Annotated in this window: 47 protein-coding genes and 1 pseudogene (2 of these 48 only partly in view); 19 read left to right on the plus strand and 29 right to left on the minus strand. The window is 37.2% G+C overall.

The genetic code is table 11. The features are described 5' to 3' along the window. The 4 genes in view from CXF79_RS19510 to nagA are tightly spaced (at most 51 nt apart) and all read left to right on the plus strand, a layout consistent with a single transcriptional unit that may run on beyond the window. On the plus strand, positions 1-878 hold the 3' portion of the coding sequence (locus tag CXF79_RS19510) for a D-tagatose-bisphosphate aldolase, class II, non-catalytic subunit (RefSeq protein ID WP_101157315.1). 403 nt of this gene lie to the left of the window's left edge; 878 of the gene's 1,281 nt are visible here — the last part of the coding sequence; the start codon falls outside the window, past its left edge; it ends in the stop codon at positions 876-878. 51 nt (positions 879-929) lie between these two features. Next, complete coding sequence (locus CXF79_RS19515; protein WP_101157317.1) at positions 930-2,060, plus strand: SIS domain-containing protein; 1,131 nt, start codon at positions 930-932, stop codon at positions 2,058-2,060. A 2-nt stretch (positions 2,061-2,062) separates the two neighbouring features. Further along, complete coding sequence (locus CXF79_RS19520) at positions 2,063-3,028, plus strand: ROK family protein (RefSeq protein ID WP_232769256.1); 966 nt, start codon at positions 2,063-2,065, stop codon at positions 3,026-3,028. Then, complete coding sequence (gene nagA / locus CXF79_RS19525; RefSeq protein ID WP_101157319.1) at positions 3,018-4,196, plus strand: N-acetylglucosamine-6-phosphate deacetylase; 1,179 nt, start codon at positions 3,018-3,020, stop codon at positions 4,194-4,196. Before CXF79_RS19520 ends, nagA begins: the two co-directional genes overlap by 11 nt. 1,075 nt (positions 4,197-5,271) lie before the next feature. Here nagA and pgi read toward each other — a convergent pair. The 12 genes from pgi to CXF79_RS19585 all read right to left on the minus strand — a co-directional run bounded on the left by pgi (position 5,272) and on the right by CXF79_RS19585 (position 20,951). Next, entirely contained in the window at positions 5,272-6,900 is a 1,629-nt protein-coding gene (gene pgi / locus CXF79_RS19530) for a glucose-6-phosphate isomerase (protein ID WP_101157321.1), read from the minus strand. A gap of 189 nt (positions 6,901-7,089) precedes the next feature. Then, entirely contained in the window at positions 7,090-8,067 is a 978-nt protein-coding gene (locus CXF79_RS19535) for a class 1 fructose-bisphosphatase (RefSeq protein WP_101157323.1), read from the minus strand. Then, complete coding sequence (fbaA, locus tag CXF79_RS19540) at positions 8,064-9,152, minus strand: class II fructose-bisphosphate aldolase (RefSeq protein ID WP_101157325.1); 1,089 nt, start codon at positions 9,150-9,152, stop codon at positions 8,064-8,066. Before fbaA ends, CXF79_RS19535 begins: the two co-directional genes overlap by 4 nt. Positions 9,153-9,287: 135 nt before the next feature. Further along, a complete protein-coding gene (locus CXF79_RS19545; protein ID WP_101157327.1) occupies positions 9,288-10,910 on the minus strand; it encodes a glycerol-3-phosphate dehydrogenase/oxidase in 1,623 nt (540 codons plus the stop codon). Between the two features lie 238 nt (positions 10,911-11,148). Then, positions 11,149-13,137: a methyl-accepting chemotaxis protein gene (locus CXF79_RS19550; protein ID WP_101157328.1), complete on the minus strand. Its 1,989-nt coding sequence runs from the start codon at positions 13,135-13,137 to the stop codon at positions 11,149-11,151. Positions 13,138-13,454: 317 nt separating this feature from the next. Further along, positions 13,455-14,630, minus strand: coding sequence for a porin (locus tag CXF79_RS19555; protein ID WP_232769257.1), 1,176 nt, complete (start codon positions 14,628-14,630; stop codon positions 13,455-13,457). A gap of 142 nt (positions 14,631-14,772) precedes the next feature. Further along, complete coding sequence (locus CXF79_RS19560; protein ID WP_442871906.1) at positions 14,773-16,437, minus strand: ABC transporter substrate-binding protein; 1,665 nt, start codon at positions 16,435-16,437, stop codon at positions 14,773-14,775. Positions 16,438-16,763: 326 nt separating this feature from the next. Continuing rightward, positions 16,764-17,036 carry a DUF2160 domain-containing protein gene (locus CXF79_RS19565; RefSeq protein WP_101157332.1) on the minus strand — a complete coding sequence of 91 codons (273 nt, stop codon included), beginning with the start codon at positions 17,034-17,036 and terminating at the stop codon, positions 16,764-16,766. Positions 17,037-17,056: 20 nt separating this feature from the next. Continuing rightward, a complete protein-coding gene (locus CXF79_RS19570; RefSeq protein ID WP_101157335.1) occupies positions 17,057-17,863 on the minus strand; it encodes a carbohydrate ABC transporter permease in 807 nt (268 codons plus the stop codon). 10 nt (positions 17,864-17,873) lie between these two features. Then, positions 17,874-18,740 carry a carbohydrate ABC transporter permease gene (locus CXF79_RS19575; protein WP_101157337.1) on the minus strand — a complete coding sequence of 289 codons (867 nt, stop codon included), beginning with the start codon at positions 18,738-18,740 and terminating at the stop codon, positions 17,874-17,876. Then, a complete protein-coding gene (locus tag CXF79_RS19580) occupies positions 18,737-19,855 on the minus strand; it encodes an ABC transporter ATP-binding protein (protein ID WP_101157338.1) in 1,119 nt (372 codons plus the stop codon). Before CXF79_RS19580 ends, CXF79_RS19575 begins: the two co-directional genes overlap by 4 nt. 7 nt (positions 19,856-19,862) lie before the next feature. Then, positions 19,863-20,951: an ABC transporter ATP-binding protein gene (locus CXF79_RS19585; RefSeq protein WP_101157340.1), complete on the minus strand. Its 1,089-nt coding sequence runs from the start codon at positions 20,949-20,951 to the stop codon at positions 19,863-19,865. Positions 20,952-21,612: 661 nt separating this feature from the next. Between CXF79_RS19585 and CXF79_RS19590 the strand changes: the two genes are divergently transcribed. Beyond that, on the plus strand, positions 21,613-23,487 hold the full coding sequence (locus CXF79_RS19590; RefSeq protein ID WP_101157342.1) for a sigma-54-dependent Fis family transcriptional regulator: 1,875 nt from the start codon (positions 21,613-21,615) through the stop codon (positions 23,485-23,487). Between the two features lie 188 nt (positions 23,488-23,675). Here CXF79_RS19590 and CXF79_RS19595 read toward each other — a convergent pair whose 3' ends face one another. The 7 genes from CXF79_RS19595 to CXF79_RS19625 all read right to left on the minus strand — a co-directional run bounded on the left by CXF79_RS19595 (position 23,676) and on the right by CXF79_RS19625 (position 32,682). Further along, positions 23,676-24,767 (minus strand): ABC transporter ATP-binding protein, encoded by a 1,092-nt coding sequence (locus CXF79_RS19595; protein ID WP_101157344.1) that lies wholly within the window; start codon positions 24,765-24,767, stop codon positions 23,676-23,678. Positions 24,768-25,305: 538 nt separating this feature from the next. After that, positions 25,306-26,058: a triose-phosphate isomerase gene (tpiA, locus tag CXF79_RS19600; RefSeq protein ID WP_101157346.1), complete on the minus strand. Its 753-nt coding sequence runs from the start codon at positions 26,056-26,058 to the stop codon at positions 25,306-25,308. Next, on the minus strand, positions 26,055-27,362 hold the full coding sequence (gene eno / locus CXF79_RS19605; protein WP_101157348.1) for a phosphopyruvate hydratase: 1,308 nt from the start codon (positions 27,360-27,362) through the stop codon (positions 26,055-26,057). Before eno ends, tpiA begins: the two co-directional genes overlap by 4 nt. Positions 27,363-27,471: 109 nt before the next feature. Then, positions 27,472-28,926, minus strand: coding sequence for a pyruvate kinase (gene pyk / locus CXF79_RS19610; protein ID WP_101157351.1), 1,455 nt, complete (start codon positions 28,924-28,926; stop codon positions 27,472-27,474). Then, positions 28,923-29,966, minus strand: a complete 1,044-nt coding sequence (gene gap, locus CXF79_RS19615; protein ID WP_101157353.1) for a type I glyceraldehyde-3-phosphate dehydrogenase — start codon at positions 29,964-29,966, stop codon at positions 28,923-28,925. Before gap ends, pyk begins: the two co-directional genes overlap by 4 nt. A gap of 93 nt (positions 29,967-30,059) precedes the next feature. After that, entirely contained in the window at positions 30,060-31,598 is a 1,539-nt protein-coding gene (glpD, locus tag CXF79_RS19620; protein WP_101157355.1) for a glycerol-3-phosphate dehydrogenase, read from the minus strand. Between the two features lie 325 nt (positions 31,599-31,923). Then, the gene (locus CXF79_RS19625; protein WP_101157357.1) at positions 31,924-32,682 is read right to left on the minus strand and encodes a DeoR/GlpR family transcriptional regulator; all 759 of its coding nucleotides are present in this window, start codon (positions 32,680-32,682) and stop codon (positions 31,924-31,926) included. 220 nt (positions 32,683-32,902) lie between these two features. Between CXF79_RS19625 and glpK the strand changes: the two genes are divergently transcribed. Both glpK and CXF79_RS19635 read left to right on the plus strand, forming a co-directional pair. Next, complete coding sequence (glpK, locus tag CXF79_RS19630; RefSeq protein WP_101157360.1) at positions 32,903-34,381, plus strand: glycerol kinase GlpK; 1,479 nt, start codon at positions 32,903-32,905, stop codon at positions 34,379-34,381. Positions 34,382-34,754: 373 nt separating this feature from the next. Continuing rightward, entirely contained in the window at positions 34,755-35,948 is a 1,194-nt protein-coding gene (locus CXF79_RS19635) for an iron-containing alcohol dehydrogenase (RefSeq protein ID WP_101157362.1), read from the plus strand. Positions 35,949-37,130: 1,182 nt separating this feature from the next. On the opposite strand, the gene CXF79_RS19640 is transcribed toward CXF79_RS19635, so the two are convergent. The 3 genes from CXF79_RS19640 to CXF79_RS19650 all read right to left on the minus strand — a co-directional run bounded on the left by CXF79_RS19640 (position 37,131) and on the right by CXF79_RS19650 (position 39,635). Beyond that, a complete protein-coding gene (locus CXF79_RS19640) occupies positions 37,131-37,556 on the minus strand; it encodes a hypothetical protein (protein ID WP_101157364.1) in 426 nt (141 codons plus the stop codon). Between the two features lie 117 nt (positions 37,557-37,673). Continuing rightward, entirely contained in the window at positions 37,674-39,107 is a 1,434-nt protein-coding gene (locus CXF79_RS19645) for a DEAD/DEAH box helicase (RefSeq protein ID WP_101157366.1), read from the minus strand. 18 nt (positions 39,108-39,125) lie between these two features. Next, positions 39,126-39,635, minus strand: a complete 510-nt coding sequence (locus CXF79_RS19650; protein ID WP_101157368.1) for a hypothetical protein — start codon at positions 39,633-39,635, stop codon at positions 39,126-39,128. Between the two features lie 150 nt (positions 39,636-39,785). On the opposite strand from CXF79_RS19650, the gene CXF79_RS19655 reads away from it, so the two are divergent. The 11 genes and pseudogenes from CXF79_RS19655 to CXF79_RS19700 all read left to right on the plus strand — a co-directional run bounded on the left by CXF79_RS19655 (position 39,786) and on the right by CXF79_RS19700 (position 50,311). Beyond that, complete coding sequence (locus CXF79_RS19655; protein WP_101157370.1) at positions 39,786-40,013, plus strand: helix-turn-helix domain-containing protein; 228 nt, start codon at positions 39,786-39,788, stop codon at positions 40,011-40,013. A gap of 129 nt (positions 40,014-40,142) precedes the next feature. Then, positions 40,143-40,268 (plus strand): hypothetical protein, encoded by a 126-nt coding sequence (locus tag CXF79_RS23860; protein WP_269801480.1) that lies wholly within the window; start codon positions 40,143-40,145, stop codon positions 40,266-40,268. Positions 40,269-40,270: 2 nt separating this feature from the next. Continuing rightward, entirely contained in the window at positions 40,271-41,914 is a 1,644-nt protein-coding gene (locus tag CXF79_RS19660; RefSeq protein ID WP_101157372.1) for an ABC-three component system protein, read from the plus strand. Beyond that, the gene (locus CXF79_RS19665; RefSeq protein WP_101157374.1) at positions 41,907-42,626 is read left to right on the plus strand and encodes an ABC-three component system middle component 1; all 720 of its coding nucleotides are present in this window, start codon (positions 41,907-41,909) and stop codon (positions 42,624-42,626) included. Before CXF79_RS19660 ends, CXF79_RS19665 begins: the two co-directional genes overlap by 8 nt. Further along, the gene (locus tag CXF79_RS19670; protein ID WP_101157376.1) at positions 42,619-45,009 is read left to right on the plus strand and encodes an AAA family ATPase; all 2,391 of its coding nucleotides are present in this window, start codon (positions 42,619-42,621) and stop codon (positions 45,007-45,009) included. The genes CXF79_RS19665 and CXF79_RS19670 overlap by 8 nt, the downstream gene beginning before the upstream one ends. A 439-nt stretch (positions 45,010-45,448) precedes the next feature. Beyond that, positions 45,449-45,700: pseudogene (locus CXF79_RS19675) on the plus strand (short-chain dehydrogenase); the annotation flags it as partial. A 221-nt stretch (positions 45,701-45,921) separates the two neighbouring features. Next, on the plus strand, positions 45,922-47,346 hold the full coding sequence (pcnB, locus tag CXF79_RS19680) for a polynucleotide adenylyltransferase PcnB (RefSeq protein ID WP_101157378.1): 1,425 nt from the start codon (positions 45,922-45,924) through the stop codon (positions 47,344-47,346). Between the two features lie 10 nt (positions 47,347-47,356). Then, positions 47,357-47,857, plus strand: coding sequence for a 2-amino-4-hydroxy-6-hydroxymethyldihydropteridine diphosphokinase (gene folK, locus CXF79_RS19685; RefSeq protein ID WP_101157380.1), 501 nt, complete (start codon positions 47,357-47,359; stop codon positions 47,855-47,857). Between the two features lie 82 nt (positions 47,858-47,939). Further along, positions 47,940-48,734 (plus strand): 3-methyl-2-oxobutanoate hydroxymethyltransferase, encoded by a 795-nt coding sequence (gene panB / locus CXF79_RS19690; RefSeq protein ID WP_011045043.1) that lies wholly within the window; start codon positions 47,940-47,942, stop codon positions 48,732-48,734. A 110-nt stretch (positions 48,735-48,844) separates the two neighbouring features. Then, a complete protein-coding gene (gene panC, locus CXF79_RS19695; protein ID WP_011045044.1) occupies positions 48,845-49,711 on the plus strand; it encodes a pantoate--beta-alanine ligase in 867 nt (288 codons plus the stop codon). Between the two features lie 87 nt (positions 49,712-49,798). Further along, the gene (locus CXF79_RS19700) at positions 49,799-50,311 is read left to right on the plus strand and encodes a GNAT family N-acetyltransferase (protein ID WP_011045045.1); all 513 of its coding nucleotides are present in this window, start codon (positions 49,799-49,801) and stop codon (positions 50,309-50,311) included. 151 nt (positions 50,312-50,462) lie between these two features. On the opposite strand, the gene CXF79_RS19705 is transcribed toward CXF79_RS19700, so the two are convergent. From CXF79_RS19705 to dmeF, 7 genes are all read right to left on the minus strand, one after another. Continuing rightward, positions 50,463-51,335, minus strand: a complete 873-nt coding sequence (locus tag CXF79_RS19705; protein ID WP_101157382.1) for an urea transporter — start codon at positions 51,333-51,335, stop codon at positions 50,463-50,465. 149 nt (positions 51,336-51,484) lie between these two features. After that, entirely contained in the window at positions 51,485-51,925 is a 441-nt protein-coding gene (locus CXF79_RS19710) for a YtoQ family protein (protein WP_101157384.1), read from the minus strand. Positions 51,926-52,397: 472 nt separating this feature from the next. Beyond that, a complete protein-coding gene (locus CXF79_RS19715; RefSeq protein WP_011045049.1) occupies positions 52,398-53,723 on the minus strand; it encodes a uracil-xanthine permease family protein in 1,326 nt (441 codons plus the stop codon). Positions 53,724-53,779: 56 nt separating this feature from the next. Further along, on the minus strand, positions 53,780-54,406 hold the full coding sequence (gene upp / locus CXF79_RS19720) for a uracil phosphoribosyltransferase (protein WP_011045050.1): 627 nt from the start codon (positions 54,404-54,406) through the stop codon (positions 53,780-53,782). Positions 54,407-54,591: 185 nt separating this feature from the next. Beyond that, entirely contained in the window at positions 54,592-55,527 is a 936-nt protein-coding gene (locus CXF79_RS19725; RefSeq protein WP_101157386.1) for a spermidine synthase, read from the minus strand. Beyond that, positions 55,520-56,182 (minus strand): fused MFS/spermidine synthase, encoded by a 663-nt coding sequence (locus CXF79_RS19730; protein ID WP_011045052.1) that lies wholly within the window; start codon positions 56,180-56,182, stop codon positions 55,520-55,522. Before CXF79_RS19730 ends, CXF79_RS19725 begins: the two co-directional genes overlap by 8 nt. A 333-nt stretch (positions 56,183-56,515) precedes the next feature. Continuing rightward, positions 56,516-57,424, minus strand: a complete 909-nt coding sequence (gene dmeF, locus CXF79_RS19735; RefSeq protein ID WP_101157388.1) for a CDF family Co(II)/Ni(II) efflux transporter DmeF — start codon at positions 57,422-57,424, stop codon at positions 56,516-56,518. Between the two features lie 104 nt (positions 57,425-57,528). Between dmeF and CXF79_RS19740 the strand changes: the two genes are divergently transcribed. After that, positions 57,529-57,671, plus strand: partial view of a metal/formaldehyde-sensitive transcriptional repressor gene (locus CXF79_RS19740; protein WP_101157390.1) — the 5' portion only. The gene runs 133 nt beyond the window's last position; only the first 143 of its 276 coding nucleotides appear in the window; its start codon is at positions 57,529-57,531; its stop codon lies beyond the right edge, outside the window.

The raw sequence follows: 57,671 nt of genomic DNA on the forward strand, positions 1-57,671 counted from the left end.
ATCCTGAATGTTTGCCTGATGAAGTGGTGGCGACTCGTGCTGCAGAGCTGTGTTTAGTTGCAGAGACAATGGCTAAAGAAAAATTTGGACACTCTGATTTAGTTTATGTAGTGGGTACTGAAGTTCCACCTCCAGGCGGCGCAGCTGAAGAAATAGAAACTTTAGAGTTAACCTCTGTCGCAAAGGTAAAAGAAACATTAGCTTTGCATAATAGTGCTTTTTTAGCGCTTGGCTTAGTTGAAGCTTGGCAACGTGTGATAGGTTTAGTTGTTCAACCCGGCGTTGAGTTTGATCATACTAGTATTATTGATTATCAATCAGAAAAAGCGATATCACTTAAAGAGTATATAACAACCATACCTAATATTGTTTATGAAGCGCATTCATCTGATTATCAAAATGAAAGTGCTTATGTTGAGTTAATTCAAGACCATTTTGGTATTTTGAAAGTTGGGCCTCAACTAACTTTAGCATTACGTGAAGCGCTCTTTGCACTGTCGTATATAGAGGATGAACTGATCCCGGTAGAAAACCGATCTCATTTACGCACGGTATGTGAGCAAGAAATGCTTGAATCACCAAAAAACTGGCAACGATTTTATCCTGTCCCTGCAAGTAAAGGCACCTTATATCGTCGTTATAGTTATAGTGACCGCATTAGGTATTACTGGAATCAACCACGCATTCAAAGTGCAGTTAAGCAATTACTCGATAATTTAAGCCGTGAAGGCATTCCTTCGCCGCTTATTAGTCAATTTCTTCCTGAACAATACAAAGCAATTAGAACTAACAAACTTGTCGCAACACCAGAAGCGTTAGTGAAAGCAAAAATCAAGCAAGTAACTGAAGCTTATGCTTACGCTTGTTGGAAGCAATAAATTTACCTTATCAATATCACCTTTTAATCAAATCAGTTTTGAGGAAAGCTAATGTCTGAACTTTTATCGTACAACACAGAATTTTTAAAGTCACAAAATGGTTATTGGACCGCCCGAGAAATATGTCAACAACCACGAATTTGGCGTGAAGCAACTCGTCATATAGAAAAGAATGTATCTAGTATTGATACTTGGTTGACGCCGCTATTAAAAAATAAAAATATGCGCATAATATTAACTGGCGCTGGCACCTCTGCTTATGTGGGCGAGGCGATTGCTCCACATTTAAGTCAGCAAACTGGCCGACTATTTGAAGCGATAAGCACCACAGATATAGTTGGTAATGCTAAACAATACTTAATTAAAGATATTCCAACATTATTGGTTTCTTATGGCCGCTCAGGTAACAGCCCTGAAAGTGTCGCTGCGGTCGACCTTGCTAACCAAGTGATAGATAACTGCTACCACTTAGTTATTACCTGTAACCCTGAAGGTAGCTTAGCTTTAAGCGCTAAAAATAAAAATAATGTGTTTTCTGTGCTTATGCCTGAAGGCACCTTAGACCAAAGCTTTGCTATGACGAGTAGTTTTACTTCAATGTTAGTTAGCACATTAGCTATCTTCTCCCCTCAACAAGAGCAATTAGAGCGTGCTGCACAATGGGCGGAAAGCTTTTTAGAAAGTGGCGTTGAAGTGCTGAAAAAACAGGCTTTACAGCCAACAAAACGTTTAGTATTTTTGGGCGCTGGTGGCCTTCAGGGGATAGCTCGTGAAGCTGCACTTAAAATATTAGAGCTAACATCTGGTCAAATTTTGAGTTATTGTGAGAGTCCTTTAGGATTTCGTCATGGACCAAAATCGTTAATGAATGCAGATACAGAAGTAGTATTACTCTGCTCTAGTGATAAGTATACCAAGTCATATGACCAAGATTTACTCAACGAAATACAACGTGATAATCAAGCCTTAGCCATTACCACGTTAAATAATGAATTCTTTGGCCAAACAACAGAACTTGATGATGTTTGGGCTAGTCTACCTTATATTTTATACTGTCAGATATTGTCATTCTTTAAATCAATGCAAGCCAATATCACTCCAGATAATCCATGTCCAACTGGCGAAGTAAATAGAGTTGTGCAAGGTGTAACTATCTATAAACTTGATTTGGAGGCGTCTTAATCATGACCTTGGCTGTAAAAAGTATTGCCCCAATAAGAGGGCAAGATGATAAATCAATAATCTATGGTTTAGACATCGGCGGCACAAAAATTGAAATTGGTGTTTTCACCCAGGAGTTACAGCTTCTAGATAGCTGGCGTACACCAACACCAACAAAAAGCTATAGTGAATTCGTTCAAACTATCTGTAACCTAGTCATAGAAGCAAATGATCGTTACGCTAAAAGTGCGATAATCGGTATAGGTATGCCTGGCATTATTGATAAAAATGGCTTGGTTAAGTCTGCCAATGTGCCCTGTTCAACAGGTAAAAACATAGTAGAAGATCTAAATGAGGCCTTGCACTGTGAGGTCTCCATTGGCAATGATTGTCGACTTTTTGCCTTGTCTGAAAGTGTTGGTGGCGCAGGTGATGGTTATAAAAGAGTGTATGGCGCCATTATCGGCACTGGCGCTGCAGGAGGCTTTTGTATTGATGGTCAACTTTATAATGGCCGCAGTGGTTTTGCCGGAGAGTATGGTCATTTGCCGGTTTCAGCTTATTTAATCGATAAATATGATTTACCAATTAAAGCATGTGGGTGCGGATTAACAGGTTGTTATGAGGCCTATGTATCAGGTCCAGGTCTTGCTTGGATTTATCAATATTTTGGCGCTAAAAACCGTGATACCTATCATTTTGTTCAACAGCTAAATGCAGGGGATGAAATTGCTAAAACGGCATTCAATTGTTATATGGACTTGCTAGGCGCTTCATTCGCCTCACTCATTTTATCTTACGACCCAGATATTATTGTTGTAGGTGGCGGTGTTTCAAAGATAGATCAAGTCATTGAGTCACTTCCGAGTTTCGTCAATAACCACCTTTTTTCAGGTGTTCACTGCCCTGTAATTAAAAGAGCAAAATACGGAGATTCTAGTGGCGTTAGAGGCGCTGCTATATTAAGGAAGCAATTCAGTGAAAGCTAAACAATACTACTTACACTCAAATAGTGCCTATACAGAAAACAGCATTGAAAGTAATTGTTATATATTGATTACTAATGGTCTGATTACCGATATATGCCATAGTCCCTCAGAAAGTATTCCTATCGTTGAGCTAGATAACTTAACTATATTGCCGGGCTTTTTAGATCTTCACATACATGGTCGTGAAGGTGCTGATGTGATGGATGCGACCCCAGAAGCTATAGAGACGATCTCTACTTCATTAGCAAAACATGGCGTAGTGGGGTTTTTAGCAACCACCGTAACCTCTACTTGGGAGAACACTTTAGCCGCCTTTGAAAACATAGGATATAGCTATCAAAGTCAGCCAAGTGGTGCACAGGTTTTGGGTGCATATAATGAAGGCTTATTTTTTACTGAAGACCATAAAGGCGCTCATGATGAACAATACTTTTTACCACTAAGTAAAGAGAATATTAACGCCATCATAAATGCAGCACAAGGAGCGCTTAAGGTCGTAGCCCTAGCACCTGAATTACCTGGCTCAGAAGAAATCATTCGCTACTTATCAGCAAATAACATAAAAGCGATGCTTGGCCATACTAATGCAAATTATCAGCAAACTTGTGATGCATTACATGCTGGCGCCTGCGGCGGTGTACATGTATTTAACGGTATGAAAGGCATTCATCATAGGGACCCCGGTTGTGCTGGCGCCGTTTTATTAGACAAAGATGCTTATGTAGAAGTGATTGCTGATGGTGTGCATCTTCACCCTGGCATTTTAAAAATGATTTATCGTATGAAAGGTCCAAAAAAGATGGGCTTAATCAGTGACTGCATTGTTGCGGGTGGCATGAGTGATGGCACATACCGATTGGGCATGTTGGATGTTGAAGTGAGTGAAGGAGTTGCACGCACTAAATCTGGCTCTCTTGCGGGTAGTACATTAACCCTTGAAAGAGCGATAGCGAATTTGGTTAGTTTAGCTGATATACCAAAATTAGAGGCTGTACATATGGCAAGTTTAGTACCAGCCGAATTTCTTGGTGTCAGCGACTCATTAGGCAGTATTTCCGTGAACAAACGAGCGTGCTTTGCCATTGTTGATGATGCATTTAATGTGCAAGCAACCATTATTGATGGTGAACTGGTGTTTAAAAGTGATAACTTTACTTTAAACTTTTAACGTACATCAGCATGACAGTTATGCCGTAATATTACTTACGGCCTACCGTCATATACTGTTCAAATTGATATTAAGGGTTAACTCGTTCCCTGACAAAGTTTTACTCACTTAACTATGACTGATATGCAATATCATATGGCACTCATTCAAAGGCGCCTTGTTCTATAAAATCTGAGAACGCTCTAGACTTTAATTGTCAAAACCAATTAGAAAGTATTGTAAATATAGAAATCAATAAAGGTCTTAAGTTATTTACAATTATAAATTTTAAATTCACAAGAAACTCAGAAAGTATAAATATCTCCTGCCACGTAGTGTTCATAAATCCTATGGCCCTATGTGCCCCATAGCGCCACAGAATTTAATACCTAAAATCATATTAATCTAATGTCCGCTTTGGTATTTTCTAATCAAATTAGAATTTTTGACTTTATAAATTCCTGATGAAATTTAGAACAATTCTATTATTTAACTAAGGGCTGATTTTCATCGGTTCAAATGTCGCTAGATAAGCCAAGGATAAGGTCTTCTTTCGTATCTTTGTTAACATTAAGCTAGTGATCATTAGAGACTTCTTCAACTAGCCATAAGCTGACCTTAGGTTTATACCTGTACTTGAAACTTGTTAGCCTAAAACTGCCACATATAATTTAAATATGTCTATTAATTTACACCTAAAATCTTATTCAATATTTTTCGTACAAATATCTACCCAATCTCAAAAGCGGACATTAGAATCAACTAAGGTCCACATAAAATTAGAGTAATAAATCTAAGGCGTTTTCGCCCCCAGAGCGCCACAGAAAGAGTAGGTTCTGTTGATCTTTAGTGATTAGGTTTAGAGCTAAAAAGGGAATTTCATATAATTATTTTTCCCAAAAAAGATATACGAGATCACCATGCCCCGAACAAAACCCAAGCACACAGGTCAGCTCAAATATAAAGATTAATCCCTTATTTAATTGGTTCTTTTTACAAGCATACTTAGGGTATAATTAGGTGACAATAATAGATAAGATTCAGACTAAAAAAGCCAATAGATCTAAATACCGAGCTATTAATTAACTTTTGGATACTAGCGTTCTCTATACATCTTAATTAATTCATTCGTTGAACCATCCATATTTAATATCTCTGTAGGATTGGTTATTTTTGATAATACTTTATTACCCTGCGACTTTCCTAATTCAACACCCCATTGATCAAAAGAATTCACTCTCCAAATGACACCTTGGACAAACACCTTATGCTCATACATGGCAATTAAACTGCCAAGAACCTTAGGAGTTAACTTTTCAAATAAAATGGTATTACTCGGTTTATTACCCTCCATCACCTTATGAGTTGACAGCTTTTGAATTTCTGATACATCACAGTTAGCCTTTTTCATCGCCGCTTTAACTTCTTCCAGACTTTGTCCTGCCATTAACGCCTGACTTTGACCAAAACAGTTAGAAGCTAACATATCATGATGATTACCAATTTCATGATAGGGGAATAATGGCATCAAAAAATCTACAGGAATAGGGGTTTTGCTTTGATGGATTAGTTGGTGAAACGAGTGCTGACCATTTGTACCTTCACTTCCCCAAATTATTGGGCCAGTATCATAAGACAATGATTTATTATCAACTGAAATTGATTTACCATTACTTTCCATATCTAGTTGTTGAATATAAGCTGGTAAACCTCGTAAATAATGATAATAAGGCAATAAGACTTGCGATTGAGCACCATAAAAATTTCGGTACCAAATACCTAATAATGCAAGAATAACAGGTAAGTTTTTTTCTAGTGGCGCATGTATGAAATGTTCATCCATTTCAAACGCACCTTGTAAGAAATCACGGTAATTATCAAATCCTATCGCTAACGCCAAAGGTAAACCAATAGCAGACCACACAGAGTAACGGCCTCCAACCCAATTCCACATAGGGAAAATACTTTCTTTCTCAATGCCTAATTTTTGTGCGGCTTCTACATTAGACGAAACACAAGCAAAATGGTATTTAACCTCTTCCTCTGATGCGGTGGCAACAAACCAATCACGTGCGGTTAGCGTATTACGTAATGTTTCTTGAGTCGTTAATGTTTTAGATGACGTTATAAACAGTGTTGTTTCAGGGTTTACTTTAGACAACACATCGTGAATATGACAACCATCAACATTAGCAATAAAATGCACCTTTAACTGAGACTGTTGATAAGGTTTTAGTGCCTCTGACATTATCTTAGGCCCAAGAAAAGACCCTCCAATTCCGATACTAACCACATCAGTAAACGCTTTGCCGGTACAGCCTACTTTTTTACCTAATGAGATGTCGTTAACAAAACTTTCTAACTTAGCGAGCGTTGTCTGTATTTGTGGCATCACATCAACACCATCAACATAGACAGCTTTGTTTGAAAAGTTACGTAACGCTGTATGCAAGACCGGACGATTTTCAGTGGTATTGATAGCCGAGCCATTAAACATTTTGTCACGTTTATTAAATAAACCTGATGATTCAGCCAAATTCATTAATAAGTGCATTGTTTCGTCAGTGACACGGTTCTTGGAGTAATCTAGCATTATTCCAGATGCAGAAAGAGAAAAATCATTAAAACGCTCGGTATCTTGAATAAACAGATCACGCATTTGTATGTGTATATTTTTATTATAATGATTGACGAGTGATTTCCACTCAGGGGTGCTTGGTAACATACAAGTTATATCCTAATTCTGAAATTTGAAACTATCTAAATTATTACCTTGCAGAACAAAATTTAGATATGAGCAATATTTGCTAAACATAACTACTGACTATTTAGCGTGATTAATCAAAGACTTTTATACAAGGTTAATGCTTGAACTTTATTTAAAGGTTCAAGCATTAACCTTTTTATTTACTTGTTAAATACCAGTTTTTAAATATTCTAAGCATTCATCTACTTCTTGAGTCGATCCCATAATCACAGCAACACGTTGATGAATATGAGACGGTTCAATATCTAAGATACGTTCTTGCTCTGTAAAGGCTTTACCATTGGCATTTTCAACTAACATTGCCAATGGATTTGCTTCATACAACAAACGTAATTTAGCCGGTTGTTCAGGTTTTTTAATATCATTCGGATAACAAAAAATTCCGCCACGAGACAATACACGATGTACATCACCAACCATTGCTCCATTCCAACGCATGTTAAATTTCTTAGCTCGCGTCCCCTCATCACCCAAAATAAGGTCATTGATATAATGAGTGAACCCTGATGACCATTGATTGAAGTTAGACATATTTACAGCAAATTCTTGTGTTTCTATCGGGATGCCCATTTGTTCCGTGGTTAGTAAATAACAACCCTGCGTTTTGTCTAAAGTATATAAACGAGATGGTCCACCGGTTGTCATCGCCAACATAGTAGATGGGCCATATAAAACGTAGCCTGCACAAACTTGCTCAGTGCCTTTTTGTGAAAATTGCGATTCACTACCTGCAGATACATCATCTTTTGCACGATATATAGTAAAAATTGTGCCTATCTGACCATTAATATCAATATTTGAAGAGCCATCAAGTGGGTCAAAAGCAACAATATAAGGTGCACCTTCAGTTGCAGCAACAACATAGTCTTCTTCTTCAGACGCGATAGTTCTTACTTTGCCACTTTCTAATAACATGTCTTTAAGTAACTGGTTACTTATGATGTCCAATTTCTTTTGAGTTTCACCTTGAATATTCTCATCTAACGTAGAGCCAAGTACATTCGACAATGCACCTTGACCCACTCTGAATGAAATTTCTTTACAAGCCGTTAATATCGTTTTGATTAACAAGATCAATTCAATTTCGACATTGTCTTGCTCTAAACATGGAATTAAACGCTTCATACTTCTTCCTTATACCTATCAAGGCAATTAAGTTCTTTAAACGAAAGCGCTAAACGCTCGGCCATAGACTGCTCTACTTTACGTAACCACACACGTGGGTCGTAGTATTTTTTGTTTGGACTATCGTCACCATTGGGGTTACCAATTTGGCTTTGAAGGTATTCTTTATTTTCTTTATAATAATTAGAAACCCCTTCCCAGCTTGCCCACTGTGTGTCGGTATCAATATTCATTTTTATCACGCCATAGCCGATAGCTTCAGTAATTTCAGATGGTGCTGAGCCAGAGCCTCCGTGAAAAACAAAGTTCAAAGTGTTATGACCTAAACTATATTTTTGTGAAACAAAAGCTTGAGATTTTTTCAATATTTTTGGCGTTAATTGAACATTACCGGGCTTATAAACGCCATGTACATTGCCAAATGAAGCCGCAATGGTGAATGAATTACTCACTTGGCTTAATTGCTCGTAAGCATAAGCAACATCTTCGGGTTGGGTATAAAGTAATGACGCATCAAGCTCTGTATTATCAACCCCATCTTCTTCGCCACCAGTGCAGCCAAGCTCAATTTCTATCCCCATATCTAGTTTTGACATACGCGCTAAATACTGCTGACAAGTCTCAATATTTTCAGTTAAGCTTTCTTCTGATAAATCTAACATATGCGAGCTAAATAACGGCTTGCCATGTAAATTATAATACGCTTGTCCTGCGTCTAATAAGCCATCAATCCAAGGTAATAATTTTTTAGCTGCATGATCTGTGTGAAGAACAACTGGTATACCATAATGTTTTGCAGCCGCATGTACATAATGTGCAGCAGCAATAGCACCAAAAATTGATGGTTGATGATCTTTTAATGGAGCGCCTTTACCCAGAAAAAATGCTGCGCCACCGTGCGACAACTGAATAATAATAGGTGATTGACATTGATAAGCCGCTTCAAGGGCTGCGTTAATCGAGTTGGTACTAACAACATTTACTGCTGGAAAAGCATAACTTTGCTCACGAGCAACACGATACAATGTATTTAAATTTTCTCCACTAACAACACCAGGCGGTACTAAATTCGTTAAATTGGTCATTAATAATCCGTATGTTGGGAAATATGTTCAAGACCAGCTTGTAGAATTAGATCGTAAAGAAACTCATTCAGACTAGCTAGACTTGTTTAGAGCTCGGTCGCTTGCGGCCGATATATATGCGAAAGTGCGTATTGTCTAGTTGTTATTTTTTGCCAGAATCATATCCTTATATTCCTGTAATTTTTCATCTGCCTGATCGCCAAACAAAATCTGGCAAGCCTCTTTCAGACCCGGCGCGTTAAGAATATCTGACTCCGGTACTACCAGAGAGATTTTAGAACGACGGCGTAAAAAATCGTCTAACTTAGTTACCATTTCTCGCTGCGCGGCATGTTCGATTTCAACCCGTAAATATTCTGAATTTTCTATCAACAACTCCGCCTTTTCTGGGTTCTCACGGATGCTTTCCAACATATTAATAGCATTACGACCATAACGGCGCCAGAATCTTGTTGTTAGGGGCTCAGAAGATGATACAGGGGTTAATTCATCGAGTCCCATTAGTTCTGCTCTGTGCATGAACTCCCGCTTAGTCGCTTCATCGGGTTCACCATACCACTTGTGTTTAGCATGTGGCAGCTCTATGCCAAAGCTTTTCACAATGCTAGCTACTTCGTCGCCAACATTAATACAATCGGTAAGTTTACCACCGAATATTGACATATATCGTGCGTCAGCATTAATATCAATGGCATGCTTACGCGACAGCTGAACCCAGTCGGCTTTGCCTCCTTTGCCTTTAATAGCTAGGGGTCTTACGCCACATCGTTCAGCAATCACATGGTCTTTGGTTAATATCTTATCCAACATTAATAGCTTGTTCGCATTGTCTAATACGAACTGTCGATCATCGTCGGTAACATATGCATAAGGGCTTTCGACCTGTGTGTCTGTGGTGCCAATACAGGTCTTAGGCCCCATAGGGATTACAAAAAACAGTCTGCCATCGTCAGCAAAAAAGGTTAGTATTTTTTTACTCTCGGTGACCTTATCGACGATTAAATGGATCCCTTTTGAAAATAGGTGATGATGCTCAGTATGCTCTTTGTTGACCTTATTAAGTGGGTCAACAAAAGGTCCGCAGGCATTAATTATTGTTTTTGAGCGGATCGTTAACTGTTCACCGCTAACCGTATCACAGGCGTTGGTTATCCAAATATCGTCTTCTTTGGTTGAGCCTAGCGACTCTACATAATTTGCGGCTATGCAGCCATAACTCATGCTAGAGCGAATAAAATTAAAAGTAAAACGGGCGTCGTTGTCAGGCAAATAACAGTCAGAGTACTCAAAGCCGCCATTTACCGACGAAGTATTAATTACATTTTCCATCGATTTAATTTTTGATGCTGTGAGATAAATGGGCTTTTGAGTAAAAAAACGGCCAATAGACCAATATAAGGCAGTACCGAGAAAAACCAGAAAAGGTGGAAAACGAAAGCCCTTTTGAATACTGGTTAAGAATCGAACTTCTTTAACCGAAGAAGGATAATTTCGCATCAAGTGATTACGACTTTTGCACAACTTGTTGACCAAGTTATATTCATAACTCTCTAGGTATTTAATCCCGCCCCAAGCCAAATTGGAAGAGTTCGAGCTAGTGAAACCCGCAAAATCGCCTTTATCAATCAAAGCAACTTTGACCCCTTTAGCAGCAAGGGCGGCGGCAGACACTGCACCATTAATGCCACCACCGATAACCAATACATCAAAGATCTCATTCGGTAGTTTGCTGATATTATTTGCTCTAAGGTTATTCATGTTATTCCTTTATCCTTATTTTATTAATGCACTTCTTCTGTGTTGGTAATGTTATTAACACAATGGTTCAGGTGGATAACCATAAAGGTGTATCAGGTAGGTTTAACATCTTTACCTCCTACCTCAGCGTTAGCAGTAAGGTCTGAATACTGCGGAACCTTTATCATTGCAGCTGAAGGTGAACGTATAGATTAGAACAGCTCTTTATTGGTGATAACACTATGAAAATTAAATGTGTCTAAACGACAAAACGACTAACTTCATCCATTAACTGTCTCGCTACAGAATCTAAATTTTCAGCTGTCTCCTTTAATTTATACGCATTTTTATTGGTACTAAGGTAGCTCTGCTGGATGTTAGCTATATTACGATTAACTTCATCTACCGTGGCTGATTGCTCTTCCGTTGCAGCGGCATTCTGCAAATTCATGTCACTTAATTCAGATGATTGAAAGGTTATATTTTTTAATTGCTCAGACACACCACTAAAACCATCAACGGTGGTATTAGCACACTCTTGACTACTGAGCATGGCTTGAACCCCTTGCTGACTACGGTTTTGTAATTGTTCGATCATCTCTTGAATGCGAGAAGTTGATTCTGAGGTTTTATGCGCTAAAGAACGAACTTCATCGGCAACAACAGCAAAACCTCGTCCTTGCTCTCCGGCTCGTGCTGCTTCTATTGCAGCATTCAATGCCAATAAATTAGTTTGTTGAGCTACACTATTTATCACATCTAAAATACTACCAATTTCATTGCTATCCTCAGCCACCAGCTGAATAATAACTTTAGATTTATTTATTTCATCGGAAAGTTTATCAATAGAGTCATTTGCTTGGTTAACCAATAACTCGCCTTGAAGAGCTGCATCATGAGTAGATTTGGACTTATCTGCAGTGCCAGAACAATTAGATGCAACGTCTTGCACGGTTGCGTCTAATTCATTTACCGCGACTACCACTTGATCAGCCTGATCTAAACCACTACTCACTTCCTTATCAACGGTCAATATAACCTGTTGTATTTCCCCAACCGTTTGGCTTAATTGCTCACTTGCATTTCTAACATTACCTGTTAAATCACCTAAATGAGCAACCATTTGATTAAAGTTATTGGCAAGCATACCGAGTTCATCTCCACTTTTTACTTCTGCATTCGAAGTAAGGTCTGAATGCTGCTGAACCTTTATCATTGCCTGCGACAGTGTACGGATCTGCCCACCTATTTGTCGTAGTAAATAAATACTTATTGCTAAGCTAACCACTAATGCAACCATTGCAATGATTGCAAGTTGCAATAACTTCGAATACGCAATATTTTTTGCATTTACAATAGATTCAGTTAATTTATTAGCCATTATATTTTCCAGTGTTTTTAGTTTGTCTATCCGTGTAGAAGCATTCGCAAACCAATAGTTGGCATTGATGCGTAAACGTTTTTTGTGTTTCAATACGGTCTTACGTATGCGTTCAACTTCCATAACAGCATCTCCTTCAAGCGTGTTATTAAGTAGTTTTTCTTGCTCTTCGTTCGCTATATCAAGAAATAATGTCATGTAAACGTCTTGCTCTGCTAATAAACTAACAAAATGATTATACACTTCAATAGTGGGTTTCTTCGCCGCAAAAGCCTGTGTCAATACAGCACGCTCAATTCCCGCTAACTCTTTATTTTGTAATAGATATAAATAGGCATTCATTTGACGACTTATCTGCTGATCGTCTATGAAGGTTGAAATTAAGCGACTTATTGCCAGTAATGAACTATTAAGTTTGATGTAGTATTGAACTATTTCATTACTAGGGATATTTTGTTCTTTAACGCCAATACGAATATTAGCAAGCATCACAAATTGTTGATCGATCGATGAAATTAAACTGGTCAGTTGCGGACTATTGTCTGTCGTATTGAATTGATTCGCTACGGCTTGATAATCAAATAATTGCTGCTTAGTGCTAGCGATTTGCTCAGTTAAATCTGTGGAGAATTTTTTACCTTTAGCACTCAAGTATCCTATAGAAAAACCACTTTCCTTCTGTAATTCATGAATTAACTTGCTAGCAACAGTGTTCAATGCCTCTAACTCTTGCGCTTGTTGCATATCAGCGAAGACTTGATAATTTTTTGACAACATATTAAAAATAACAACCAGAGCTAGTAGTAATGGTATTAACGTAAGCGCAAGTAATTTATAGCGAATTGATAAATTTCGTAAAAAGTTCATTTATATTACCTCACAGCAAAATTGAATTAGTTCCAAGTCAGGTTCACAAGCCAATCTCTGCTATTATTAATTCGAAGTTTATTTCGGAATACAATAGATCTTTATTTCAATAGTATTAAGCTAAAAAGGCCTGCGCAAATAGCGCAGGCAAAGCAGAACAGAAAGTAGTGCATATATTGCCAACCTAGAAAGGCAACCCCTCTGTTCATTTCCAAAAGTTGCCTGACAACTTAAGAAACTGTGGGAAGAATCTCAAGTGTCAAATCAACCAAAAAACCATACAGTAAAAGCAAATTCTCCTGTATGGCCGTCCTTACTTAAAAGTCGTACTGAAAACCAAGCACAATAGCATCGTAATTAGCTTGAACATCTGACTTATAATCTTGCAGTTCAGCAACTAAACGAAATTCTGGTGACATTTGATAATGAACAAATAACATTGAAAGTTCATTGTCTACTTCTGCTACGGCATCAAGGCCTTTATTCGCATCAGCAGCACGACTATCTTGGTGTCCTTCACCGTAACTGATGCCAACGGTAGTTTTATCAAAGACATAATCAGCTTCAACATACCATTGAGTGGCATCGACATCAGCATCATTGATCCCACCGAATCCGTATAGGCCATCAGCACCAATACCGGTAGTATCTGTAAATGACAATGTTATACCAAAATCACCTAAATCAAGATGAGTACCAACATCGAAGCCTTGCATATCATAATCAAAAGAGTTCGCGCCTAACACTGAGACATTCTGTTGTATGAATCCAGCCCATAACTTAATACCACCCGCATTAAACTTCATTGCATAATTAGCTTGCCCTTCGAAGCGTGGTGAATCTGTTTCAATGCTAGCACCTTGTGAGTCTTGTGGCTCTTCAGGGTTAATCATTGCTACTTTAAATGATAAACCATTGTAATCATTTGAAACAAATTTCACTTGAGGATTGAAATTGGCATAAACATAACCTGTACCTATACGTCCTCCTGTAGCATTACCAGTATCAGCACCGCCACCTAACCAACCTACGCCACCTTGGCTGGCAATATCACCAATAGCTGAACTATTAAATACACCAAAATCTTTACCAACAACAACAGTACCAAAATCACCTGCAATTTGAATATTTGCAACACGGCTTTCGAATAAGCCGCTATTTTGCACACCACTACCTTGTAAATGTGTGTCTATTTGAAAATGACCTGAAACCGTTATGCCATTATCCAGTTTTGGTGCTGCTACGTGAAAATTTAAGTTAGCAGGATTAAAGCCTGATTGAACTCGAAAAGCTTTTTCTTCACCTTCATGATCAGAGCTAACTACAAAAACAGGAATAGAACCACTGATACTCGTTTCCCAACCTTCAACACTTTCGATAGCAACTGCTGCATTAACAGGATTTGACATCGCCATAGTTACTACGGCTAAACCAATAGCACTGTTTATTTTAGTCATTTTTTTTGTGTTTTTAAAATTATTAAATGTTTTCATACTGTTACACCCTAAAATTAGTATTTAGTTTACAAAATAAATTTTATTTTTTAGTTTTTTGTATAAAATTTACATAGCCTTATCCGCGCCCTGAGAAATGTCTCAGGGCTGGATAACCATTTTACGAAGGATTACGGTTTAGTTATTCAGCTTTCCAGCTTTTAAGTAAGTCATCATAGGCAATTGTTTTACCTTGTGGCTTCTCATTACTAAGCTTAGCCTTTGGTGCTCCTGGTTTATTTAACCAGTAGCTAGGATCACTCTGTTTATTCAGTTTCGGACCACATTCACCTTGAACATTAGCACGCTCTAAACGTTGCATAACCTTATCTTGTGCAGCAGCTAAACTATCAAGTGCTTGTTGAGGAGTTTTCTCACCACTTGCCGCTTCAGCAATGTTCTGCCACCAAAGTTGAGACAATTTAGGATAGTCTGGTACATTCGTTCCAGTTGGTGTCCAGTTTTCACGTGCAGGGCTACGGTAAAATTCAACCAGTCCACCCAACATTGGTGCTGCGTCTGTCATCGCTTGAGAATTCAAGTCAGACTCACGAATAGGTGTTAAACCTACTAATGTTTTCTTTAATGAAACAGTTTTAGACACAGTAAACTGAGCATATAACCATGCGGCTAAACGACGTTTTTCTGGTGTTGATTTCATGAAAGTCCAAGCACCTGTATCTTGATAGCCTAGTTTCATACCTTCTTCCCAATAAGGACCTTTAGGAGAAGGAGCCATACGCCATTTAGGAGTACCATCTTCGTTAACTACTGCTAAGCCTTTATCAGTCATGCTGGCAGTAAACGCGGTATACCAAAAGATTTGCTGAGCAATATTACCTTGTGAAGGCACTGGACCTGCTTCAGAGAAAGTCATGCCTTGGGCTTGTGGTGGCGCATAATCATTTAGCCAATCAACGTATTTAGTTGTCGCATACACAGCTGCTGGACCATTGGTCGCTCCGCCACGTGATACGCTTGAACCTACAGGGCGACAACCTTCAACTCGAATACCCCATTCATCAACAGGTAAGCCATTAGGTAAACCTTTATCACCTGCGCCAGCCATTGAGAACCAAGCATCAGTGAAACGCCAGCCTAGTGAAGGATCTTTTTTACCGTAATCCATATGTCCGTAAACACGTTCACCATCAATATTCTTAACATGGTTAGTAAAAAAATCGGCAATATCTTCATAGGCAGACCAATTCTCAGGTACACCTAGTGCGTAACCATAACGAGATTTAAATGCCTTTTTTAGGTCTTCACGGGCAAACCAATCGGCACGAAACCAGTATAAGTTGGCAAACTGTTGATCGGGTAACTGATATAATTTTCCATCAGGGCCAGTAGTAAAATCTAAGCCAATAAAATCGTCAATATCTAATGTAGGTAGAGTATAATCAGCTGCTTCATTTTCAATCATGTCTGAAATGGCAACAACTTTACCGTAGCGAAAATGCGTACCAATTAAATCTGAATCATTGATGTAGGCATCATAGATATTACGACCAGATTGCATTTGAGTTTGTAATTTCTCAACCACATCACCTTCTTGGATTAAGTCATGATTAACCTTAATGCCGGTGATTTCTTCGAATGCCTTAGCCAATACCTTTGATTCATAGGTATGTGTTGCTATGGTTTCAGACGCGACATTAATTTCCATACCTTTAAATGATTTTGCTGCCTCCATAAACCATTTAAGCTCTGCAAGTTGTTGCTTTTTACTCAGTGTTGACTGGGTAAATTCAGTGTCTAACCATTTGTTGGCTGCAGCTTGATCTGCTAGCGCAGGCAGAGTCATCCCGGCGACTGACATAGCAGCGCCTAGTAAAACAATCTTCTTTAATTTATACTTTCTCATGATGTATCTCATTTTAATTTTAGTTTAATTTTAGATTGTGATAAATCACTGGAAGCATGTTTCAACTTCTACCTTGTTCATGCTTCCAGAACTATTGTTGGTATTACCCAACAGGTCGACTTGATAACTAGATTCAGTTAATGATAGTTAATTGAATCTGGTCCCCAAGCCCTTAAACGTATCGAATTTTAAAACCTATCCGATACATTTAACTTTTAACGAGCAATATTTTTCCTCAACAACATTACTCGTTTAAATCTGCTTCTTTACCCCCAACGCAACAATATTGCTAACCAAATAACTGACAATGCTAAAGCAATCATCAAACTTAATTCAGTCACGGCCAGAAAGGCCAAATGAATATAAGCACTTGTTAATAAGCCAATAAAGAGTCTATCCCCTCGAGTGGTACTTATCGGTAAAAAACCTTTACGCTCAGTACAAGGAACTTTAATTTCATACACTGTCATGCATACTAATATGACTGCGATAACACTAAAAAATGTTGCTGTTAATCCAGTCCACGCCATCCAACTCATAATATATCTCCTAAAATGTCTTACACACGTCCCAAGGCGAAACCCTTGGCTACATGATTTCGTACAAAATAAATCACCAATATTCCTGGGATGATAGTTAAAATACCCGCGGCGGCTAATAAGCCCCAATCAATACCTGCAGCGCCAACGGTTCGAGTCATAATTGCCGCAATAGGTTTTGCATCAACTGACGTCAACGTTTTCGCCAGTAATAACTCCACCCAAGAAAACATAAAACAAAAGAACGCCGTAACACCGATACCTGAACTAATCATAGGTAAAAAGATACGAATAAAGAATCGTGGAAAACTATAGCCATCGATAAAAGCAGTTTCATCAACTTCACGGGGTACACCAGAGATAAAGCCTTCTAAAATCCATACCGCTAATGGCACAGTAAATAAGCAATGGGCAAGAGCTACCGCGATATGGGTATCAAACAAACCTACTGACGAATAAAGTTGAAAGAAAGGCAATAAGAACACCGCAGGTGGAGCCATACGATTAGTTAATAGCCAAAAGAATAAATGTTTATCACCCACAAATTTATAGCGACTAAAAGCATACGCGGCTGGAAGTGCGACTATTAAAGTGATGACCATATTCATAGAAACATAGATCATAGAGTTGACATACCCCATGTACCAACTTGGATCGCTAAATATGGTGATATAGTTATCAAAAGTAAAGTTAGTTGGCCACAAAGTCATTGCACCAAGTATTTCATCATTTTTCTTAAATGACATATTCAGTAGCCAATAGATGGGCACTAATAAAAACAATAAGTAAGTGGTCATGCCTAGGGTTTTACGTTTATTTATTTGCATAGATTACTCCTTATTTTGCCTTGTCTTGTAGGTTAATTACGGTGAAAAACATATAACATACCAATAAAACAATTAAATAATAAATCAGTGAGAAAGCAGCAGCAGGTCCCAAATCAAATTGACCAATTGCCATTTTAGTTAACGCTTGGCTTAAGAAAGTGGTTGAGTTACCTGGTCCGCCACCGGTTAAAACAAAGGGTTCGGTATAGATCATAAAGCTATCCATAAATCGTAGTAATACACCGATAACCAATACACTTTTCAAACGAGGTAATTGAATGTAACGAAATATTGCCCAGCTTGATGCACGATCGATACGCGCTGCTTGATAGAAGGCTTCTGGTATAGCTCGCAAGCCTGAATAACACAGTAAGGCAATTAATGATGTCCAGTGCCAAACATCCATTAATAGTACGGTGAACCATGCATCACTTGCATTAGAAGCATAGTTATAATCAATACCTAAAGCATTTACTGCCCAGCCGAATAAACCTATATCGGCACGGCTAAACGTTTGCCAGATGGTGCCAACGACGTTCCATGGAATTAATAACGGGATAGCAACGAGTATTAAAGCCACAGATGCCATCCTACCTTTTGCTGGCATCATTAACGCAACAGCAATACCGAGTGGAATTTCAATCAACAAAACAGAAAAAGAATAACTAAATTGTCGTAGTAGTGAGTCAAGTAAGCGCGGGCTGCGCAACATTTCGCGGTACCATTCGGCGCCAACAAAATAGGCTGTATTTTGGTCAAATATATCTTGTACCGAGTAGTTAACTACGGTCATTATCGGCACGATTGCCGAAAAGGCTACCAGTAGAAATACCGGTAATACAAGAAACCATGCTTTATTATTGGTTACCTTGTTCATGCGTTTGCTCCTTCTAGCTCGACAGCCACTTCTACCAAAAACTCATCAACATAAAGTTTCAACCATTGATCAGGGAAACTAATATAAACTTCGCCTTTAGGTACTTTACGGTCTTCGTCAAGACGAACTTTTAATTGTTGCCCGTCTAATTTCAAGTTAAGTATTTTGTATGTACCTAGATCTTCAACATGTAGGAGGTCACAACAATAAGCATCATTATTAGGCTCATCCCATATATGGATAAACTCAGGGCGAATACCTACCTTTAAATTATTGCTTGGCATTTGTGCAAGTAATTTAACCATTTCTGGTTCAAGGTTTATTTGTGTGTTGTTGAATTTTACACCGGAAGAGCTGCGTTGCACTTCAATCAAGTTCATGCCTGGGCTACCAATAAAGTAACCGACAAAAGCGTGATTAGGACGTTCAAATAATTCGCGAGGCGTACCAAACTGAACAATTTGTCCGCCGTACATCACGGCAATTTTTTCAGCAAATGTCGACGCTTCTAATTGATCATGGGTTACATATACCATGGTAATATTGAATTGCTCATGAATTTGCTTTAATTTTCGACGCAACTTCCATTTTAATTGTGGATCAATAACCGTTAACGGTTCATCAAACAATATCGCTGACACGTCACTACGAACTAAACCACGACCCATTGAAACTTTTTGTTTTTCATCGGCGGTGAGGTTACTGGCATTACGCTTTAACAAAGGTGTTAATTCAAGCGCTTCAGCAATTTCATGTACTCTACTTTGTACCTTAACTTCGGGAGTTTTCATATTGCGCAGTGGAAAAGCCAAGTTATCATAAACAGTCATCGAATCATAAATAACTGGAAACTGGAACACTTGTGCAATATTACGATCTTCAGGTGGAATATTATTTACTTCAAGACCATCAAAAAGTACCTGACCTTCAGAAGGAGAAAGGAGCCCCGACATAATATTTAATAAAGTACTTTTACCACAACCTGATGGTCCAAGAAGTGCATAGGCACCGCCATGTTCCCAGATATGGTCCATTTCTCTAATAGCATAATCAGAAGGTTTACTTGGATCCTTACTGTAGCTATGGGCCAACGATTTTAAATGTATTTCAGCCATGAATTTGTTACCTCGTGATACGTTGAGATGGTGTTTGAATAGTATTACCTGCTTGGTCAAAAACAAAAAGTTTATGTGTAGGTAAATAGACTTTGATGGGGTCGCCAATATGGAAACTTACGACACCTGACAGTTGTATAATTAAATCAAAATGGTCATTAACAACATGCATATAAGTTTCAGAACCACTAATTTCGGCTAATTGCATACGCATTGAAAGCTCCAAATCATCATCATGATTAGGTACTAAACCAATATGACTTGGCAATACACCAAAGGTGTAATCTCCAGGTTTAATCTTACTTAAATCATGATCGAGTGGAAAATGAACGGATTCATCAAAAGTGACTTCACTATTACTAAGGCGACCTGGAATGAGATTGATAGCGGGCTCACTGAAGAGTTTTGCGGCATCAGCATTAACAGGATTACGATATACTTGAGTTGCAGGACCAGTTTGTATGACTTGTCCTTCATGTAATAACGTTGTTACCCCACCTAAAGCCATCGCTTCATTTGGTTCGGTTGTAGCGTATATGGCAATCGCATTACGTTCTTGAAATAAGTCGCGTAATTCTGCTCGTAACTCTTCCCGTAACTTATAATCAAGATTAACTAGGGGCTCGTCGAATAATATGATACCTGCATCTTTGACTAATGCTCGTGCCATTGAGCAACGTTGTTGTTGTCCACCTGAGAGCTCAAGAGGATGTCGATCTAAAAAAGGTTCTATTTGCAAAATAGCCGCCGTTTCATTAACACGCCTCGTGATCTCTGACTCTTTAGTTTTTGCTATTCTCAATGGTGATGCTATATTTTCACGCACAGTTAAATTAGGGTAATTTATAAATTGCTGATACACCATGGAAATATTTCGCTGTTGAACAGCTATATTGGTCACATCTTGACCATCCATATAAATACTGCCAGACGTGGGTTTATCTAGTCCTGCCATAAGGCGCATAAGTGACGTTTTTCCAGCAAGTGTACGACCTAAAAGTACATTGAAGGAACCGGGTTCTAATTTCAGGTTTACATCGCTAAGGTAAGTTTCACCATCGACAACATAACCTAAATTTTCTAAAACGAGTGACATGTTATTGAATTCTCCCATTCATATTTATATTTCACATAAATCATTGTTCAAATTTATGAGCAAATCTTTTGTCATAACCCTATCCTGCATTCATTAAGCCAAAGTGTAACAATTCGTAATAAATTGCAATAAAAAATGATAAGTCATTGTTATAATTAGATTAAAAATAACAGTGTTTTTTATTTACTTTAAATTTTAAAAAACGAAGGTTGTTCAAAACTGTTCAAAAATGTTCATAATTTTTTTTTATGAACACGTTCAACACATTTTTTGAACAATATTTATTGAACAGTTAAGGATTTCCACATTCCATATACTAGGACTAACAGATTATAATTAAATTATTATAAATCAAATATATTCACTAATAATAAAAAACAAAACCCTATTGCATTGTTTTTAAATAACTTTAAATACAAACTTAAAAAACCATCATTTTAACTTATACTTAAAACATTTCCTTACTGTTGACTAAACAAACCAAAACACCTATAAATTGTATAATAATGAGTAGAATTTGTTTGTTCAAACTGTTCAAACTGTTCAAATAGTGAAAAGTAATATGCTCGTTCTCTGATGTAATTTTCAAGACAAACATTAATATCAACATAGGCCAGCTTGAATTTGCAGATGTTGCTATTAATAGTATGAGGAAAAGCGGGTGAAAGATGATGATAAAATTAAGGAGTCTTGGCAACGTTGTGAGCTTTATGGTTTAGAACAATCAAGCAAACCTCAATTACAACGCTTGGGACAAAGCGACCAAAGCTCTTTAGATGAAGAGTATCATCGACTTATTAACACGACTAATAATGAGGTATTACCTTATTACGAAAATATCCTATCGAATACTCAATGTTTGATTCTGCTTACTGATAATCAGGGGCAAGTCTTAAATAGCTGGGGAGATAAGCGTTTCCTTGCCTCACCTAATAAGGCACTTTTTGAAAAAGGTGTTGATTGGAAAGAAAGAAATAATGGCACTAATGCTATTGGTACTGCGCTAGCTTGTGGTGAAGCAGTACAAATTCAGCAAGATGACCACTTTTTAAAAGCTAATCGCTTCATGATCGGATCTGCGTCACCTATTTATGATGTGAACCGTACCTTGTTGGGTATCCTTGATATTTCTAGTGATGCCTATTTACCACAATCCCATACATTGGGCATGGTAAAGTTAATGTCACAAAGTATTGAAAATAGACTAATCATCAGTACTTTTAGCGATGAGCATTTCTTACTTACCTTTAATACAAATTTTGATAATTTAGATAGTCAATGGTCTGGAATAATCGTTTTCAACGAAGGAGGTACGATTATCTCTGCAAATCGACGGGCTGAAATATTATTATGTTACGACCTTACCTTAGTAAATATCGCCGATATTTTTGATGTTCCCTTACAAAAATTGAAGAGTCAGCTTTCTAACCTGCCATTTTCCTTTAGAGCATTAAATAAATATCAGATGCATGGTTTTATTAAAGCGCCGATAAAAAATGAAATACAGCCTATTGATTTTCGTAACAATACAGCTACAAAATCGGACATTGATATTATTTCATTAGAACAGTTTAGCTTTGGAGATGAAAAAATTTCACGTTGTATTGAACAGGCTGAACGTATTATTGATAAAGATATCCCTATTCTTATTCATGGTGAAACAGGTGTTGGTAAAGAAGTATTTGTCAAAGGCTTACATCACTTTAGCCAACGAAGAATGCACCCACTTGTTGCAGTTAATTGCGCCGCAATTCCCAGTGATTTAGTTGAATCAGAACTGTTTGGTTATGAAAGTGGTGCATTTACTGGTGCATCAAGTAAGGGCTCAATAGGCTTTATCCGTAAAGCACATAAGGGAACTTTATTTCTTGATGAAATAGGAGAAATGCCACTTAGTGTACAAAGTAGGCTATTGCGTGTTTTACAAGAAAGGACAGTGACTCCTCTAGGTTCTACAGAAAGCTATCACGTTGACATCAAACTCATATCGGCAACTAACCGTAGTTTAAGAAAGGATGTTGATTCGGGTCAATTTAGGCAAGATTTATATTATCGAGTCAGTGGACTCAACCTTGAGCTGCCACCTTTACGTGAACGAACGGATAGAAAACAGCTCTTTCATCAAGTCAATGCTCTTTATAGTCATGGCAGTGAAAATGAAAAACTATCTCTTGAGATAGTTGAGTTGTTTAATCAACACCCTTGGCCAGGAAATGTCCGTCAGTTGGTTAGTGTCATTCAAATAGCTCAAGCAATGTCTGATGATGAGCCTATCCAAACAAGACACTTACCGGATGATTTTTTTGAAGATCTTAAAGAAAGTAAAATCAATAAAAAACAGGTCGTCAATAGTGAAACTGTTCAAAGTGAACAAACAATTGAACACCTGACCGTCGAGGATAAAGTCTCAGCAGATAAAGCAGAATTACTTCATGTATACAATGAATATAAAGGTAATATTTCACAAACAGCGAAAGCATTAGCCATCAGTAGAAATACCTTATATAAACGTTTAAAAGAAATAGGCATCCGTTAAGCACTATAAATTAGGCTCTGTTTCCGTTTGCTGTCGTCCCATAATATAAATTGAGCGTTAGCCCTTATAGAGCCTGTTTACCAGCAACTTTTACTACAAAGTTAACCTTATCTCTAGCGTATTAACAAATAAGAATTTGAGCGATAAATAGCAGTCTTATGGAACAGAGCCATAAATCAACGGGTAATTTAATAGGTTAAAACTGGCGCTTTAATCAATAAATTATTAGTACCAAAGACAAAAAATTTATGTATCGGCATGTAGACCTTAATCTTTGCATCAGTGTGATACTCATGTACGCCAGCTAAGTGCATAACTAGAGAAAAGTGCTTATTAGAAAGTCTTATCATGCTTTCAGAGCCGCTAATTTCGGCTAAATCAACTATCATTGATAATTCCAAATCGCTATCATCTGCAGGCACAAATTTAAGGTGACTCGGTCGTATACCAAAACGATAATCTCCTGGTGCTAATTCAGAAATTTGTGAGCTTAAAGGGTATCGTAGCGTATTATAAAAAACAATTTCATTGTCAGTGATACTTCCTTCGATTAAATTCATTTCAGGATCACTACAAAGCTTGGCGGCATCAACATTAATAGGTTGATTGTAAACAACACTAGCTTCCCCCTCTTGAATCACCCGTCCTTCATGCATCAATATCGATTTCCCCCCTAATGCCATGGCTACTTTAGGGTTTGTTGTTGCATAAATAGCAATACAGTTGCGTGCTGCCAATAAATCTCTTATTTCATTACGTAATTCTTCACGCAATTTATAATCAAGGTTCACCAAAGGTTCATCTAATAAAATGATATCGGCATCTTTGACTAAAGCCCGTGCCATTGCAGTTCTTTGCTGCTGACCACCCGAAAGTTCAAGAGGGTAACGATCTAAGCAAGATTCTATGTGTAACAAGGCAGCAACTTCATTTACTTTACGTTCGATTTCAGATTTTTTAAGGCCGATTACGCGCAAGGGGGAAGCAATATTATCTCTGACTGTTAAATGGGGATAATTAATAAACTGATGATGTACCATTGAAACATTACGCTGCTGAACCGGCACTTTAGCTAAATCAACACCATTTTTTAAAATACGTCCTGATGAAGGTGATTCCAACCCCGCAATCAATCGCATTAAGGTAGTTTTTCCCGCTTTTTTCCCGCCTTTCTTACCAAGTAACACGTTAAAAGAGCCAGGTTCCAGTACTAGATTCACATTATGAATACGTGCTTTACCATTTACTTTGTAGCATAGGCTTTCTAAAACTATCGACATAAAATTACTCAATTTACTTACTAGCTTCCTTACTAGCTTCCTTATTAGCTATAGTATGACAATTTATGATTAATGTCTGTTTGATCGTAATCAAAAACCCCTCTTTTATTTATATGCCTATGTAGCTTACTCAGGAGGTGTCATGGGAACACTATAAATCTAGAATTTCAATAATGCTAAACTACAAGACATGGTGAAAGATTAAGTTGATTTGTTGTGATTTCCGATAATGGCAGTGTTACCTGAACAAACTACATAGGCAGGGTTAAAATATATAAAGTAATCTAGCCAAGAATACTACTTAATATCTTTTGATTGTTCATTGTAAATAGGCTTTATGTTGATTACTGATTGGTCAAATTTCAATCGCAATAGAGTACAACGAGACCTTGAAAGTATGTTGTTTTATTGGAATTTATAAAGAGTATTGATAGTGATATACGATAAATGTTGCAGAAGCTAAAAAATGTAGATTAACGTGTTGAAACAAAAGCCATTAACTTTGCATTCAACACGTTAATATTTATATTGAGAGGGGTTAGTTATAAGCTTTGCAAATGTTAAGAAAATCATCTGCGTTTAATGAGGAACCGCCTACTAAAGCGCCATCAACATCCTGTTGTGCGAATAATGCTTTTGCATTATCTGCATTCACACTCCCTCCGTAAATAACCTGTATATTCTTAGAAATGTTAAGATCATGCTCAGCTAATTGACGTCGAATTTGAGCATGAACAGCTTGCGCTTGTTCAGGACTTGCTGTTTCACCGGTACCTATAGCCCATATAGGTTCATAAGCAATGACGGCATGCTCAAACCCCTTAATCCCTACTTCTTCAATAATGATTGAAATTTGCTCCGCAATAACTAAAAATGTCTCTTTAGATTGACGCTGGGTTAGCGTTTCACCAACACAAAGTACAGGAGTAATTTCAGCTTGAACCGCTGCCGAAAATTTATCCGCTATTTGTTCATCACTTTCATGGTTGAGGCATCTACGCTCTGAGTGACCAAGCAAGACATAAGAACAGCCAAGATCATGCAACATTGCCGTTGAAACTTCACCAGTAAAAGCGCCGTTTCTGTTTGCACTCACATTCTGGGCTCCGTATTTTATTTTACTATTTAATAACTGCTGACTTATTTGAGCCATGTAGATGGAAGGAGGGCAAACTACAACTTCGATTTCATCATTTGAATCATATGATTTACTAATAGTATTAAGCAATTCATCATTTTCAGCTAAATTGCCATTCATTTTCCAGTTACCGATAATTAGGGCTTGTCTCATGACTTATAACCTTTCTGACCATAAACTTCAGCAAGACCATTATAAATATATTGACCACTAAGTTCTTCTTCAATTCGTAACAGGCGATTATATTTAGCCACACGATCAGAACGTGAAAGTGAACCCGTTTTAATTTGTCCTGCGCAAGTTGCTACGGCTAGATCAGCAATGGTAGTATCTTCTGTTTCACCTGAACGATGAGAAATAATCACTGAATACCCAGCCAATTGTGCCATATTAATGGCCTCAAATGTTTCAGTTAAGGTGCCTATTTGATTAAATTTAATCAGGATGGAATTAGCAATATTTTTCTTGATCCCTTGACTAAGTATTTGTGTATTTGTCACGAAAAGGTCATCACCTACCAACTGAATTTTGTCACCGAGTATTTTGGTTAAATATGCCCAGCCTTGCCAATCACTTTCGTCCAAGCCATCTTCTATAGAGACAATAGGATACTTTTCGGTTAATTCTGCTAAATAGTCTGAAAATCCTTCAGCATCGAACGATTTATTTTCACCCGCAAGCACGTATCGGCCTTCATGATAAAACTCACTTGCTGCACAATCCAAGGCCAGAGTAAAATCTTTTCCTAATTCATAACCTGCCTGTTCAACGGCTTCTTTAATAACAACCAATGCTTCTTCGTTAGAAGCTAAATCGGGAGCAAAACCACCTTCATCACCAACGGCCGTATTCAACCCACGCTCTGCTAATACTTTTTTCAGTTGTTGAAAAACTTCAGCGCCCATGCGTAAACCTTCACTAAATCTCTTTGCACCTACCGGTTGAATCATGAACTCTTGAATATCAATATTGTTATCCGCATGCTCACCACCATTGATTATATTCATCATAGGTAACGGCAACGATAACTTATCCAAACTACCGAAAAGTGCTGCAAGATGCTGATAAAGTGGTTGTTTATTTGATAAGGCAGCTACCTTGGCAACTGCCAGTGAAACGGCGAGAATAGCATTAGCACCTAAACTTGATTTATTTTCGGTACCGTCCAGCTCAATCATCGTTTGATCTATTGCTTGTTGATTTAGCGCATTAAACCCAATCAAAGCTTGGTTGATTGGTCCATTAATAGCCTCAACAGCTTTTAATACACCCTTACCATGGTAACGGCTTTTGTCGCCATCTCTAAGTTCTAATGCTTCTCTTGAACCTGTTGACGCACCTGATGGCGCACAAGCTGTACCCATTTGTCCTGACGTTAAAATAACATCTGCTTCTACGGTGGGATTACCGCGAGAATCAAGAATTTCTCTGGCAATTATTTTACTAATTTTATTCATGTTTTTATCTCTTTATTAACAATTTACATCGGTGATAAATGCATATTTTAACGAGTCAAAAAGCCTATTCTAATGACTCGATTTAGTTGCTGATTTAAGTAATTAATCGTTAACTTGCATTATGTTTAACCTGCACTATGTTCATTGCATTGGTGCCGCCATGGATATTACAAAAATCACCTTTAGAGATAATAATCCAATCTCCTTCAACAACTTCTCCACGACGAACGAGTTCGTCAACAACACTTTGGTTAACTTGCTCAAAAGAGATTGAGTCGAAGTTATAAGTTACAGGAACAACACCTCGATAAAGCGCTACTCTATTTTCCGTTTTTTGTTGATGTGTAAAAGCAAAAATTGGGATACTTGAGCTAATACGCGACATCAGTAATGCCGTATTTCCGGTTTCAGTTAAGCTAATAATCGCTTTAACACCAGATAAGTGGTTGGCTGTGTACATAGTTGCCATCGCCACAGATTCATCAGCGGCAGTAAAGTCTTCATGTAAACGATGTTCAGATACATGAGATTGTGGGTGACATTCTGCCCCCATGATAATTCGATCCATTGCTTCAACAGCCTCAACAGGAAAACCACCTGCAGCCGTTTCACCCGACAACATCACGGCATCGGTGCCATCTAATACCGCGTTAGCAACATCAAACACTTCTGCCCTTGTAGGTAATGGACTCTCAATCATCGACTCCATCATTTGGGTCGCTGTTATAACCACTTTTTGCAGTTCACGAGAACGTTTGATTAAATGCTTTTGTACGGCAATCAGCGCAGCATCACCTATTTCAACACCTAAGTCTCCACGCGCTACCATCACCACATCAGAGGCAATAATAATGCTGTCAAGCAAGTCATTATCAGCAACAGCTTCAGCGCGTTCAATTTTGGAAACAATATCGACGCGTCTGCCATTACTGGCAAGCTCATAGGCTTGGCGAGCCTGGTGTAGGTCGTCAGGACATCGCACGAAAGAAACCGCTAAGTAATCAACATTAATTTTTGCGGCTAATTTGATATCAGTAAAGTCTTTTTCGGTTAAAGCACCGGCTGAAAGCCCACCGCCTTCACGATTTATGCCTTTGTTATTTGATAACTTACCCGCAACAACAACCCTTGTTTCAATACAAGTACCGTTAATGGCTTCTACTTGCAGTACTACACGTCCATCGTCTAACAGTAAGCGATTGCCAACAATAACTTCGTCGGGCAAACTGGTGTAATCTAGGCCTACTTGCTGTTGATCGCCGGCAGTTTTATCTAGTGAGGCATCAAGATTAAAGCGGTCACCTAAATTAAGTTTTATCGGTCCTTCTTTAAATTGTGCAATACGGATTTTTGGGCCTTGCAAATCGCCTAGAATGGCAACAGTTCTGCCATTTTTATGCGCCAATTCACGCACTAAATCAGCACGTTGTTGATGATCTTCTGCTTTACCATGAGAAAAATTTAAACGAACCACATTAACGCCCGCTATAATCAATCGCTCAAGCACCGCTGGTTCATCTGTTGCAGGACCAAGTGTCGCCACTATTTTAGTACGTCTAATCATGCTGCTTCACCTGCTGACTTTTTAGTTTTAGCACGATAAACGTCCATCAAAGCAAGGGTATTATCGAGCATGCGGTTAGAAAAACCCCATTCATTATCATACCAAGACATCACTTTGATTAAACGACCATTAATACATGTTTGTGTTGCATCAAAATTTGACGATTCAGCAATATGATTAAAATCTACAGAAACAAGCGGCTCTTCATTAAACGCTAGCACGCCTTTCATAGGTCCTTGCGATGCAGATCTGATAGCATTATTTATTTCTTCAAGTGTAGTATCGCGACTGGCAATAAAAGTAAAATCAACCAATGAAACGTTAATTGTTGGTACTCGTACCGCCATCCCATCAAGCTTTCCATCTAATTCAGGTAAAACTAGCCCAACAGCTTGGGCTGCACCTGTTTTGGTTGGGATCATTGATTGGGTTGCTGAACGAGCACGATAAATATCACTATGATAAACATCATTTAAATTTTGATCATTGGTGTAGGCATGTATGGTTGTCATTGAACCTTGTTCAATGCCTATTGAATCATTTAATGCTTTGGCAACGGGAGCCAAACAATTAGTTGTACACGAAGCATTTGAAATGATCTGACTTTCAGTCGTTAAACAATCATGGTTAACCCCATAAACAACAGTAGCGTCTGCATCATTAGCAGGGGCTGAAATTATCACTTTTATCGCGCCAGCTTCAATATGCCCCATGGCTTTATCACGACTAGTGAAAAAGCCCGTACATTCATAAACCACATCAATCTCAAGTTCTTTCCATGGTAATTGTCGTGGATCACGCTCAGAAAGAGTGACTATGGGGTCTCCATTAATAATGATCTTCTCATCATTAACTTCTACTGAACCAGGAAACCGACCATGTACAGAATCATATTTAGTAAGATGGGCATTAAAGGCTGTATCACCTAAGTCATTAATCGCCACTATTTCAATATCGTTGCGGTAATTAGATTCGTACAGTGCTCGCAAAATATTACGACCTATGCGGCCATAACCGTTTATTGCTACTCGAATTGTCATAAGTTATCTCTATTAGTTGTTATTTTTATTACTAATCTTAGCTAACTAACGCAGCCAAGATTAGTACTGTATTTGATGTAGGGGATAGAAGAGTTATGCTTGTTTTTGTAGGAGGCCAATCTTTGACGTAACTTTTTTACTGTCAGTCCACGGCAAAAGATAATTTTCCAGTGTGTTTTTTTCTACTTGAGTTAACTGCAAACCTAGTTTGCTGCGGCGCCATATGATGTCTTCCAGATCAACAGCCCATTCGTGCTCTATTAAATACTCAACTTCTTGTTGATATAAGCCAGCACCAAAATGTTGTCCCATATCTTCAAGCGAATTAAGTCCTGCACATATTTCATGGCTAAGTGTGCCGTAAGAGCGAACATAACGATTAATTATTTTACGCGGTAACCAATTATATTGACGTTGCAACTTGGTTTGTAAATTGTGTTGATTATCGAAATCTCCACCGGGCAATGCAGCATCAGCTGTCCAACTTTTGCCCGCATCTGGAAAGTGCTCAATAATTCCATTAACCGCTGCTTCAGATAATTTACGATAAGTAGTGAGCTTGCCACCGAACACTGACAATAAGGGTGCTTTTCCCTGAGGCGCATCCACTTCAAAGGTATAATCACGGGTTACCGCCGCTGCTGAATCAGATTCGTCATCAAGTAACGGTCGCACACCAGAATAAGTCCATACAATATCTTTCGTCGAAATTTTATGCTTAAAATGATCATTAACTACAGAAATTAAATAGTCAGTTTCTTCTTTTGAAATACATGCAGTGGCCGGATCGCCTAAATGCTCTACATCAGTAGTGCCGATTAAAGAAAAGTCGTCTTCATAAGGAATAACAAAAACTATGCGATTATCTTCATTTTGTAAGATATAGGCCTGCGACTCGGTATGAATACGCGGCACTATGATATGGCTACCTTTAATCAAACGAATTTCTTTAGGTGATCGGATTTTTAATGCGTTATCAAAGAAACTTGTTACCCATGGACCCGCAGCATTTACTAACGCTTTAGTTTTAACAACCTGTTTTTGCCCTGTTTGATTATCATGAAGGGTTACTTCCCAAATATCGCCCACTCTCTTAGCATTGGAACAACGAGTGCGTGTCATAATACGCGCACCTTTATCTCTAGCAGCTATGGCATTAAGCACCACTAAACGCGCATCATCAACAGAAGCATCTGAATATTCGAAACCCTTAGTTATTTTATCAACGACAGGACTTTTTTTATCAAACTTTATACCGTGCGAACCTTTTAAAGTTACACGTTTAGCTAAATGATCATACATGAACAGGCCTATTCTGATCATCCATGACGGACGTAAATGCCGACGATGAGGCAATCGAAAACGTAGCGGTCTTATAATATGCGGCGCATTCTTTAATAACACTTCACGTTCTGCAAGCGCTTCTCGTACTAAGCGAAATTCATAATATTCAAGATAGCGTAATCCACCATGAATGAGCTTACTGCTATTAGATGAAGTTGATGATGCAAGGTCATTCATTTCACACAGTACAACATTCAGTCCTCTGCCAGCAGCATCGGCTGCAATACCTACACCGTTGATCCCCCCACCAATGACTAATAAATCATGAATATCATTTTCAGCTTTCATATTATCCTCTTTAATTACCGCAAGCAGGAATTTAGCTAAAATGCTAACTTCCCCGTTGCTTATGTATATTTATTTGTTTAGCAATGTTGTTTTTATATACGATAACCACTAAACGAAAGAATATCAACACAAAGTGAACATTTACGAACATAAATAGAGATTATTTTTATACTGCAAACGATATGCTTATGATAATTATCAGGATTATATTTTAATTAGTGAAAGGTATTAATTTATCTATTCAAAGAAGGTTTGCTTTAGGGAAATGAAAGCATTATTAACTAGCGTTAGTTCGAAATGCTTTATAATATTTTATGACTTAGCTTTAAGTAATATGTAAAGTAACTCTTTGATCTAAAAGGATCTGCTGTATTTCTGCTGGCGGTGTTGCGTCGGTAAAAAAATGATCTGCTTGACTGATGTTACCCAAGCGAACCATGGCATTACGACCAAATTTTGAATGAGCAGCGGCTAAAAGTACCTGACGAGAATTAGCTATAATGGCTTGGGCTACCCTAACTTCTCGATAATCAAAATCTAATAGTGACCCGTCTAAATCTATACCACTGATACCAATAATACCAAAATCCATACGGAAATTTTTGATAAATTCTTCCGTTGCTTCTCCAATAACACCGCCATCCCTATGCCGTACTTCGCCACCAGCAATAACAACTGAAAAATCCTCTTTGGCACCAAGAATAGAGGCCACATTTAAGTTGTTGGTCACGATTTGAAGGCCTTTATGGTTCAAAAGAGCCTGTGCAATAGTTTCATTTGTAGTACCTATATTAATGAAAATCGAGGACCCATCAGGGATCATCTTTACTAACTCAGATGCAATTTTTTCTTTCTCTTGAAGATCCATAATTTTTCGTGTTTGATAATCTGTATTCGAAGTACTAGACTCGATACCTGCTCCACCGTGATGGCGGGTAATTTTTTTTGCTTTTGCTAACTGATTAAGATCTCGACGCACGGTTTGTGGTGTTACTTTAAAATGATCGACTAATTCATCAATGGTAACAAAACCAGTCTGTTTAATTTTATCAAGAATTAATGTTTGTCGTTCCTGTTGTGTCATTTATTTGTACCTTAACGGTTAAAGTATCAATTTTGCAATAAGCCGTTTGGCTAAGAATAAAATATTGCAGCTTTAAACCAACTATTTTGCCAGCAACAAAATAATTAGCAAATATATTTAGCTAATAATATTATTTGTGCTGTTGTAATTACTACATTAAGGCTATAAAGTGAACATTATCGAACATTAATGAAAACTTAACGACGAATTTGGAATTTACATGAGTGATTATATTTTAGCTATTGATCAAGGTACCACAAGCTCTAGGGCTATCTTATTTAACCGTGAAGGCCGTAGTGTGCATTCTGCCCAAGAGGAGTTTCCACAATATTATCCAAATGATGGTTGGATTGAACATGAGCCAGCAGATATATGGCAAACGGTAGAGCGCACCTTTCAGCAGGTCATTGCCAAAGTTGATCCGAGTAAAGATGTAGTCAGAGCTATTGGCATCACCAATCAACGTGAAACTACACTGATATGGGATCGTAAAACAGGTCAACCGCTTTATCGAGCCATCGTTTGGCAAGACCGTCGTACCAGCGAATATTGTCAGCAACTTAAAGACGAAAATTTAGAGCCGTTAATAAGTGAGAAAACAGGATTATTAATTGACCCGTATTTTTCCGCGACAAAGATACGCTGGATTTTGGACAACGTTGATGGTGCTCGTGCCCGTGCTGAAAAAGGTGAGCTAGCGTTTGGTACAGTAGATACTTATTTATTATGGAAGTTAACGGGTGGAAAAGAACATCGCACAGATGCAACCAATGCATCACGCACTATGTTATTTAATATACATACACAGGAGTGGGATGAAGATTTATTAACCATTTTCAATATCCCTCGCACTTTATTACCCGAAGTGATGGACTCTTCCGATGACTTTGGTGTCACAGATAAGGACATTCTGGGGATTGAAATTCCTATATTAGGTATGGCTGGTGATCAGCAAGCAGCGTTATTTGGACAAACCTGTTTCCGAGAAGGTATGGCCAAAAGTACCTATGGCACAGGTTGTTTTATGATTGTCAATACAGGTGATATCGCGTTGAAATCAGAAAATAGGTTGCTATCAACCGTAGCCTATCGAATCAATGGCAAAGTAACCTACGCTTTGGAAGGCAGTATTTTTATTGCAGGGGCAACGGTTCAATGGTTGCGAGACGGTCTTAAACTAATTAATGACGCAGGAGATACTGAACCTTTAGCACGACAAACCCCTGTTGATCACGGTGTATATTTAGTACCTGCATTTACAGGATTAGGTGCCCCCTATTGGGATCCAAATGCCCGTGGAGCTATCTTCGGTTTAACTCGAGATACAGGCATTAAAGAAATTGTTACCGCTGGTTTGCAATCAGTTTGTTATCAAACTAAAGATTTACAAAAAGCGATGGAAAGTGATGGTGAAAGACCGATTGCATTACGAGTTGATGGTGGCATGGTAGCAAATAACTGGGTGATGCAATTTCTTGCTGACATTTTAGGCGCGACGGTTGACCGCCCACAAATTACTGAAACAACAGCATTAGGTGTCGCATATCTTGCAGGACTAAAAGCTGGAATATATGACTCACTTGAAGAGTTAGAAGATATGTGGCAGCGGGAAAAGCGCTTTGAACCTAATTTTGATAAGCCAACTCGTGATAGTTTATACGATGGTTGGAAAAATGCTGTACGGCGCGTGCAAAGTTAATAAAACACTTGGTTCATTACTTTCGGCAAAGCCTGTTCATTTAGGATGGTATAACAACAGCATAATTACCATTTTATGCTGCCTCGATAAGATTAAAACTTAATCGCAGATATGGTAATTATTAGAGGACTAGTTTGAAATTATTTCAAGCTTGTCTTCTAATCTGAATAGCTTGATCTAAGAGCAATAAATAGCCAATGCTTTCAATACGCAAGAACAAGTCAAAATTAATGTCAAAACCTATCTCACTATATGATGGCGGAAACGATCCTAAATCGATCTGAAACTTATAGGGCTGTCCTAGTTGTTTTGATACTATTTAACGAAAATTAAAGCTCAATATTGAAATAAACTACTCAGTTTAGGATTAAATATGGAATACTTACTAGAAGCATTTAACTTCGCTAAATGGCCCAAAATCTATTACGGTCCCGGTATTACAAAAAGTCTTGAAAATACCTTAGCTGATTTAGATAATGTGTTATGGGTAACCGGTGGGAAAGAAGGTTATTACTCCTCCTACTTTAAAATGTTTCTTACCATTAGTGGCATTAATATTAATAGTAAGAATCTAGTACAAATCAGTGGCGAACCAAGTCCGCAGGATATTGATGCAATTTGCCAACGATTTCAGGATGAAAATAATCAAACTAACATAAACAAAGTTATCGGGATTGGTGGTGGTTCTGTCTTAGATGCCGCTAAGGCCTTATCAGCAATGATGGTAACACAACATAGTTTGTTAGATTATCTTGAGGGGATAGGTAAAGGATTAACACTGCCAGATAATATTCTTCCATTCGTTGCGATTCCCACCACATCAGGAACAGGCAGTGAAATGACTTCAAACGCAGTATTTAGTCAAGTTGGAGACCAAGGTTATAAAAAATCAATTCGTCATGACAAGCTCATTCCCACAGAAATTTGGTTAGATTCAAGCTTAACAACCACTTGTCCTCCCTTACAAACAGCCTGTTGCGGACTCGATGCTTTTACCCAACTACTTGAAGCCTACTTATCGACTAAAAGTAACCTCATGACAGATATGTTAGCTGAAAAGGGTATGCAACTCATCATAGATAACCTTGATGCAGCCTGTTCTCATGGCGCACAAAATACCAAGGTTCGTGGCGCACTGGCAATCGCATCTATGCTATCTGGAAGTTGCTTAACCAATGCAGGCCTTGGGATAGTTCATGGCATAGCGGGTCCTATGGGTGGGTTTTATGATATTCCACATGGTGTAGCGTGTGCGGGACTTATCGCAAAGGCGAACCAAGTAACACTAGATGTCATGATAAGAGAAAATAACAACAAAGATATAACAAAAATGGCAAAAATAGGACTGCTGTGCAGTGACCATAAAACCTTAACTAAAGAGCAATATTGCCAAGCCCTAGTTGATAAGCTTTACCGTTGGCAAAAACAATTTAAAATCCCTAAATTTGCACAATACGGTTTAAATCATGCCACATTAGATCAACTTATCAGTGCCTCAAGTTACAGGAATAATCCCGTCAAATTAAGTGATAAAGAGATTCGAGATATTATACAAGCTTGTATTTAACCTATTGCCAGTTTTCTAGATAGGGGTTAGTCAACGTAAGCTATGCAAACTAAATTTTTATGATTAAATCTGTTATGCATTTTACTATCGAATGAATGTCCGCTTTAGCTATTCTGATCTTGCACCTTAAAAGTACATCGCTAATGTCGGGAATGCGAAACCGATCTGAATAAACTTAGAGTTAAGAATGTTTGCTTCGTAAGTATCCTTACAAGCAATTTCATAATCAATTCCTGTAAGACATCAATCCCAGCTTCTTGCATTCCCTAGCTCATGCCACCGACACCACAGAAGAAATCTTCGGCCTTCATAAAAAACCTTTTATTTAAATAAGCTTTTATTTCAAAAAATCATCGCATTAAACACCACTTTATTATTAAACGATAATACCAAATATAAGTACCTATATATTATTACTTAAAAATATATATCTAAAGCTTATTGTCCCCCCCATAACTGACGTATTTTTTATTTCCTAATTGTGCCTGTTTAAGTACTTAGGCCAGCCCAATAGACAGTTATTTTGGAGTTCTTTAACCTAAACAAAAAATTAGACTTATGTTGGAATAAAAAAAGCCATCTAACTATGTGCCCCACAGCGAGATAGAATCATAAAATTTTTAATAGCTAAATTAATATTAATCTAATGTCCGCTTTGCTATTTTTTAACAAATTAGAATTTTTTTGCTTTATAGATTTCTGATGAAATTTAGAACAATTCAATTATCTAATACAGGGATGATTTGTATCGGTTCAAATGTCGCTAGGTAAGCCAAAGCTAACGTCTGGTTTCGTATCAAAGTGATCATTAGAGTAGGTGATTTTGACCTATAAAATAGGCTTTCAATGTGGAAAGTGATGGTTAGTTTCTATCTCACTGTGGGGCGAAAGCTCCAAAGACTTAATACTCTAAATTTGTATAGTCTTGGTTGATTTTAATATTATTCGCTTTTGGGATTTAGGACCTAACTGTACGCAAAAATGTTAGATTAAATTTCAGATGTAAAGGATATGATTCTTTCAAATAAAAACGACCACTATAGGCTCATTATTTGCGTTTAAATATAGAATATGAACGGCAGCAATGAGCTGTAAGTTCAACCAGTCTTATTTTTATTTAAAAGCGTCAGATCAAGTTTGAGCTACTACAAATAAGGATATTGATACCAAAAGATAACGAGGCTATTCAAAACCACCTATTTCAATGTGTTTTATATACTGAAGGAAAAGCTCTTTTTTACCAGATTTATATAAATCGCAAGGTGTTTTGTTGGCACATGCTGGGATTTTGTACGTATTAAGCCAGTTAACAATTTCTGATTCGTTACTACACCACTTTTTCAATAATGGCAGTAAATAAGCAAGTTCTTCATCAGTAAAGTATTGTTTTACTTCTCTAATGCTATTCATAGTATTTAAAACACGATTCAACCGTTGTTTATTCTGTTCACGGAATGCATGTCTAGTTAAATCTCTCTCAGCTTTCTCAAGCAACGATAACCGCATATAAATCTCCAACGAATTAAAACTTAATGAGCCAGCTTCCCTCAACAATTTTATTTCTGCATCATTAAAATTTAATTCAACAACATGAGTACGCTCATTCATATTAGAATTTCCTAATTAAAATAGATTTTTCAACGTGCAAATTTTCACTGTTTATTTGAACTTTAATAAATCCACTCTCTCGTATGTCATCCTTTTGCCTAAAGACTTAAATAATGATTACTCTAAAGGGGTTAATCCAAGCTCAAGAGTTTCTTGCTTGAACCTCCCAAATATATTCATCATACTTTCGTAAGTATTTGTTAATGGATTATTTTTATTCGTCGGCGTGGTTTGAAGCTCTAAATTATCTTTAAACTCATTAAAATAGAGTTTGTCCTTTTTAGTATTTATGATCTCATTCGGTGAACATTCAGCCTTCACTTCCTGCCCACTACCGTCGGTATCTTGTTTAGCCTTAAAATTAGCATTCATTATTTCAAATTTAACCACGTCCGCTTCATCCGGAATATCCTGAGCTACGCGGTAGGCATACTCAACGAGCTTAGGCTCCGCAGGCATGTACAAGAATGCCTCCTGATTTATGGCATCTGTTGCCCGTAAATTGCGGCCCATTATTTGTCTGAAATGCATTTCGGTTTTGATTCTGGTTAGATGGCAAGTTACTTGTAGTCTCGGAATGTTCGTTCCTTCACTAATCATCCCAACAGATACAACCCATTTAGAACTAGATTGTTTGTACTGATGAATTAGTTTTGTTGGTTCGTCTTCTCGATATGTAATGATGGTAGCAGCTTCATTAAAGCGCTCAGCTAACAGGTCTAAAATTTGAGTCGCATGCTCAACTGATGCAGCAACAATCAATCCCCCAGCGGAAGGATTACTAAGTCGAATTTTATCTAGTTTGTCGTTAGCTTGTTTAATTACATGAAACAACAACTGCTCATTTTGGATTATTTCTTGATACGGGAATGCTGATTGAGTTAACAAATCTTTAAAGCAGTTAAACGATTTACTTTCGTTGTCGCTAGTAAGCGAAATATCATCATTATCAATTGCTATAATCTGGGGAGTACGGCAAACACCATCTCTAATTGCCTCAGAAAGCCCATAGACGTAATCACATTGAATTTTGTTAGTACGACTCAAATAATGTGAAAGGACGATTGGAGCAGTGTCTGAGCGCCAAGGAGTGCCAGTTAATGCGAGAGTGAATTCAGCACTATCCTGAATATTAAGGATAATTTGCTCTCCCCAAGCATTAGCATTTTCAATTTTTGAACCAGAGCAGTGATGAACTTCATCAAAAATCACGAAAATACGGTACTTCTTAAATAGCATCCAGAAGTCTGTATCAAGGTGAAGCAAGCTTTGATACGTCAGAGACTGGCCTTTAGAGCCTAATAACCCGTCAAACTTTTCACCAATTACGCTTTCTAGCGTTTGACTAAAATCAACACAAACGACTGATGACGGGGAGAAGCATATAACAATGTCTGCAAGATCACGCTTAATCATTCTGTCAGCAAGTACAGAAGCCATAAAAGTTTTACCCGCACCAGGCGTTGCTAATGCTAGAAAGTGTTTTTTACCACCAATATATTTATCTAAAGCTAAGTTAATACAGTCAGTTTGCCAATAGCGTAATTTCATTTTATCTCTAATGCTTGTTTAAATAAGGTTTTCAACTGCCTTGATACAGCCAAGGAGTTTACTGTTATGCTCTCGTACTTCATTGTATTTTGGTTGTAATTTAGATTTAAGATTGGGAAACTGATCGCAAAGACGTTTGTACTCTTCAGCCTCACCAAACCCTGTTAGTAGCTCATTTTTATAGTGGTTTAACCTTTCGGTTAATGCTTCACCTAAGTGAGGCGTATCCATAAGATCAGCATCTTTCTTTTTCTCTACATATATTTCTGGATTAACGGCGATAGCGGCAGGATCAAACATCTCAGTTTTAATAAACGAAGTGATCCCTTTTTTCTTTGACACAGACTTTTTTATCCAGCCTCTTTTCAGTAACTTCAATAGCTCGGTATAAACGAACCTACGGGCATCGTTTGGATCAATCGTTTTATCATTATGTAAAGCCAAATAAGCTGACCTAACTTCTACAGTAGAGAAGTGATCAAAGTTAGGTGCTACAACAATTTGAGCAACAAGGTTGTTTAATTTCATTTAATACTCCACATCAAACAACCGACCAAGAGTAAAATTAATGGTCAGGTGTAACTATAAGCCGTGGTGTTATAGTCCGTGGCATTATAATCCGTGATATTATAATCCGCAACATGAAATAGTTGTTCATTTGGAACTGAGGTTTATCCGATGAGCGATCTAATACATAAATTTGCAGAAAAACTACGTAGTTTGAGAGAAGAAAAAAACATTTCTCAAGACGGGTTATCAAAGCTGACAGATATCGACAGAAGTTATATTGGCCGCATCGATAGAGGTGAAGTGAATATATCAATCAATAACCTTTTTAAAATAGCAAAGGCACTTAAATGCCAACCTGCGGATCTAATGCCCGAAATTGATCTCTCGGATGATTGAAAGTGACATACAAAAAAGTATTGCTTTCTAATTAAGCATTCAGAAATGAACGAATATTAAATTAACAACGAGACGTTAACTCCTTAGTAATTAACGCTCAATAATAAAATAGAAATCTGGAATTTAAACATGGATGAGTTTGATAGCTTCAGGGGAAAAGAAAAAGTAAAAGCTCTAGAAGAAGTCTGCCTAAAAGAGTATTTAGTGGCAGAAAGCTTCAAAGATCTAGTCGCCACGTTTTATGGTGGGATGTAGCTATGGCTGAAGATATAAAAAGTGCTCTATTTGATGCTACCCCTTCTTGGAATGGATTTAATTACCAAGGTAAAGTCGGGCTTTATGTTTGTCTAAAAATGATTTTAGCAAAGCTTGATGACATGGATAAGGACTCTGTTGATTTTATTGGTTTTCTGAACAGTCATACTATTGAATATGAATGGATAGAAGATTTTTCAATTAAGCAAAATGGTAGTTATGTGTCTTTACATCAAGTAAAGCATAAGGCTGGTGAAGGCTTCGGTGATCACATTAGTGCGATAGTCACAATCCTTAATAGAAAATTATGCCGTTTGTCTGAAACTGACTTTAATAAATATATTGACCTAAATATTGATTACACTAACTGTGCCGATGCAACCGAAAGAAGAGACTTGTTATTCGATCAAATAAAATCAAAATTTGATTTGTTAATTGATGCTGGGTATCTAGATGATAATCATAGGTTAATGGATAATTGGACAGACATTGAAGATGATATAGATGGTATATCTGAAGCGCATTTAACTAGGTTACTCACTGAGTTTGATGCATTTTCTAATAACACCTTTGGTGAATCTAAAACATATTTTCATACAGCAGAGAGAGTATTAGCTCCAAGAAAGAACATTAATGATTATGCCGGAATACCTGCACAACATCATGCAACAGTAAATGGGCTAAGGACTCTTTCGAGTCTCGATGTTTATTTGGATTTTGATACTCAAACAGAGTATGAGTTAGCACTTAGTGATCAAAGTCTAATGGATATAATAATTGATTTAATATCTCAATTGTTAGCGATAATACATCCTTTAGAAAATATTGAAGCTGACGATATTTCTTTATACTTTACATCACTTAACGATGTAATCGATAAGCATATAGCTAAAAGACACGATAATATTAGGCAGCAAAATAATCAGGGGGAAGGCTTTCAAGAGCTTAGGGAATGTATTTCTTTTCTAAATTTATTTACTCCTCTTAAACGTTTATTAAAAAATCAAAATGATGACTATTGGGAGTGTTTTTGTAAAAAACACTTTGAACAAGCCTTTAGTGATCAAATTCAAAGGATAGAGCAACGCATTGATAATGCGAACAACGTAGAGTTAAATAAAAAAAGGATACTTAATTTAGAATATTTTAGAAAAAACATTCTTTGTCAGTATTCTTGCTCAAGTCTATTAGCGTTAATATCTCCGCATGAAAGCAATAATACATCCAAAGGCATGTATTACGGTAACATCATTAATCCATATTTAATAAAGGATGTATTCTTGAGATTAATCCAAGAATTAGACTCTGTTGATACTCTCCTTATCAAAGCAAATGATTCTTTTACTTATCACCCCTCTACAATTAATTTACAGTCAAATGATGCAGAAGAATGGCAGGAGAACCTAGAAATATATAAGCATAAAATCTCTCAAAATAATGCAATCACGTCATTGTTAGACGCTTCTCATTTGGTGGTACAAACCAGCCCTGGTCATGATGTCAGTGGTGAATCGGTAGCGTTGCAAAACATCATTGAGGCCATCGATGCCGAAGCGACTGTTGATATTGATCATAGGACTAATAATGTGAATAACATCAAGTTTGAATCTTTAGAAAATGCAATAAGGATAATTAGTAATGAGTAATATGGAAACTCTAGTAAATAGAATAGCTGTTGAGCAAAATTTCACTGTTCATGTGGAAACCGAGTTTAAAATTTCAGGTGACTCATATTTAAACTTATATATAGCGACTAAGGATTCTTTTGAATATTTTATTTTTATTGATCTCCCTTATACGCAATTACAGTTTGTTAATAAAAAAATTCAAATAACCTTGTTTACCCAGCTTAAGAAAAAAATGTTAGAGCAAGAAGCTTTACCATTTGAAGTAACACATTTCTTTGAAAAAAATACAAGCTTGATTTTAACAACGAATGTTCCTGATGAAGAGTCTAAATTAACATTATTAAAGTCGGTTTCAGCAATCGAAGAAGACTCTTATTATTATAAAAAACAAGTTCTTTATTATTCTAATCTTGATTTAGATATTATTATTAACAAGCGATTACTTGATATAAATTTATCAGAATATTGCAATACCATAATTTCCAATATAGAAAAATATGATTTTTTTGTTTCTTTTGGCGATGAAGAGTATGACTTCATTGCAAGGTTGTATGAAAAGTTGCCATTTCTTACTTTATCGGTGACGGAGCGTGAGCAGTTAGATTTAGATAGCATGATAAATGTAAGTCTTAGTATAGATGAGCTAGAAGAGCTTCCTAATTTATTAGCATTAACGACTAGTGAAGCTATAGACAATTGGATTGAAAATATAGGGATATTAAATGATTAAGTTAGGTAAATTAAGAGTAGAAAACTTTAAATCATTTGAAGATAGTTTTACGGTTGATTTCAATGGTAACGACTTATTAATTCTTGATGGTCCAAACGGATTTGGTAAAACAACATTATTTGATGCTATTGAATTATGCTTTACTAGAAGAATTGGGCGTATTTTAAGTACTGATAGAAAACAGAAAAATAGCCATCTACTCAAAAATAAGGCGGACAAAGAAACTCGAATATTTTTAGAGCTAATTGAAGAGAATAATACAAAAGTAGTTGTTTATGTTTCTATTCCTCCTAATACATCCAAAGATGATAACAAGGCTGTTAATTGCTCTGTAAGTCAAATTCTTCTTAAAGAATGGCCAACTAATTTCACAGAAAACGTTCAGTTTAGTTTTTTTGAGGGACAATCCCTTAATGAGATTGTAGGTAATGATGCGCTAGAAAACACGTTCGATTTATTTAACTATATTCAGCAGGAAGAAACGTGTCACTTTTTGAAAATCAGCGAAAGTGATAGGCATAAAAAAATAAATTACTTATTTGGTACAACAAAGCAAAATGCTGAAAAAGAGCAGCTACAAAATATCAAAAATAAGTTAAGTCGAAAGTTAGCTCAAATTCATGAGAATATAGAAAAATTATCAACGTATAAGAAAGCGTTTGAATTAGATTTTGATAAAGAATTTGGCCAACCTTCTGATAGAAAAGATATTGTTCCTACTGGTCTCATTTCAAAAGTCATTACATTTGAGCCAAAAAATTCAGAGCAGATTGGTGTTTATAAAAATTCGCTACATGACGTGTTATGGATCAGTAAAAATATTGATGAATTCCATGCTCTTGAATTTAATAACCTCTTAAATTACTTATGTGAAAATAGAATTCAAGAACTCAAAGATCTTATCCTTGTTGGTAATAAATCTAGCTTTAGTAATATTTTGAAAATTGAAAAACATGTTAGCTGGTTAAATAAGTTAGTAAAAAAAATTAATGAGTATGAAGCGTTTAATAAAATAGCTCCTGAGTCCCCTAAAAATTTAACTACTGATGTTCTTTCTCAATTTATAAGTTATTTTCCAAGTTTAGTTTCAAACTATGCACTTAAAATTGAAGATTATTTTAAATTGCAAAAAGAGTTAGGTTCATATCAGCAGATACTTAATAAGATTTCTCAAAGTCGAGAAGCCTTACAACAGCAATATCAAATTCATATAAATAATGATGTAAATAAAGCTGATGTAAGTTGCCCATTTTGTGGTGATGTGAAATTAACTGATAATCAACTTTGGATAGAATATGCATCACAAACCAAAGTTTTTGAGGGACTAAAATCAGATAGCCTGACTAAATTGGAAGATATTTCAGTTTATTTAGTAGATGAATTTATATCAAAATGTATTAATAAATCTTTATCTTTCATCAACAAATACCAACAATATGTTGGCTTATTGGCCCCTCTGTCTAGTAAATTGATAACAGAAGATAGATGGGAGAAAATGCAAAAAATAAAGCGTTGGTTAATGGAACATAATGTTAGTTTTGAATCATCAATATTAGCGAATAATGCTAAAATAAACGAAGATGAATTACGCATTAAACTTTCTGAACTTCAATCAAATATAAGAAGAAATGCTAAAGCTGTTAGTACAGAAAAAAGTGTTGATGAATTAAAAAAAGCGCTTCAATTTTATGGTTTATCTGTGACTGAGAGCTTAATTAAAACTTTTGAAGATAGTACCATCATTTCAAATGAAGATATTAAGCAAGACTTAGATTATATTGCCTTGACTGAATTACACTCAAACTCTTCTAAACACCGAGACATAATACTTAAGTTATCTAACCTAGATAAACAAAAGAAAGTGATCTTAAATAAAGAATCACTTGTTAAATCGTTATTTAATAAGTACAAAAAGCAAATAAAAGATTATGAAAAAATTGTAGCCAAGCAGGTTGCCATTCCATTTTATATTTATAGCAGTAAGGTACTTCAAACTAGACCAGACGGTAACGGGGTTTTCCTTCAAAGCGCGGAAAACAACAGAGAAAATGGGTACTTGAGGTTTGTTTCAAATTTGAATGATGATCATGACGCTTGGAATACCATGAGTTCAGGGCAGTTATCAGGTTTGGTTATTTCATTTATGTTAGCAATGAATAAAGTTTATCCGACTAAGTTATCAACTCTTTTAATTGATGATCCTGTTCAAACTATGGATGAAATTAATCTAGCGTCTTTTGTACAATTATTGAGAAATGAATTTCCTTCATCTCAGGTTGTTATATCAACTCATGAGAGGAAAAGTGCGAATTATTTTGCATATAAATATCAAAAGAACTCCAAGGTTGAGTTAATAAATATGAAAAGTCGTAGGCTCAGTTGATATTAATCAAGGTTGATTATTTTAATCATGTGAATTTAAATTCAGAGCTTGGAGCTCACTATAATCTGTTATCGAACATTATGATAATGGAAGCATTAGCATGGCGGACGGACAATACCTCAATTAAACTTGATTTGCTTTTAAAAAGTTAGAGTCAATTTAATACTAGACTCTCAATAGTTATGCTTATGATATTCAATGTTTCGAGCTTTAATTGTTAATAATGAATTAACATGTAGTTTAGATGAAACAATTTTATCTACAACTTTAAAGTACCTAAATTGAACACTATTACTAAATTTATTTTATCTGTAAACATCTACTGTAGATGTTTTTTATAAGGGATAATTATTATCATTACCTTGCTGCAGAGCTATATAATACTAACGAAACGCCCACCCAGCCAAACATCTACAAAAGTCACTGGAGTAAATACGCACGCATGTCTAAAGCCGCGCTTAATATCGCAGCAGTATCATTGGCACGTGATCTGACAGAGGATAATATCGCTGTCGGTATTTATCATCCTGGTTATGTACAAACCGAGATGGTAAATCGCGATGGCGTTTTGAGTAATGGTGACATTAGCGCGAACGAAGCAGCTGAGCGACTAATTGCCTTAATGGATAACTTATCCATGGCAGATTCAGGTGTATTTAAGCACTCAAATGGCGAAACATTACCTTGGTAAATTTAATCTAAATAAGCCAGTTTAAGAAATAAAAATGAGCTTTGCTTCACAGGCTTATTTTTCTATCCTTTTTTTGCTGCTTTTTCATGCTATTTGCCATGACAGTTATTCTCTTTTGCCCTCCACTGTTATATCATTGCGCCACTATTTTATGTCTGTATTAAAGGCCTGTGACTATCAAAAGCGTTATTAATTTATGCAAAAGAGTTTTCTCCAAAAAAGTGAGTAAAACTATCGCCAAAACGACCCCTAAAAAGGACGCTAAGAAAAGCGCCCGTAGCAACACTAATGTTACAACTGCATCCTTTGATAACCCATTGATCTTCTCACGAGATCAGCATCCCGTTTCACGTAAATTACTTAGCCCAAATGCACTTAAAGTATTATATCGCTTAAATAAAGGTGGTTTTGATGCCTACCTTGTTGGTGGCGGCGTTCGTGATATTTTATTAGGCTTTAAACCTAAAGATTTTGATATTGCAACAAATGCGACACCTGATGAAATTAAAGAGCTGTTTAGAAATTGTCGCTTAATTGGTAGACGTTTTCGCTTAGCACACATTGTTTTTGGTCGTGAAATAATTGAGGTTGCAACCTTTAGGGGCCATCACGATAATGCTTCTGAACAAGAAAAAAGCTGCAAGAAAACCTCTAAGCAAAGCGAAGATGGCATGCTATTGCGTGACAACATATACGGTAGTATCGAGGAAGATGCTGAACGTAGAGACTTCACTATCAATGCGTTATATTACTCAGCTAAAGACTTTAAAGTTTATGATTTTGCTAATGGCGTTCAAGATGTAAACGATAAGGTGATTCGCTTAATTGGCGATCCTGAAACTCGTTACCGTGAAGATCCAGTACGTATGCTACGAGCCATTCGCTTTGCTACCAAGCTTGATATGCAAATAAGTGATGATACTAAAGCACCGATTAAAGAATTATCTACTTTAATGGCCAATATTCCTGCGGCTCGTTTATTTGAAGAATTCTTAAAAATGTTCATTGCAGGTAAAGCTGTCGCTAACTTTGAGCAACTACGTAGTTACAACCTCTTTGGCTATTTCTTCCCTGCTGTTGAACAAGCACTTAACGATGAATCAGACCAGCAACGTTTTTTACTCGACTTTATTATGCTGGCGATGGAAAACACTGACAAACGCATAAACAATGATCAACGAGTAACGCCTGCGTTTTTATTTGCTGCTATGCTTTGGTATCCATTACAAAAGCATATTCAGCAAATTAAAGTCACGACTCAACTGACTCCACAAGATATCTTCTTTGCTGCCCTAAATGAAATAATGCCAGAGCAGCAACGCAGTATTGCGATTCCTAAACGTTTCCAAGCCGTCATTAAAGATATTTGGATCCTGCAAGATAAGTTAGGCCGCCGCGAAGGAAAACGAGCATTTAAAACGTTAGAGCATCCTAAATTTAGAGCAGGTTATGACTTCTTGTTACTACGCGCACAAATAGAAGATACTGATGAGCTTAAAGAATTGGCACACTGGTGGACAGATTTTCAAGAGGTCTCAAACGAAGCCCGTCTTCAAATGATCAAAGGCGTAAAATTACCACAAGGCGCAAAAAGGCGCCCAGCAAAGAAACGTCGTAAGCCTGCTGCAAAACCACCTGAAGCATAACGGCAAGCTGATGCAAAACAAAGTAACAGCTTATATTGGTTTAGGTAGTAACTTATCAGATCCAAGGATTCAGGTGAGCAACGCAGCTAAAGAAATAGGTAAAATATCCGCAAGTCATGTTATTGCCTTTTCCTCTTTGTACTTGAGTAAGCCGATGGGCCCACAAGATCAAGATGATTACATCAATGCGGTAATTGCCATCGAGACAAGTTTATCTGCACTTGAATTATTAGACGCTTTACAAGCCATAGAAAATTTGGCTGGGCGGGTACGAAAAGATAACCGTTGGGGCGCACGAATTCTCGATTGTGATATTTTACTGTACGGTAATGAATTCATAGAGAATGAGCGCTTAACTGTTCCTCACTATGGTATGAAGCTGAGAGAGTTCGTTCTACTTCCTCTCGCAGAGATTGCGCCTTCTTTGCAATTACCAGACCGTAGCTTAATCATCGAACTTGCTAGCGAAATCAACAGTAATGGCATAGTCAAATTATCATTATCAACATAATGAATATTAAAATTATTACCCTTAACAGTATACTCATTAACGCTAACTGCTTAATAAGCTAATTAACCTATTCGGAAAAGTCATGGCTAAAATCACTACTGCAAGCTTGCTTAACATGAAACAACAAGGCAAAAAGATATCAACTATTACTGCCTATGATGCCAGCTTTGCAAAATTATTTGATCAAGCAGGCATACACGCCATACTTATTGGCGACTCTTTAGGTATGGTATTACAGGGGCAAGACAGCACATTACCTGTGACAATCGAAGATATGGCTTATCATACACGTTGTGTAAAACGTGGCGTTGAAGAGACCCTTATTATCGCCGATATGCCTTTTATGAGCTATGCCAACGAAGAGCAAGCTCTAGCAAATGCAGCGCTGTTAATGCAAGCAGGCGCTAGTATGGTAAAAATAGAAGGTGGTGCTTGGCTTAACGGCACTATTTCTGCCCTTGTTGAACGCGGTGTTCCCGTTTGTGCTCATTTAGGTTTAACACCGCAATCAGTTAATATTTTCGGTGGCTTTAAAGTGCAAGGCCGTGACGATGACAAAGCCCAACAAATGATCGCTGATGCAAAAGCACTTGAAGCAGCTGGCGCTCAACTATTGGTACTTGAATGTATTCCAGCGATTTTAGGTGAAGCCATCACGCAAGCGCTTACTATTCCAACTATTGGTATAGGCGCAGGTAAAGACACTGATGGACAAATTTTAGTTATGCACGATGCCTTAGGTATTGCGTGTAATTATATGCCTAAGTTTTCGCGCAACTTCTTAAAAGATACTGGTGATATAAAAAAAGCCGTTGAGCTCTATATCAGTGAAGTGAGTGAAGGTAACTTCCCAGGTGATGAGCATATATTCAAGTAATCCCAACAAACAAATGAATTTAGTACTTTTTAGCAAAAACTCAAAACATAGCTCTATTAATAAGATACTAACAATAGAATACTTATAAAAAATAACGGCAAGATAAATTTATGAAAACAGTCAGTCAAATTAGTGAATTACGTGCACAAGTAAAAGCATGGCGTCAACAAGGTTTAACCGTTGCTTTTGTCCCTACTATGGGTAACTTACATGCAGGCCATATTTCGTTAGTAGCTGAAGCACACAAACATGCTGATAAGGTTGTTGCCAGTATTTTTGTGAATCCAATGCAATTTGGCGTAAATGAAGATATTGAAAACTACCCGCGCACGATGATCAATGATGAGCAAAAATTGACTGCCGCTGGTACTGATTTACTATTTACACCGTCACCTGACATTATTTACCCCAAAGGCCTCGCTAAACAAAGCTTTGTTGAAGTACCAAATATCTCTGACGGATATTGTGGGGAGAGTCGTCCTGGTCATTTTCGTGGTGTTGCTACGATTGTCTGTAAACTATTTAATCTAGTACAACCAGATGTGGCTTGTTTTGGCTTAAAGGATTATCAGCAAGTACAAGTCATTCAAAGAATGGTTGAAGACTTGTCGATGCCAATCACTATAATTCCAGTGGCAACCATAAGAGAAGAAAGTGGTTTGGCTCTGAGTTCTCGTAATGGTTATTTAACAGAGGAAGAGAAAGCTATCGCACCTGCCCTACACCAAAGCTTACATTGGTTAGGCGAACAAATTAGAGCAGGTTATGCTCAGCAAGATAGCATTGATTTTATTGGCTTAGCTAAACATGCTGCTAAGACAATTAATGATGCTGGTTTACACACAGATTATCTACATGTCTGTCACGCAGAAACATTGCAGCCAGCAAGTGAAGATGATACTCAGTTAGTTATTCTAGCGGCAGCACACTGTGGTAAAGCTCGTTTAATTGATAACTTGCAAGTAAACCTAGCTTAACGCCCTTTGCTCATTACTTTAAATGTTTACTTCGCTTATTCTTTTTAGCTGAGTAAACATTTAATTAGTGCCGATACAATCATAACAATGTCTCATAGTTCATTAAGTTCTTATCCAAAACTGTCGAAGAAAACCGATAAAAAGGCCATTTTACGCTTCTATAAAGATAACCATTATTCAGCAAGATTTATTGGCTTTGATAATTGCTACCTTATCAAGATGGGTGACAACATAATTGCTAGCGTAATTATCTCACAAGGCAATAAATCGCAACAGATAGACACAGCTACTGAAGTGACGTCCACCGATATTTTTCAAGACTTGAGCCAAGATAAACCACAATACTTACTACATGCATTGCTTGTTTCACCTGATTATCAGAAGCAAGGTTATGCAGTGCAACTACTAAAACATACGATAACGCATCATCAGCCGCTAATTTGTTTTGCACACACTTCGTTAAGTAAACTATACCTAGAGAATGGATTTACTCTTATTGCAGACGACTTACTGTGTAAATTTTTAAATCCTGCTCTATATAATCGATTCCAACTGTATTTAAAACATAAACCTGAACTCAAAGCTTTTATTCATCAATAAGTGATGTAATAAGAATCAGCCTTGTTTATACAATGCTTGAATTGAAGAATTAACTAGTCATTTAATCCGCATTAAATAAACCTTGGGTACTCTTTTACCTAGTTAGTACCTAGCGATTACCTACTTTAAAGAGATTATGACTAACACATATTTAATCAAAGTCAGCCTTTAATTTAACAATGCCAATCATAAGCCAAGTAGTCATAACAAACGGCGCGGTAAAAGCAGGTATGGCTATCATCTCAAAAACTCTTGTAAACAGTACTGAGAATAAAATAGCCAAAATGATAAGCCAATACTTATTAGGGTAGCGATCGACAAGCGCGATAGCGACAAGGCAGCCATTGAAACCATAAAGTCCCATCATTGCTTTCTCTTGAGAAAAACCAAAAGTAGTCGCGACCAGCAGGCCGATAAGTGATCCCAATATTGCCCATACTGCGGTTTTATAGGAACTGAACAGCAGTGCACAACAAAATACTGCACCTGAAAGCCAACTGTCTTGCAGCATAACTTGCCCTACACCACGAAGAACTCCTTGCAAAGAATCAATGAGTGTCGGTGATATAGAGCCAGTAAAACTCCCCGACATTGGATCTGCTAATCCTACAGAATCAATGATCAACACAATCGTCCATGTTGAAAGAATAAAGGGTGTAGTCAACGCGGGAATGCTTGGTATTTTAGTTATCATCACATGCATAAGAAGCGCCGAAAAAGCACCTCCCAATAACACCAAAACAAGAGAGATAAAACTCAGAGGTAAAAGGGAGAATACTGCGATACCAACCAAAGCAGCATTGAAGCCATAAAAACCTTTAGTTACGCAGTTTGAATCATACTGAAATAATTTAGCAACGGCTAAACTCGATAAAATTGCCAGTATACATCCTAGCAACATTGTAGGTGAGTTTAATCCAATACCTACCAAAAATAGGAAGCCAGTGACAGTATTTGATTGCAACATAACTTGAGCTAAGCTACTTAAAAAACGTTTGGTGAAATTTTCAGCTGGATAATTCATGATTATTTATTGACCGCAAAACTGTATCGACAGTAACAAGTCAAGCTACGACTTATCCTAACGGTTATACCGCTAGAATAAAGGAAGGATAACCTTAGGTATTCACTACCACTAAAACTATCAGTGGCTAGTGAAATTAGTGTTTTAAGCTAGTTGCTACTAATATACTTTAGCGTTGTTATCACTTGTTCAACCGATGTAGCCCAAGCTTGTGCACTGGCATCCACTTCTTTTAACGGGTGAATCAACTCTTCACTATGTAAGGTAATATAAGGCTTATCTAATGCAGCGCAATAACCGGCATCAAAAGCAGCATTCCATTGTTTGTATTTATCCCCAAAACGGATAATAGCAACATCACAACGCTCAATAAGCGTTTTTGTTCGTATGGCGTTCACTTTGGCCGATTTATTATCACGCCAAAACTGTTCTGTTTCAGCACCAAGATGATCACCCGCACTATCACTCGTTTCATGATGAGTAACCGCCGAAGAAAAGACGATGTTTAAGTTGCTCTCTTGGCAACCTTGAATAATTTTTTCGCGCCAATCGGTATGAATTTCACCGGAAAGATATACTGATAATTTCATCATTAAGCCCCTAGTTAGAGTTAGCTAAAGCTATATTTAGCGAAGGTTATATTTACCCATAATACATGAATTATTGTTGTTCACTATGTGAATATAATGGAATAAAATTCCACTATGTGGGATACAACAAAAATGGGGGTGTGTTTAATTTTAAGCGAAATTGAAATCAAACGGGATCTAAACTCAAAATGCTAATCCATCATAACAATCTTGCTAAAAGGCGACAGACAAAATCAGCATTGTAAGTTATAAAGCCCTTCTGTAGTTAAGTAACCATAAAAGGGCTTTATACCAATACCATTAAATTATTGCCCACTTGTGTTGGTTAAAATACTCCAAGGCAGCGTTGCTCTCAATCCCAATAACCTGCTATTGATCAATCAAGCACCTACCCTTGAATTACTTTTCCTACGCAATCAGCTCACAAACTTAATGGAATTGGTATTAGTTGTTTCAATTAACAGAGAATGTTTTAGTTAATTTCTTTGCCCTTAGCATGCTCAACCAGATCTTCTACAATAGTTTCTTCTTGTACAAGGCTCTCTTCTTCAAGCTGGGTTTGTGGAATAATTGCATTTAGTGCAATGGCGACTAAACCACATAAACTAATACCTGTTAAGCTAAAGTCATCATTGCCAATAGCCATGCCACCAATACCAAAGACTAACGTAGTTGAGACAATTACCAGATTACGTTGTTCAGCAAGGTCTACTTGAGCTTTTATTAGAATGTTCATACCTACACCTGCGATCGAACCAAAAAGCAGGATCAGGATACCGCCCATAACTGGTGCTGGAATGGTTTGCAGTGCAAGTCCAAACTTAGCAACAAATGCGAGGCCAATAGCAAAAGCGGCAGCCCAAAGCATGATCTTAGGGTTAAACATTTTAGTGAGCATTACCGCACCAGTAACTTCTGAATAGGTGGTGTTTGGCGGTCCACCGAATAACGAAGCTAGTGAAGTAGCTAGGCCATCACCTAATAGTGTGCGGTGTAAACCAGGACTTTTAGTGTAATCTTTACCGGTTACACTACCAATCGCGATGATATCACCGACGTGTTCAATTGCAGGTGCGATGGCTACAGGTAGCATGAAAAGAATAGCGGTTAAATTAAACTCTGGTGTTACAAAGTTAGGAATGGCGAACCATTCACTATTAGCAATGGCTTCTGTACTGACCATGCCCATAACTGACGCCATGATATAGCCAACAAACACTCCAGCCATAATTGGAATTAAACGGAAAATGCCTTTACCTAATGTCGCAACCAATAATGTGGTTATTAATGCCGACATAGAAACAATTAGTGAGTCAGCATAAGGGAACAGCACAGCTGAGCCATCACCAGCTTTACCCATAGCCATATTTACTGCGATCGGCGCAAGACTGAGTCCAATAACCATAATGATAGGACCTGTTACTACCGGAGGCATTAGCTTATGTAAAAAACCAGCACCACGAACGGCAACGACGCTGGCAATCAGTACATAGACTAAGCCAGTTACGAATAAAGAGCCCATAGCTACTGCAATACCCCAGGTTTGGACTGAGTAGGCTATTGGCGCAATAAATACAAACGAAGATGCCAAAAATAATGGCACTTGCTGCTTGGTAATAAACTGAAATAGAATAGTACCAATACCTGCTGTAAATAAGGCGACACTTGGGTCTAACCCTGTGATTAACGGCATTAATACCAATGCGCCAAAAGCGACGAACAGCATTTGCAACCCAGCAAGGGCATTACGCCAAGAAGGTTGGTTGAAGCTACTTTTATCTAAAGAAGGTTCTGACATAAAACGTCCTATTAAGTGGTTTTATTATTAAATTCATTCGCGACTATTGACTAGCTTTATTTGGTGCCAAATATTTTATCGCCTGCATCCCCAAGACCAGGAATGATATAACCACTCTCGTTCAAATGATCATCTATCGATGCGGTATAGATATCTACATCTGGGTGAGCACTTTTAACCTTCTCAATGCCTTCTGGTGCAGCGACTAATACTAAAGCACGAATGTCATTACAACCTGCTTTTTTTAATATGTCGATGGTCGCATTCATTGAACCGCCAGTCGCTAACATCGGGTCGATAATTAAGGCGAGGCGCTGATCTATATCACCAGCTAACTTTTCGAAATAAGTAACGGGCTCAAGCGTTTCTTCATCACGATAAAGACCCACGACACTAATTTTTGCACTAGGCATTAGCTCTAATACACCGTCCAACATGCCGATGCCAGCACGTAAAATTGGCACTACAGTCGCTTTTTTCCCAACTAGACGTTGACCGGTAATTTCACCATCCCAACCTTCCATTTGGAAGTTTTCCAATTCAAGATCTTTAGTCGCTTCGTAAGTTAATAAGGAGCCGACTTCTGCTGATAATTGACGAAAGCTGCGCGTACTCATGTCTTTGGCGCGCATTAGGCTAATTTTGTGTTGTACTAGAGGGTGTTTTATTTCAAATACTGACATGCTTTATAATCCAATGAAAAAATTTTGCTTATTTTCACATAAATTGATCGGATATTGGAGAGATTTTAACTATATTTCTCTACTTAGTCAGCAAGATCAAAGAAAATGAGTTGTGGTAATTACTAACGAGAAAATTATTTCTCGCTAGTAAAAATTGTAGTCAACTTTTTGTAGTAACGTCACCGTTAATCAACATCAATATTAAGTAAGTTCGCTGGAGAAAACTGATCCGTTAGTACTGGACTATCATCGGGCCAGTCTTGATGTGTAGCAGTTGATTTTATATTTTTATAAAGTTGCTTTACCTCGACACCAATGGCGAGTAATTTAATCGCTAACTGAGTGATACTTTCGCTTTGCTCTGCAGCCGCTAGCTCTTTGTAAAGGTTTTCATCAAGTCCACTATTACGGGCTAATATTATTCGATTACTATTATCAGGATTACTCACTTGATAATAGTCACCAAAAACAGCTTTATATGTTGCTGATTCATATCTATATAACTGACTAGAAGAGAAGGTATTAGCTGTGAGTATACCTTGGGGAGAAAGCAAACGTTTAGTTTCTTCTAGATACTCTTTGGTCATTAAATGCTCTGGAATATAATCACCGTTAAAAGCATCAAGTATAATCCAATCGTACTCTTGCTTCTTTAATAGTGCTCTTTTGACAAAAACTCTCCCGTCTTGACTATAGGTTTTTATTTGATCATTTTCTAAAAAACCAAAGTATTGTCGAGCTACTTTAATAACACTATCATCTATTTCGACATTATCAATATAACTATCAGGCAACAATTGGTGCAAGGTATTTGACATTGTGCCGCCGCCTAGACCAATGATCAAAATATGCTTGGGCTCAGGATTAACCAATAAACCTGTGAGTAATTGTTTAGTATAATTGAACACTAATTGTTGTGGCTGGCTCTTAAGAAGACAACTTTGCCGCGTTTTAGTACTCTTAACATTAAATTTTAAACAACGTAAATCGCCATTATCTTCCACGAGAATATTTCGATATAAAGAGCGCTCACTGTGAATAACTTCAGCCTTTGCATTATTGACACAAACTACCAACAAAAAACAAAGGCCGTAGATAAGCTTACCTGCTGAATTAAGCATGACTAATATCTCGTTGTGCTTTCGATTTAAATAAATTTTCGTTCGCTTTTGCAACCACAATCGTGATGAAACCTAATAAACTAAGTAACAGACTAATACTTACCACAATCGTATCTATATCAAACCACAAGACTAAGTAAAAAGAAGTAATAATGGTACCTATAGCACTACCTAAAGTAGAAACGAAATATAGCTTTCCGGCAACTTGACCACTTTCATTAGAGTTTCTTACCAACAATCTTACCGAGTAAGGGGATAACATACCTAAAATAATCGTTGGAATAAAAAAGAGTGCTGTTGAGGCTAATAAAGACCCATAACGAGAATCCTCTATCGCTAAGAAAATACTTTCCATTAACCAAGTGCTTGATGTGACTATTGGAAGCAAGGTGAGACCAGCAATAATGAAAATAGCACCATAGCGGGTAAGTGATGCAGAGCGAGTGGATAGCTTACCGCCAAATAAATAACCTAACGCTAAACTGAGCATAAACACTGTGATGATGCTGCCCCATATATGGACACTGCTGCCAAAAAACGGCGCAAGAATCCGTCCTGCTAGCAGCTCAATACACATTATGGAAAAGCCACTAGTAAAAGCGAGAAAATAAATAAAAAGGTTATTGTAATTAATAGAATTTTTGGATTCTTGCATGCTTTATATAATTTTTATTATGTAAATTTATATAAGCACTGTAAATTATTTTTCTGATTTTGGGTAGTAAGCAACACTATATAGCTAATAATACGTTGTTCTTTTCTGTATTATTTCAGATGTTAATTAGCAAGTTGGCTTCACAAAAATATAACAAGTAGCTCTTTCCGAACTGATGAAAATCATGAAATAAGATAAAATCATCATGATGAAAAGAGCATCATACTTGTAGTAATAAAGCTCTTATACCACTTATTAACGACCCCAAATAATTGCCTTTCGTTATTTCAATGAACCGTGGGAGTCATCATGATATTCAGTCATCTCAAAGTGTCATAAGCTATAATCATGGCGAATTTCAATGGATATATGTGAAAGCTGCGGCAAAATTTCCCTTAAAATACCTTCATATTCATCTGAATTAAGCGGTTGCGCAGAAGTTACTTTAAGAATTGCAGCTTGGTGAGCAGTCGCTATTGTCCAAACATGTATATCGTTAATTACTGTATTTTTTTTGCTCAATGCCTTTGAAATTTGTTCTAACGTTGATTTTTTTACCGATTTATCGAGAAGAACATTACTAGAATCCTTAATTAAACCATATGACCAACGTAAGATTACGATAGCGCCAACAATCCCCATTAAAGGATCCATCCATATTAAGCCGACATATTTTCCTACTAATAAAGCAACAATAGCTAATAACGACGTGAGTGTATCCGCAAGCACATGAAAGTAGGCTGCTTTCATGTTGTGGTCGTGATCATGATGGTGCTCTCCATGATGATGGTCATCATGTAGGATAAAAACAGAGGCAACATTTACAACTAAACCTATAATGGCAACAACGATTGCTTCGTTAAAATGAATTGATTGTGGTTCTAATAGCCTTTGAACCGACTCAACGATCATCATCAAAGCGACTATTGCTAATGCAATTGCACTGGCAAAACCACCTAAAGAATTGACCTTACCAGTACCAAAGCTGAAATCCTTATTGTTTGCATGTTTTTTTGCATAAGAATAAGCGAAAATAGCAATTAAAAATGCTGCGGAATGAGTGCCCATATGCCAACCATCAGCGAGAAGGGCCATAGAGCCCGACCAAGTACCAGCGCCGATTTCAAGCACCATGATCACTGTGGTTAACCAGAAAACAGTTTTAACTTTATTTTCATGAAGTTTATTATCAAGACCGAAATCATGAGAATGCTCCCATTGAATACTACTATCATTTTCCATTGAACTTCCTAAACTTATTACTTTACATTACTTAGAAATAGCATATATTTTAAATATAAAATATACTACCCCCCTGTATATTTATTTTCAAGTAAAGGAAGAAGATGTCACATACCATAGCAAGTAAAAATAAGTTGCTCAGTCGCGTTAGACGGATAAAAGGTCAGTCTATTGCTTTAGAAAATGTTTTAGAGGGTGAGCCAGACTGCATGGCTGTTTTACAACAGGTAGCGGCGATTAAAGGCGC

This window comes from Colwellia sp. Bg11-28, from assembly GCF_002836245.1.
GTDB lineage: Bacteria > Pseudomonadota > Gammaproteobacteria > Enterobacterales > Alteromonadaceae > Colwellia > Colwellia psychrerythraea_A.

Bases quoted from the DNA above. Each gene is read 5' to 3' on its own strand.
- CXF79_RS19515 (WP_101157317.1), top strand. From the start codon at position 930: ATGTCTGAACTTTTATCGTACAACACAGAATTTTTAAAGTCACAAAAT.
- CXF79_RS19520 (WP_232769256.1), top strand. From the start codon at position 2,063: ATGACCTTGGCTGTAAAAAGTATTGCCCCAATAAGAGGGCAAGATGAT.
- pgi (WP_101157321.1), bottom strand. From the start codon at position 6,900: ATGTTACCAAGCACCCCTGAGTGGAAATCACTCGTCAATCATTATAAT.
- CXF79_RS19535 (WP_101157323.1), bottom strand. From the start codon at position 8,067: ATGAAGCGTTTAATTCCATGTTTAGAGCAAGACAATGTCGAAATTGAA.
- fbaA (WP_101157325.1), bottom strand. From the start codon at position 9,152: ATGACCAATTTAACGAATTTAGTACCGCCTGGTGTTGTTAGTGGAGAA.
- CXF79_RS19545 (WP_101157327.1), bottom strand. From the start codon at position 10,910: ATGAATAACCTTAGAGCAAATAATATCAGCAAACTACCGAATGAGATC.
- CXF79_RS19550 (WP_101157328.1), bottom strand. From the start codon at position 13,137: ATGAACTTTTTACGAAATTTATCAATTCGCTATAAATTACTTGCGCTT.
- CXF79_RS19555 (WP_232769257.1), bottom strand. From the start codon at position 14,630: ATGAAAACATTTAATAATTTTAAAAACACAAAAAAAATGACTAAAATA.
- CXF79_RS19560 (WP_442871906.1), bottom strand. From the start codon at position 16,437: ATGACTCTGCCTGCGCTAGCAGATCAAGCTGCAGCCAACAAATGGTTA.
- CXF79_RS19565 (WP_101157332.1), bottom strand. From the start codon at position 17,036: ATGAGTTGGATGGCGTGGACTGGATTAACAGCAACATTTTTTAGTGTT.
- CXF79_RS19570 (WP_101157335.1), bottom strand. From the start codon at position 17,863: ATGCAAATAAATAAACGTAAAACCCTAGGCATGACCACTTACTTATTG.
- CXF79_RS19575 (WP_101157337.1), bottom strand. From the start codon at position 18,740: ATGAACAAGGTAACCAATAATAAAGCATGGTTTCTTGTATTACCGGTA.
- CXF79_RS19580 (WP_101157338.1), bottom strand. From the start codon at position 19,855: ATGGCTGAAATACATTTAAAATCGTTGGCCCATAGCTACAGTAAGGAT.
- CXF79_RS19585 (WP_101157340.1), bottom strand. From the start codon at position 20,951: ATGTCACTCGTTTTAGAAAATTTAGGTTATGTTGTCGATGGTGAAACT.
- CXF79_RS19595 (WP_101157344.1), bottom strand. From the start codon at position 24,767: ATGTCGATAGTTTTAGAAAGCCTATGCTACAAAGTAAATGGTAAAGCA.
- tpiA (WP_101157346.1), bottom strand. From the start codon at position 26,058: ATGAGACAAGCCCTAATTATCGGTAACTGGAAAATGAATGGCAATTTA.
- eno (WP_101157348.1), bottom strand. From the start codon at position 27,362: ATGAATAAAATTAGTAAAATAATTGCCAGAGAAATTCTTGATTCTCGC.
- pyk (WP_101157351.1), bottom strand. From the start codon at position 28,926: ATGATTAGACGTACTAAAATAGTGGCGACACTTGGTCCTGCAACAGAT.
- gap (WP_101157353.1), bottom strand. From the start codon at position 29,966: ATGACAATTCGAGTAGCAATAAACGGTTATGGCCGCATAGGTCGTAAT.
- glpD (WP_101157355.1), bottom strand. From the start codon at position 31,598: ATGAAAGCTGAAAATGATATTCATGATTTATTAGTCATTGGTGGGGGG.
- CXF79_RS19625 (WP_101157357.1), bottom strand. From the start codon at position 32,682: ATGACACAACAGGAACGACAAACATTAATTCTTGATAAAATTAAACAG.
- glpK (WP_101157360.1), top strand. From the start codon at position 32,903: ATGAGTGATTATATTTTAGCTATTGATCAAGGTACCACAAGCTCTAGG.
- CXF79_RS19635 (WP_101157362.1), top strand. From the start codon at position 34,755: ATGGAATACTTACTAGAAGCATTTAACTTCGCTAAATGGCCCAAAATC.
- CXF79_RS19640 (WP_101157364.1), bottom strand. From the start codon at position 37,556: ATGAATGAGCGTACTCATGTTGTTGAATTAAATTTTAATGATGCAGAA.
- CXF79_RS19645 (WP_101157366.1), bottom strand. From the start codon at position 39,107: ATGAAATTACGCTATTGGCAAACTGACTGTATTAACTTAGCTTTAGAT.
- CXF79_RS19650 (WP_101157368.1), bottom strand. From the start codon at position 39,635: ATGAAATTAAACAACCTTGTTGCTCAAATTGTTGTAGCACCTAACTTT.
- CXF79_RS19655 (WP_101157370.1), top strand. From the start codon at position 39,786: ATGAGCGATCTAATACATAAATTTGCAGAAAAACTACGTAGTTTGAGA.
- CXF79_RS23860 (WP_269801480.1), top strand. From the start codon at position 40,143: ATGGATGAGTTTGATAGCTTCAGGGGAAAAGAAAAAGTAAAAGCTCTA.
- CXF79_RS19660 (WP_101157372.1), top strand. From the start codon at position 40,271: ATGGCTGAAGATATAAAAAGTGCTCTATTTGATGCTACCCCTTCTTGG.
- CXF79_RS19665 (WP_101157374.1), top strand. From the start codon at position 41,907: ATGAGTAATATGGAAACTCTAGTAAATAGAATAGCTGTTGAGCAAAAT.
- CXF79_RS19670 (WP_101157376.1), top strand. From the start codon at position 42,619: ATGATTAAGTTAGGTAAATTAAGAGTAGAAAACTTTAAATCATTTGAA.
- folK (WP_101157380.1), top strand. From the start codon at position 47,357: ATGCAAAACAAAGTAACAGCTTATATTGGTTTAGGTAGTAACTTATCA.
- panB (WP_011045043.1), top strand. From the start codon at position 47,940: ATGGCTAAAATCACTACTGCAAGCTTGCTTAACATGAAACAACAAGGC.
- panC (WP_011045044.1), top strand. From the start codon at position 48,845: ATGAAAACAGTCAGTCAAATTAGTGAATTACGTGCACAAGTAAAAGCA.
- CXF79_RS19700 (WP_011045045.1), top strand. From the start codon at position 49,799: ATGTCTCATAGTTCATTAAGTTCTTATCCAAAACTGTCGAAGAAAACC.
- CXF79_RS19705 (WP_101157382.1), bottom strand. From the start codon at position 51,335: ATGAATTATCCAGCTGAAAATTTCACCAAACGTTTTTTAAGTAGCTTA.
- CXF79_RS19710 (WP_101157384.1), bottom strand. From the start codon at position 51,925: ATGAAATTATCAGTATATCTTTCCGGTGAAATTCATACCGATTGGCGC.
- CXF79_RS19715 (WP_011045049.1), bottom strand. From the start codon at position 53,723: ATGTCAGAACCTTCTTTAGATAAAAGTAGCTTCAACCAACCTTCTTGG.
- upp (WP_011045050.1), bottom strand. From the start codon at position 54,406: ATGTCAGTATTTGAAATAAAACACCCTCTAGTACAACACAAAATTAGC.
- CXF79_RS19725 (WP_101157386.1), bottom strand. From the start codon at position 55,527: ATGCTTAATTCAGCAGGTAAGCTTATCTACGGCCTTTGTTTTTTGTTG.
- CXF79_RS19730 (WP_011045052.1), bottom strand. From the start codon at position 56,182: ATGCAAGAATCCAAAAATTCTATTAATTACAATAACCTTTTTATTTAT.
- dmeF (WP_101157388.1), bottom strand. From the start codon at position 57,424: ATGGAAAATGATAGTAGTATTCAATGGGAGCATTCTCATGATTTCGGT.